Here is a 48,650-nt window from a genome sequence, read left to right as displayed (position 1 = left end):
GATGGAACTGTTGTTTTTAGAAAGAAAAGAGACAACAAATCGTATGTGTCTGTTGAACCCGTAGTGGAAGTCGCAGCAAACTAAGACGATTATAAAATACGTATTGAGAATCTCCTGTCTTGTTTGAGGCAGGAGATTTTTTATTTTATACATTTGCCAAGCAAAAAAAGCTACCGTTTTCATCGGCCTCGTCGTTATCAAGGAGCGTCATTGTTGACGAAACAAGGATAACAAGGGGAACATGACGACAAAGACATTATAAAAAATCACGTCCTATGCTCAACTTACGTTTTATTCAGGAAAACCCGGAGTTGGTTATCGAAAAACTGAAAAAGAAAAATTTTAACGCTGCCGATATCGTTGGACAAATCAGCGGGCTGTATAAAAAGAAAAACGAAATCCAGGTTCAAGCCGATCAGGTGAAGGCCGAAATGAATAAACTCTCGAAGGAAATCGGTCAGCTGTTTCGCGAAGGTAAGCAAGCCGAAGCCAACGCGGCCAAGGAGAGAACGACGGAATTGAAAGACAGTATCAAGCAGCTCGATGATGAGTTTGCCCAAATTGACGAGCAGGTGTTTCAGTTACAGGTGCAGCTGCCTAACTTGCCCGCCGATATTGTTCCCGAAGGAAGAACTCCGGAAGACAATGTGGTGGTGAAAACTGTCGGCGACATTCCTGATCTGGGCGATTCGAAACTGCCTCACTGGGAGTTGGCTTCAAAATACGACATTATCGATTTTGAGTTGGGTGTGAAACTAACAGGAGCCGGTTTTCCGGTTTATAAAGGAAAAGGATCGCGCCTGCAACGCGCTTTGATCAATTTCTTTTTGAATGAAGCGGAAAAAGCCGGTTATCTCGAAATTCAACCTCCGCTGATGGTAAACGAAGATAGTGGATTTGGTACTGGTCAGTTGCCCGACAAAGAAGGGCAGATGTATCATGTAACCGAAGATAACCTTTATCTGATTCCAACAGCCGAAGTTCCGGTAACGAATCTTTATCGCGATGTGATTGTTGACGCGAAAGATCTGCCAATGAAAAATACAGCTTACAGTGCCTGCTTCCGTCGCGAAGCCGGATCGTACGGCAAAGATGTTCGTGGATTGAATCGCCTGCATCAGTTCGATAAAGTGGAAGTTGTGCAAGTGGCTCATCCGGAGCAGAGCTACGGAATTCTGGATGAAATGGTCGCTCATGTTGAAGGACTGGTTCAGAAACTGGGATTACCATACCGCATTCTTCGTTTGTGCGGAGGTGATATGAGCTTCACCTCAGCTTTAACCTACGATTTCGAAGTGTACTCTGCTGCGCAGGAAAAGTGGCTGGAGGTGAGTTCGGTGTCTAATTTCGAATCATTCCAGGCTAACCGACTAAAGTTGCGTTATCGCGACGAGCAAACTAAAAAACCGGTGGTCGCGCATACCTTGAACGGAAGTGCGCTGGCTCTGCCCCGCATTGTGGCGGCTTTACTCGAGAACAACCAAACCCCCGAAGGGATTAAAGTGCCTGAAGTGCTGGTTCCGTTCTGCGGGTTCGATAGGATAAAATAATTGAATTTTCGATATTGAGATTGAAGGCTGTCCGAAGGGCGGCCTTTTTTTTTGTTTCGAAATTTTCGAACCTGAAATTTTCGGTCCCTCTTTTGCGGCGACTGGTTCACCGATCGCAATTCTTCTGCCTTAGCAGATTTCAACCAGCCGGATGTCAAAAGCGAGTACTGCAAACGGAGGGATTTTGTTTGAGCTTCCTTTTTTGCCCCAGGCGAGCTCTGAGGGGACCCAGAATTTATATCTGCTACCCGCACTCATCAGTTGCAGCCCTTCCTGTAATCCGTCAATCATTTCGTTTAAAACAGCTTCATCGGGTTTGTTTAGGCGATAGGTGTCTTCCAGTAGTTTGCCATCGAGTAATTGTGCGCGTTGGTGAATCCGAACAGTGCAATAGGCGTCAGGTCGGGGGCCATCGGTTTGTTCAACAATCTGATGTTGTAAGCCACTTGCCGTTTCAATAATGCCTTCTTTTTGCTTGTTCCGGGCTAGAAAATCTTCACCCAGTCTCCGGTGATGACCGGCCGCTCCTTTGTGGTTGTTTTTTGATTCGCGCTTTGCCATTTTGATAGGTAAATTAGGGTTGCAGGGCAAAAGTAGGCTAATGATTTAATAATTGAAAGACGATTTTTAGTGCAGGGAGGTTTTTGGCGGACAGATTGCTGTAAGAGTCTTGAATACTGTGCATAGCCAGTGTTTGCAGGTTTTTTCGAACGGTGAGGGTGTCGGTTTTTGGGGTAGTCTGGCAATATTCCAGATAAAAATTATTCGATATCCTGTAAAAAACAGATGAACTTTCCGGGAAATTTGTAATTTTGGTCGCCTGCCCCCTTTGGGGTGGAGGGGTGATTCGCGAATCAAAAAATAATATGAAGTTTTTATTAACTTTCATTTTTAACAGCTTATTTTATTTATAGATTTGCCGCTCTATTCTATTTTTGACATTAAATTCTAAGAAAAATATATCATTAACTTATAATTTGTAACACGATGAAGACAAAATTGGAGTATATCTGGCTGGATGGGTACAAGCCAACCCAGAGTTTAAGGGCTAAAACAAGAATTGCAACTAATTTCAGCGGAAAATTGGAAGACTGCCCGGTGTGGTCGTTCGATGGTTCTTCAACTGAGCAAGCTGAAGGCGGAAGCTCTGACCTTTTGTTGAAGCCAGTTGCACTTTTCCCGGATCCAGCTCGCAAGAATGCTTATTTAGTAATGACTGAAGTATTGTTACCAGACGGAACTCCACACTCATCGAATGGTCGTGCTACTATCACTGAAGAAGATGAAGATTTCTGGTTCGGTTTCGAACAAGAGTACTTCCTGATGGATTCTGAAACTAACAAGCCACTTGGTTTCCCTGTAAACGGATATCCAGCACCACAAGGGCCATACTATTGCGGTGTAGGTGCTAAATTTATGTTCGGACGTGAAATCGTTGAAGAGCATTTTGATCTTTGTTTGGAGGCTGGTCTGAATGTTGAAGGAATCAACGCTGAAGTAGCAACAGGACAGTGGGAATTCCAAATCTTTGCTAAAGGGGCACACAACGCAGGTGATGAAATCTGGGTTGCTCGTTACCTTCTGGAAAGAACGGCTGAGAAATACGGTGTTTGGGTTGACTGGCATCCGAAACCACTTGGTAAGTTTGCCGACTGGAACGGATCTGGTATGCACGCGAACTTCTCTAACGGTTTGATGAGAACTTGTGGCGATAAGAAAGTGTTCGATGCAATTTGTGAAGAGTTTGGTAAGCACATTGAAGAGCATATCTCTGTTTACGGAGCTGATAACGACCAACGTTTGACTGGTCTTCACGAAACAGCTTCAATTACAGACTTCAGCTATGGTGTTTCTGACCGCGGATGTTCATTGCGTATCCCTGTTGGAACCGTAGAAGATGGTTGGAAAGGTCGTATCGAAGACCGTCGTCCTGCATCAAACGGTGACCCATACAAAATCGCTGCTGTTATCATTAAAACAACACACAAGGCGATGGCTAAAATGTAATCATTGAATTGATACAATATAGAAAGCTGCTCTTTTTTTGAGCAGCTTTTTTTTTGTTTTTGAATATCTGAAAGGACGAATTATGCTTACTTTTGCAGAAATTTTTAAACCATGCCAGACATCAAATTTCCGGTTAAAAGAGATCTTTTTCTGGAAACAACTCACTCTCCTGCCCTAGTCGATCTTGTAGAACCGGAAATCGTTAGCCAATTGGTCGACTTCTGTTTTATTGCCAATCCGTACTATCCAACACCGGAGATGATGGATGAATTGTTGGCAAAGATCCCTGAAATCATTAAAGCGTATCCATCCAGCAACCCTCGCCTGGCTCGTGAGCAGCTTGCACAGGTTTTAAAAATTAATCCGGAATACCTGATTTTGGGGAATGGCGCGACTGAATTGATTACACTGATCGAAAAGGAACTGATCAGGGACATTGCCATCCCTATTCCAACTTTTAGCGAATACCTGGAAAAACTGCGCGATACAAATAGTGCCCGATTGTTTCAACTTCCAGTCGGGGATGACTATCAGCTTAATTTGAATGAGTTCGGAGACTGGATTGATGTCAATGCGATTTCTTCAGCATTGATTATAAATCCTGGAAATCCAACCGGGCAGTTTATTGGTTTGGACGAGTTGAAAGCATTTTTGGCGCGGATGGCTCATCTTGATGTCATTATTCTCGACGAATCATTTATCGATTTCAGCGGCGTGGAGCATCCCTCGTTGATGCCTTTTCTGGACGAATTTCCGAACGTGATTGTCGTACGCAGTATGAGCAAACACTGTGGTGTGCCCGGATTGCGACTGGGGTATTGTTGTACGGCGAATGAGGGATTTATTCAAACACTCCGGCAGGTTTTGCCAGTCTGGAATATTAATACCATTGCCGAATATTTCCTGTTGATGCTTCCCCGAACAGATCTGGAATACCAGCAGTCGGTTCGGCAGGTGGTGGCCGATGTGCGGCTGATGTACAGCAAATTGAAAACGCTTGATGGCTACAAGATATACGCAACCGGCAGCAATTTCATCCTGATTCGCATAAACTTTGGAATGAAAGCGCTGGATTTGCAAATGCGTCTACTTGAAGAATACGGGTTGTATGTGAGAGATTGTTCCAATAAAATCGGACTCGATCACTACCATATTCGGGTGGCCTCGCAAGGCGAAGCAAACGATGAAAAACTTGCCCGGGCGCTGGCCGAAATCAGTCGCGATTTCATTTAGTCCCGGCAGGTTGTTTACGAAATTATGGCCGACTCGCAAATGTAGTTCGGGATGATACCCGAGCCGCTTATACGTACTTTAGCCATGTCGGGGAGCGTGTTTCCTGACAGAACCAAAGCGGTGTCCATCCCAAATTTGTTTCCGCCTATAATATCGGTGTATAAGGTGTCGCCAACCATTAGGATTTCGTTTCGTTTCAGAGGTTTTACTTCACAGGCACGTTCGTAGGCAAACATGAACATTTGCGCATCGGGCTTTCCAAAGCGAATAAATTTCTTTCCAAGCACTTCCTCTACCAGATCCGAAATGCCACCAATGGCAACTGCAACATCGTTCTTACTAACCGGATAGTGGATGTCGGTGTTGGCGACAACAACGGGCATGTTGCGTTTTCGCAGCAGGTTGATCACCTTGTTGATGTCCTGATTCCAGTCGAAACCTTCATCGTCAAGAAAAACCAGGCATTTGATGTGGTCAATATCGTCCAGGTCGATATCCCGGATCGGTAGGGTTTCCAAACCGGCTGTTTCAATGTAATGAGCCGAGTCGCCCGTACCCAGATATGCGACCACTCCTTCTTTCACTTTTAGCGAGAGCCAATCGCGGGCAAGCATACCCGACGAGATGATTTTATCGGGTGTTATATTCTTAATGCCCCGTCGGATGTATCCGTCAGCAAGGCCTTCAGGACCGCGGGACGAATCGTTGGTTACCACGAAATAGTTGATGCCTTTTTCATCTAAAAACTCAAAGGTTCGTTCAATCCCAGGAATGATTCCTTTATGATTTTTCAATACACCAAACGCATCAAAAAAAATGGTTTTATATTTTGTAGCAATTGTTTTAAATTCTTTTGTCTTCATATTTAGAGTTTTAGGGCGCGCAATAGTTTTTCAACCTGAAAGTTAGTTTCGATTGTTGGAAAGTACGACTCGTAAGCTTCTTTCTGTAATTTATAGGTATAGGATTGTTGAAAGAAATAGGGACCATCCTTGATCACATAGTTAAGGATGAAAAATCGGTAACACTCCTTTATTAATCTTACTTCGGGTTCTGTAAGTGGGTAAATTCGATGATATTCCTTTAAAAACATGATAAACCGATCTTCCATGAGCGGATTAATCATGTAGCTGAAAACAGTTCGATCGCCAATGTCGGAACAAACGCGGCTGAAGAAGTAGAAGTCCATCACGCGACTCGAAATACGGAACCAGTCGTAGTCCCAGCGCGAGTAGAATTTTCCTTCGGCGGTAACCGAAAAGTTCCCGATATTCCAATCCACAAAAACCGGAATCGTTTCTATTTCAGTCATGTAGTTGTAGTGGTCGGCATTTTCAAGGAAGATGTTACATTGGTGTAAAATCAAGTCCTTTTGATCTGGTTTTGCGCAGAATTTCTGTTCGCGAATCGTTTTTTGAAGCTGGTGGATGTCGGTTACCACGCTTTTCGAAGCGATCGGAAGTTGAGCACTAATGTTGTAACAGGCTTTGTGAAAGCGAGCCAGTTCGCGGCCCATTTTTTTTACTTGTCTGTCTTCAAGCCGACGGGGTAACTTCGCTTTTACTTTGATGGGGTTGTAGAATACGACCCAGGCACATCGATCTTGTGCATAATAGCGATAGATAAAAAGATCGTTTCTTTTAACCAATGATTGCGCCAGGAAATTTTCATATGGAATTTCGAGGTTGTTCGCAAGGTTGTTTATGATGATATGATCCTCTTTGAAATGCTCAAATTTTCCGTAGTCGGAGAGCTTTGCAAAAACCGGTTGCCGATCGTAAAAAGAGACCTTGTAAACTGAATTGGTTGATACGTGCGCACTTACGTCAAAGATGCCCTTGATTTCATGCCGGTCGTCAAATTCCTTCCAGGCCTGTCTGATAATATGATAGTTGTCTATTTTCTCCATTGTTAAGCACTAATAAATCCGGGCTGAACAGCCGGGTTGCTCTTTTTTCTGTTAAATAATCTCGAAATAACGTTTTAGTTCCCAGTTGGTAACCGCTTTGCCAAACTCGCGCCATTCCCACTCACGTGTCTTTGTAAAATGAGCCGTAAACCCTTCACCCAACAGTTCGTTGGCCAGAGCTGATTGAGCCATTTGCTTGGTCGCGTCCAGCAGGTTTGAAGGAAGCTTGGTTACGTCCTGCCTGGCATAGGCATTTCCTATCACGGCAGGGTTTTCAAGTTTTAATCCCATCCGGATTCCGTATAAGCCCGATGCCAACGAAGCGGCCATTGCCAGATAGGGGTTGGTGTCTGATCCGGCGACACGCATTTCGAGACGGGTTGATTTTTCGTCACCATTTAGTACCCTTACAGCAGTGGTGCGGTTGTCGTAGCCCCAGGTTACTGTTGTTGGTGCCCATGCTCCGTCGCGCAAGCGTTTATAGCTGTTTATGGTTGGAGCATAAATTGGCAATAATTCGGGCAAACAATGCAATTGACCCGCCAGGTAGCTTTCCATTATCGGACTCATCGGTTTGTCCTCGTTACCGGAGTAGAACAGGTTTTTACTGCGATCTGCATTCCACAAACTCTGATGAATGTGACCGCTGCAACCCGGAAGATTGGCGTTCCACTTGGCCATAAAACTTGCCATTATACCATGTCGGTAGGCAATTTCCTTTACGGCAGATTTAAACAAGGTCGCTTTGTCGGCAGCCTCTAAAATTTCGTCGTAGCGAATTGCCGCTTCATAAACTCCGGGGCCGGTCTCGGTATGTAGCGATTCCAGCGGGATATTGAATTGGAACAATAAATCAAACAGTTCATTGAAATAATCGCGATTAAGTGAAGGGCGTAGCTGTGAGTAGCCAAACATGCCCGGCGTAATCGGTTGTAGGTTTTGATAGTTTCCGGCTTCAAGTTCGTTGGGCGTTCCCAGGAAGTTGAACCACTCAAACTCCTGTGCGAAAACAGCGGTGAATCCTGCGTCGGTGGATTGCTGGCGAATTCGTTTCAATAAGCTTCTTGGACAGGCGGTTACGGCATCGTCATGTGCAAAGTCGCCAAGGAAATAGGGGATGTTGTCGTCCCACGGAACATGGCGAAAGCTGTCCAGGTCGATGTTCGCTTTTTTATCCGGATAGCCGGTGTGCCATCCTGTCATCTCTACGTTGTCGTAGCATACATCATTGGCATCCCACCCAAAAACAACATCGCAGAAGCCGGTGCTTTTTTCGGTTATTTCTTTAAATTTTTCCAGCAGCAGGGTTTTCGATCGGAGTATTCCGTCGATATCGCAAATGGCAAATCTGATTTTTTGATGTCCCGCTTCTTCTAACTTTTTTATAATTTCAAGTTTTCCCATCTACTCTTTTCTTTCAACTTAAGGAATACGAAGATATTAAATTACACATAACGACTTAGGATTAAAAGAATGTTTGACGAAATATCCGGTAAATAGGCTGCTTTCTTTGATTTTACGACAATTTGATTAGAAAAATAACAACAGAATGTTTGTTGAGCAAAATGGCAAAGTCGTTGGCTTTATTTTGGCTTTGACTTTGGAAACAGCTGCTTTTTCTTCGCAAGGGGTATTTTTGATTGGAGGGGTGTTGTGAAAATCTGAGTTTTTGACGACAAATTGCGTTTGAAAGGAAGGTATAAAGGAAAAAAAGATCTAATTTTGATCTGCGGAATTTTCGCGGGATTATTTCGTTGGCCCTATTTGGGCGGTGTTTAAAAAATCCTAAGCTCAAAGCGAGCCGCGGGTTTTATTAAAATAGAAGATCTGAAACCTTAATTTTTGAAAAACTAAAAATGGCTGTATTTAGATTCAAGGCTTTAGATGAAGTCCTTGCACGTGAACCACTGCAAGTTCATCGGGAGCACAACCTTACCTCCGATTATTTTGGCGTAAAAGTTTTCGACCGGCCAAAAATGAAGAAATATCTGTCGAAAGAAGCATACAAAGCAGTTTATGATGCGGTTGACAACAGTGCGCCGATTGACCGGAAAATGGCCGATCAGGTTGCACAGGGCATGAAGGCCTGGGCAACTGAAAACGGAGCGACACATTACACGCACTGGTTTCATCCGTTAACGGACGGCACTGCAGAAAAGCATGATGCGTTTATCGTGAATGGAGAAGATGGTGGAGTTGTTGAGGCTTTTTCGGGTAAACTACTTGCCCAGCAAGAGCCTGATGCCTCGTCGTTCCCCAGCGGAGGTATCCGCCAAACCTTCGAAGCACGTGGTTATACGGCGTGGGACGCTTCGTCTCCGGCATTTATTGTGGACGGAACCTTATGTATTCCCACTGTTTTCATCTCATACACCGGAGAGGCATTAGATTATAAAACGCCTTTCTTGCGAGCTTTAAACGCGGTGGATAAAGCGGCGACTGAAGTTTGTCAGTTTTTTGATAAAACGGTGACGAAAGTGTCGGCAAATCTGGGCTGGGAGCAGGAATATTTCCTGATTGATGAGGCATTGTTTGTTGCTCGCCCTGACCTGGTACTTACCGGACGGACATTGATGGGACATGCTTCTTCGAAGGATCAGCAGTTGGACGATCACTATTTTAGCTCTATTCCAACCCGGGTGTACCGATTTATGGAGGATTTGGAGAACGAAGCCTATAAGCTTGGAATTCCGGTGAAAACCCGTCATAATGAGGTTGCTCCCAATCAGTTTGAGGTTGCTCCAATTTTCGAGGAAGCCAACCTGGCGAACGATCATAACCAGTTGCTGATGGACATCATGAAGAAGATTGCCCGTCGTCATAAGTTCATGGTTTTATTTCACGAAAAACCTTTTGCGGGAGTTAACGGCTCCGGAAAACACAATAACTGGTCGTTGACCACAAACACCGGAGTGAATGTGTATTCTCCGGGGAAGAATCCGAAAAGTAATTTACAGTTCCTGACCTTTGTCGTGAATACGCTGAAAGCAGTTTTCGACCATCAGGATTTGTTGCGGGCAAGTATCATGTCGGCAAGTAATGCGCATCGTTTGGGTGCAAATGAAGCTCCACCATCAATCCTGTCTGTTTTTCTTGGCACCGAAGTGAGCAAGATGCTCGACCTGATGGAAACCGCTGTGGTTGACCGTAAAATGACTCCCGACGAAAAAACGGCTTTGAAATTGAATATCGGGCGTATCCCGGAAATTATTCTTGACACCACCGATCGTAACCGGACGTCGCCGTTTGCCTTCACCGGAAACCGTTTTGAGTTCCGTGCAGTCGGCTCATCGGCAAACTGTGCTGCTTCCATGATTGCCTTAAATGCAGCCATGGCTGCCCAGTTGACGAATTTTAAAAATGAAGTTGAAGGCCTGATTGAAAAGGGAGTAAAAAAGGACGAGGCAATTTTTCAGGTGTTGAAACGCCTGATTGTTGAGACCAAAAACATCCGCTTTGATGGAAATGGTTATAGCGAAGAGTGGGTTGTAGAGGCTGAAAAACGCGGATTGAGTAATGTGAAAAGTGTGCCGGAGGCAATCTCTGCTTTTATCCGGAAGGATGTCGTTGATTTGTTTGCTGCAACCGAAGTGCTGACCAAAAATGAACTGGAAAGCCGTGCCGAAGTGGAGTACGAAAAATACACCATGAAGGTGCAGATCGAGGCACGGGTGTTGGGCGATTTGGCTATCAATCACATTGTTCCAACAGCTGTTCAGTATCAAACAACATTGCTTCAGAATGTAAAGTTGATGAAAGAAGTATTTCCGGCCAAAGAATTTGATTCGCTGGCTGCCGGCAGATTGGAGCTGATTCGGGATATTGGCGGACATATTTCAACCATTAAGCTGAAAGTTAAAGAAATGGTTGAAGCCCGTAAATTGGCGAATGTTATTGAAAATTCGGCTGAAAAGGCAAAAGCATATGAAGATTCGGTTTTCCCGTTTTTGGATGAAATCCGTTATCACATCGATAAATTGGAATTGGCTGTTGACAATGAGTTGTGGCCCTTGCCAAAATATCGCGAATTGTTGTTCGTGAAATAGCCTTTTGACCGGCTGACCTGCGTCACCCGGTTAATGATAAAAACAAGAATTGGAGCCTAGGATTGAGGGTTTGACTTTAAGTCAAGCCCTCAATTGTTTTCCGGCTACCGGCGAATTGGTTCGCCCTTGATTTTTGCGGCTATTAACCGGGGGCCTCGAGGTCGCTCAGTCCATTAAAGCAACCACCCGGTATGAACTAATTGTGCAGACTCTTCAACTTACTTCGACCTTTTGTAAAATAGAATTGATAAATTGGCAAGGTGAAATTTGCCCCGTTAATTGTGGGGGATGTTTACTGGTACATACAGTTGAAATGTTGTGAGTAGTAATAAAAGACCGATTGAACCATGAAATTCACAGAATATATTTGGAATTTATATAAGCATTCAGAAAAAGGAAAGACTGAATTACTAATGTTTGGAATGGAAAACATTGAAAATCTTTCTTTAAAATTTGAATTTGAGCTTATGGTTGAATTTTTGGATGAAAACGATAAACTTGAGAAATTTTATCCATATAAAGAATTATTTGAAGAGTTGGAAAATGGTAAAATAAATGATTTTAATGATGCAAAAAATCTTTTTAATGAGATTGCAATAAGCCCAATTGTTGAAGAAGAGCAAGTAAAATACAATTGGTTTTTTAATTTTATTGGTGCTTTTTCAACTGCTTTGTATCACCGTTTTCCGAACTACTTTTTACCATACTATTTCACCAAGGACAATTATTCAGACTTTTTGATTTTATGTGAAAACTTCGGAATTACCCTACCTCCAAATCCAAATAGAAACAGTCAAGAACAAAGAGCCTGGTTTTATTTTGAAATTTGTGAAACACTGCATATGTTTAGAATAAGACATAATATTCCAGCCGCAGAATTCCCCGCATTTTTGTATTGTTTCGGAATTGAAAGTTTAGAGAAAATTGAAGAAACTGAACTGCCAAAACCTTCAAGAGTTTATTTCTTAGGTGCAGGTGCAGGATTCGCTCAAGAAAAAGATAATCCGGACTTTGAATTTTTAGACAACTCAAGTAATCAGTCAACAAATACCTGGGGAGCAGGAGGTTTAAAAATTAAAAAAGGAGATTTAGTATTGATGTATTGTCTTAGTCCAAGAAAGTATATTCATTCTATTTGGCGTGCGATTGATGATAGTTTTATCGACCCATTTTCACATTATTATTATGGAGTAAAAGTCGGATTTCCACAAAAAATAAAACATATAACATTTCAGGAACTAAAGGACAATCCCATTTTTAGGGGGAACTCGACTGTAAGAGCTAATATGCAAGGTTTAAATGGAAAACCATTGACAACTGTTGAGTTTTCGGAATTGCTTAAAATGATTGAAATAAAAGGACAATCAATAAATGATTTGCCAAAATTGCCTGTTTATGAAAGGGGGTTTGATAAAATTGAGAATGAAAGAGATGTAGAAATACAGTTAATTGAGCCGTTATTGAAAGACTTGAATTTCAACGAGAATGATTGGATTCGTCAATTACCAATTAGGATGGGACGACAAACCAAATATTATCCTGATTATGCAATCCTGGCAAGTTCATCGAAAGGAAAAGAAAAGGCCAAAATTATTCTGGAAGCAAAATATTCTGTCAGTTCTGACAAGCAATTAGAAGAAGCATTTTTGCAGGCACGTTCTTATGGACTTCGTTTACGATCAGAAAAAATTATTCTTGCTGACCGAGATTTTGTTTGGGTTTATGAAAAACAAAATGGAGATTTTGAATTTAATCCAGTTTTAAAACTTCATTGGAATGAATTGATAAATTCAGACAATCTTTATAGATTGAAGCTTAAATTATGAAAGAAAGTACTGCCTATAATAAAATGTGAATATGATGTGTGCGTCAACGGGCAATTCATTGCAGTTCTTCGTTGCAATAATGCCAATTCGTCTTCGGCAATTGACGGAAAATTTGAAGTTATGAATAAACGAATTAGCCCGGCTCCCGAGCCAATCCTTTCGCGTTGAGTTTAATTTGACATGTGCGGCAGAAAGTGCATTGGAGCCTAGGATTGAGGGTTTGACTTAAAGTCAAGCCCTCAATTGTTTTCCGGCTACCGGCGAATTGGTTCTTGTGGGGCTTTGTTCTTGCCCATGTTCGATGAAGAAAAGTAGGCAGCACAATACTTTATTCCCGAATTTTGCGTTTTTCCTTACGTATAAAAAATGCTTACTTTAGCGTTTAATCAGTCATTATTTCATGAAGCCTGCTACTGTTGTTCGTCTGTCCTTATTCATCTTTCTGATGGTTTTTAGCGCGTGTACATCCAAAAAAATGTATCGTTCTGGTGTGGGGTCGTACGAAATGGGTGAATATTATCGGGCTACCGAGAAATACCGACGCGCCTACCGCAAAGACAAAGATCCTCAGCATCGATTGGAAATGGCCTACCAAATGGCTGAGGCCTACCGAAAGTTAGGCGAATATGGTCGTGCCGCCATTTGGTATAAGAACGCGATCCGACGGAATCATCCGGACCAAACGGCTATTCTGAAATGTGCCGATTGTTTGCGTGCCTATCAGAATTTTGACGAAGCAATAGTTTTCTATGAGCAATACCTGGGGTTGTTTCCCGACGATGAACAAGCGAAAAGGGGCCTCGAAGCCTGTCGGTTTGTACCCGAGTGGGAGAAAAATCCCACCCGTTTTATTGTCGCTCCGGTTCGTGAGCTGAGTTCGAAGTATAGTGATTATTCGGCTGTTTTTCTGGCTGGTCGCGATAACGAAGTCATCTTGTCTTCCATGCGTGAAAGTGATGCCGGAGGAAAGCGAATCAGTTCCATCACCGGACAGCCATTTGGTAGCTTATTTCGTTCCGAGTTTCAGTTGCAAAAGCAAAAATGGTCGGAGCCGGAATTGATTGATGAAAACGGGATTATCAACACTGATGAGGATGAAGGTGCCGCAGCTATTTCTCCCGATGGCGACCTGATGGTTTTTACGCGGTGCCGCTTTGATAAAATGAAAGATATGGGAGCGAGTTTGTTTGCTGCTCGCATGTCGCGCGGAAATTGGTCGGAACCGGTTTTGGTGCCTTTGGCCGACGATGATTTGATTGCTGCTCATCCTGCTTTTTCGCCCGACGCGAATACTCTCTATTTTGCGTCTGACCGGCCAGGTGGACTTGGAGGTACCGATATTTGGATGGCCTCACGCGACGGCAATTCGTTTTCAAAACCGGTTAATTTGGGTCCCGAAATCAACACGCCGGGCAACGAAGTTTTTCCGTCGGCCGATTGGGAAGGAAATCTTTACTTCTCATCCGATTACCATCCCGGGATGGGGGGACTCGATATTTTTAGAGCTACAAAAAATGAGGTCGGAAAATGGGAGATCGAGAATTTGCAGGTACCCGTTAACTCTTCCGGCGACGATTTTGGTATGAGTTTCGTTAACGAGGAAAACCTGCGCGGATTTTTTGCCTCCAACCGAAAGGGCTCTCGATCCGATGATATTTATTCCTTCTATTTACCTCCGAAAGTATACCGAATAACCGGAGAAATATTTGATAAAGAAACAGGTCAACGGATTGACGGAGCTCGGGTGCGGGTAATTGCTACCGATGGAACAAATCTGCGAATGCGGGCAAACGACGGAAAATTTCAAGTGAAACTGAATCCGGAAACCGACTATGTTTTTGCGGCCTATCGCGATGGTTACCTCAATGATAAAGTTCGGGAGACCACCATAGGTCTGACCGACAGCAAGGATTTTAATGTAAACCTATACCTCACACCAACCGATGCGCCAATAAAAGTGGAAAACATTAGTTACGCTTTTGGTGCCTGGGAGCTGAATGAAGGATCGAAAAGTTCATTAGATAGCGTAGTGCAAATTTTAGAACTGAACCCAACTATCACGATCGAGCTGATGTCGCATACCGACCATGTGGGCTCGGATCAGTTCAACTTCGACCTTAGCCAGAAGCGGGCACAGGCAGCAGTCGATTATTTAATTCAAAGAGGGATCAATCCGGATCGATTGGTCGCCAAAGGATACGGCGAAACCTGGCCGAAAAAAGTTACCCGGGCATTGGCGCGTCAATACGAATTCATGAAACGGAATGACGAGCTAACCGAGGCGTATATCAACCGACTAGCTGCCGATGAACAGGAAATTGCCAAGTCGATAAATCGACGCACCGAATTCCGGGTGCTTTCAACCGATTACCAGGAAAAATTTGAGCCAGAGAAGACGGAATAAAAAATTATCGTCCCCCTTCGATATGAATGCTGTCGCATTGACTCGTTTGTTCGCGAAAGCTTCTACTTTTGCAGAATAAGTCAGAAAATAGTTATTGAAAAAGCAGTGTATTATGGCCGAAAAATATTTCCCAACCTTACAATCAATAAATCGCGCAAAGTTGACAATCAACGAGGTACTTTCAGCGACTCCTTTAATGGAGAACCTGGCCTTGTCGGAGCAATTTGGCGCCCGGGTTTTGTTGAAGCGGGAAGATTTACAGAATGTTCGTTCTTATAAGATCAGGGGAGCTTTTAACAAGATTAAGAGTTTAACCGAGGAGCAATTGATGAATGGTATCGTGTGTGCCAGTGCGGGAAATCACGCTCAGGGAGTGGCATACTCAAGTTGGAAGTTGGGCATTCAGGCTAAGATTTATATGCCGACAACAACACCGAAACAAAAAATTAAGCAGGTGCAAATGTTTGGTCGTCAGTTTGTTGAGATTGTATTGCACGGCGACACTTACGATCAGGCCAGCGCCGAAGCCTGGAAGGATTGCGAGGAAAACGGCAAAACCTATATTCACCCGTTTGACGATCCGTTGATTATTGAAGGGCAGGCAACTGTTGCCTTGGAGATTATTCAGGATTCGACTTGCCAGATCGACTATCTTTTTATTCCGATTGGCGGAGGTGGGCTAATTGCCGGTGCCGGTAGTTATTTCAAACAAGTGAGCCCCAATACGAAAATTATCGGTGTTGAGCCGGCTGGCGCTCCTTCCATGTCTGAGTCGCTAAAAAAAGGCGAAGTCGTAACGCTTGAAAAAATCGACAAGTTTGTTGATGGTGCAGCCGTTCAGCGAGTTGGCGATTTGCCCTTTCAAATTTGTCAGGAAGTGGTTGACGACATCGTGTTGGTGCCCGAAGGGCGTATTTGTACCAAAATTCTTGAGCTTTATAATCGCGATGCCATTGTTGTGGAGCCTGCCGGCGCGTTGTCGATTGCAGCACTGGATTATTATGCCGATAAAATTAAAGGGAAAAATGTAGTCTGTATTGTTTCCGGAAGTAACAACGACATTACCCGCACCGAGGAAATTAAGGAACGCTCGTTGCTTTTCGAAGGCTTAAAGCATTACTTCATTATTCGTTTTCCGCAACGGGCTGGTGCTTTGCGCGATTTTATCGATAATGTGCTGGGACCCAAAGACGATATCACGCACTTCGACTACTCGAAAAAGAATAGTCGTGAAAAAGGACCGGCTTTCGTTGGCATAGAACTAGCAGACAAAAACGACCTTGATGGCCTCTTGCACCGCATGGAAGAACAAGGCTTTATTTATGAATATGTCAACGACAAACCCGATTTGTTCCAGTATTTAATTTGAAAGAATTAGCCTGAAATATCAAACGGGGCTGTCCAAATTTCACTTCATGGACAGCCCCGTTTTGAATTGTGATAAAAAATTAGTGAGAAATTACGAGGTGAAAAATCGTCTCCTTTCCGTCGTATCGCAGTCTGACAATGTAATTTCCATTCAGCAGTTGACTCAGGTCAATCGGAATTTCAGGTGAATAATCGAGCGTTTGCTGGATTCGTACTGTTCCCAGCATGTCGCTAACGGCCATTTGTATGCTCGCATACCTGCCGGGCGGCATTTGTACAATTGCTCTACCTGTGGTTGGATTCGGGTAGATAATTGGTTTGCCGCCAGTTTCAATGATCGCGGTTCCGGTTGGGAAAGTCAGGCATAGTTCAAAGCTATCACTTGCTTCGGCACCGGTCAGGTCGATAGCTCTAAGTCTCAAATCCCAACAACCTGCTGTTGCTTGTCCGGCAACAGTCAGCAACGAGTCATTCCTGAAAATAATCCCCGATGGTAGTTCGGCACCATTACTTTGCGTAAGGGTCAGGCTGAGTTGGTCGTTCAGATCCACATCATTGAACACAACTCCGATTTCGGAGCTGTACTTGGCCAGAACCTTATCGCTAGTCGTAAAGGCAAGGTCGGCTAGGCTTTGTAGCAGTACTGGTGGGTCGTTGACCGGATTTACGCTTAGGCTGAAATTGACGCTGTTTTGGAGGGCTTCAGCTGTGTTTTCCAACGTGAGAGTCAAGTCGGCTTGGCCGTTGGCATCCGGTTTGAGCTGAAGTTTCAACGTTCCGCTACTGTCTCCATCTGTGTAAACAATCTGGTACGACTCAATCAGCTCGTTATTTGTCGGACTCAGGCTAAATTGCAACGGTGCAGTCGCGCAATCGTCTCCGTCATCTATTCCTGTCAGGCTGATCTCCAGACTACTATCTTCATCAACTATTTGGTTATTGATGGCGTTTATTTCGGGATTGTTGACTGCTTTGATGCTTAAGTTCAACGTGGCTAGGCTATCGCAGCCATTAGCAGCAGTAAGCGTTTCAATATACTGCCCTGCAGCACTAATGCTTTGACTGCCGAAAGTAATTGGCAGTTCAATGGAGCATACAGTTCTACTTTCGGTCGATTCGTAAACTGGTTTTACAATTAGCTGAAGTGTAACAATACTGTCGCAACCATAGATCGATTGGAAGGTTTCCGTGTAAATTCCGGCTTCGTCGAGTTGTTGCGTGCCAAAAATGTAGGGCAGTTCTCTGGAGCAGATGGACTGTTCGTTAGTAACATCATAGGTTTCATGAATAACAATCGGATCCACTAGTTGAATTTCCTTTGTTTTTCCGGTCGCCGTATGGGTTACTGTTACTTTCACGGTATAACTTCCTGCTATTTCGTAATGGTGGATTGGGTTGAAAGTGGCCGAAGTTTCACCATCGCCAAATTCCCACAGTATTTCGTCAGTGTCGATCTCGTTCGCTGTAAATTGAATGGATTGTAACGGACAGCTATCAAAAGTGTCGGCTTCAGGAGATGCGTTAGGCGAAGGTTCCACGATAATTGTTTCTCCTGTAGCAGAACTCCATCTTCCTGATTTATCCTGAAATTGAATATTCAGAAAGTGTTCTCCGGATGAAAGCTGGTCAATGTCCAATACTTCATCTAAAATAACAACCTGATCAGGCGATTCTGTAGCTTTGGTTTGCAAGGTCGTCAGATCATCATCTATCCAATACCGGTAGGCTACAATTTCATTGCCGGGGAAATGTTGAGGAATGGTATACTTTGTGAAAAAGTGGGAGACGACAGATCCCCATTTGCCATTTGATTCGCGAAAGCGAAAGTTTAACCGGTGCAGTCCGTCGCGTAAAGAGGCGACATCATTTATTTGGTCCAGTGCTACAACTTCCGCGTCAGGCAGGTTTTCTGTTACAGCTTCATCGAAATTCTCGTTTAGCCAATACTGATATTGTGAAATCTGATGTGATGTTGGAGTTCCGGATCCCGGGTAATGAGAAAAGAACCGCGAGACCACCGGGCTCCAAATTCCCCTCTCGTCCATCAATCGGTGATGAATGGTGTGCAGACCGTAAGTTAGTGTTGAAACGTCGATCGATTCGTCCAGTTTCAAACTGTTGGTTGGGCTGGTCTCTGTGTTGACAGCCTCATCGAAACGATTGTCGAGCCAATACTGAACCCGGGTGATTTTTTCAGTCTCTTGCGTTGCCGATCCCCTATAATAAGAGAAGAATCTGGAGGTTGTTGGTCCCCATATTCCGCGGTCGTCTTTCGTGCGGAAATGTAACGTGTGTAGGCCGTAGCCAAGTCCCGACACATCGAATATTTCTTCAATATTTACAGGAGAGCCCGCAGTGAATGTCACTGGCTGAGATTCATCCGGCTTGTTGTCGAACCAGTATTCGAGCTTGGTGATTCCGCGGGGAGTCGAAGTTTCTGATCCCTGGTAAAAGGCGAAAAAACGGGACGACACTGATCCCCAGATCCCTCTTTCGTCCTTCACACGCGAATGGAGTGTGTGCAGCCCGAATTGGAGAGCCGAAACATCGATCACTTGATTGATGTAAATCGTTTCGGATGGTCCTATGTCCTGCTCAACCGAGGTCGTATAGTCGTTGTCGAACCAATACTCCCAGGTGGTCAGTTTATTTTGTGCCTGTATGTTTATCGCAATGACAAACAAACAGAATAACCAAATTATCTTTTTCATTCGGATTATCATTTATAGTTAACTCCAAATGATTAATGATCCTGTGCGGCAACAGTGATTTTTACGCCTAGCTGCCCTTCGGTTGCCGAGTCATCGACACTAACGATTCTGACGTGTGGATAAAACGGAACTGAACCTTCTTTGTACGGGATGGGGGCACCATAAATTCCTAGTGTGTCGGTCCCTCCTCCTTGCTGGTGGTAGTTGTCGTCGTATTTAAAGTCGTAGAAATTACCGGTAATCTCCGTGTAAACATTCTCGTTCCCAATGTTGATCATATTTCCGGAGGCTGTATTGGTGCTGGTTGTCGGGTCAAATGGTAATCCGGTTGAATACAGGTTGTCTTTAAAATCACAACTTGTTACAGAGAAATGTCCGGTGCTATAGGCGAAAATATTATCATGGAACTGGCATCCGTCAATGTATTGCAATGATCGATTGTAGTAATCATAGATGTTTAGCGAATTGTATCTGAAGAGAGATTGATAGAAGCTTACGATTGGCCGGTTAATTATGCATTTCTCGATCAGACAGTTTGCCGCATTGTTGCCGTGCACCACAGTGAGAACACATTCGGAAATTTGATCGTTCAGATCCGGATTCCCAGTGTTTACGGTTCGCAGCCTGAGTTCACCCCTAACCCGGCATCGTTTAATTAGTATGTTTTCAGCCTCATCCGTATTGCTGCCAAAAGTCAGGGAGCTGACAAATTCGATTCCTTCGAAACTTGAGTTGTCGCAGTTGCCGGTAAAACTGAGACCGCTGGTAATTCGAGTTTGTCCGGTTGCTGCGGTTGAGTCGGGATAGTGGCCAACACCGACCCAATGCAGTGTCTTGTCGATTGTAGTGTTTGTGATGGCAAAACCTCCACCGGGCAAATAGAGTGTGTCGCCGGCAGTTGCATTCGTAATCGCATCATTAATGTTAGAGAAAACAGTTGTAGTCCCATTTTGAACAATAAAACGTGGCTGTGCAAAACTAGAGATAGTCACGAGTATTAGCAGAATAAATAAATTTTTTTTCATCGTGTTAGTTTTTGGTTCTGAATTAAAAATAAGGCATTTGCGGTCAATCAAAACGAGCAAAAAGTCAAAAATTTGATTCATTTCGTATATTTGTTTTTGTCATATCGTCAATTTTGAATGGAATGCTGCGATACTTAATCATTGCTACGCCTTTAAATGTCACTGTTTTCTGGGCTATCGTTTTTCTATCAAATAGCTTTTGGAAGAACAAGGCTCGCTTTTGGCTTGGGCTGTTTATGTTGATGGTTGCTCTGCTTTATAGTTGTCATGCCGCTTTTTTCTTGGGGCACAACGATCTGTATATTCAGATGGATAGTCTCTATATGTTTTGTGGCCTTTCAGTTTATCCGATGTATTACTTTTATGTACGCTTGCTCACTTGCGACGTCTCTCCTCGTAAATCGTATTGGCTGCATCTTGTCCCGGCAGTTATTTTGTCTGCCCTTTTGTTGTTGTTAAGAGTTATCGCGACTGACGAAGTGGCCCAAGTCTATTATAATTCGGTTTTGATTGGTAACCGTTGGCCGGATGGAGGACCGGAGTTGGCGAAGCTGTTGGCTCTGGTTTTCTTTTTTGGACGCTTTGTTTTCGGTACTCAGGTATTTGTTTACCTTTTTCTTGGGTATCAATTGGTAAGTCAATACGAAGGACGAGTGTCGAATTTTTATTCCAATCTGGAAGGCCGAAAACTGATTTGGGTGCAAGTGCTGACCATTTCTTTTCTAATAACTTCGCTGCTGAGTACTGTTGCGAATATGCTGGGGCGAGGGTATTTTCTGGAAAGCGATTTATATCTGTCTGTTCCCTCTGTCTCATTCAGTATCTTGTTTTTTGTTATTGGCCTATTGGGCAATAAGCAGGATCAAACGATTCAGATGATGGAAGAGCAGGGCTTTGATTTGCAGGTTGTTGGTGGTTCAATTCCCGAATCTGCAAAAAAAGACCTAAAGGATAGCTTGATAAAACTGCTGGAAGAGGAAAAACTTTACCTGAATTCGGAAATTCGAATTACCGAGTTGTGTAAAAGGATGATTACAAATCGAACCTATCTTTCCCGCCTGATCAATGAAGAATTTGGGCTCAGTTTTAGTGATTTTATTAACAGCTATCGGGTTCGGTACGCCGGGGAACTGCTTGCTGCAGACAAAGATGAAACGTTGTCGATTGCGCAGGTGGCGGAAAAATCGGGTTTTGGATCTCTGAGTTCATTTAATCGTGCGTTTAGGAAAGCAATGGGTGTTGGTCCGGGTTCTTTTCGGAAATCGCTTAGATCGAACCACCCAATTTAACAGGGAATTAGAGTTATTCCTGAATGTTTTAAACGAAGCAGTATTCGCTTTCTGCATATTCCTCTAAAAATATTAACTTTGCCCCCCGAAATCAGAATCCAATTTTATGAGCGATAGCAGGTATAAGGCAAGGGGCGTTTCGGCTTCGAAAGAGGATGTGCATAATGCCATCAAAAACATCGATAAAGGATTGTTTCCCAAAGCGTTTTGTAAAATAATTCCCGACGTGTTAGGTGGCGATCCCGAATATTGCAATATTATGCATGCCGATGGTGCAGGAACAAAATCGTCGCTAGCCTACATGTATTGGAAAGAAACCGGAGATATTTCGGTGTGGAAAGGGATTGCTCAGGATGCCCTGATAATGAATATTGACGACCTTCTGTGTGTTGGCGCAGTGGATAACATTCTGTTGTCGTCGACCATTGGGCGGAATAAAAACCGGATTCCCGGAGATGTAATTGCCGCAATTATTAACGGAACCGACGAACTGTGTCGCGAGTTGCAGGAAATGGGCGTTGGCGTTTATCCAACCGGCGGCGAAACAGCCGATGTGGGCGATCTGGTGCGTACCATCATTGTTGACTCGACTGTGACTTGCCGGATGAAACGTTCGGAAGTTATTTCGGCCGATAATATTCAGGCTGGTGATGTGATTGTTGGTTTGGCGTCTTTCGGACAAGCGACCTACGAGAAAGAATATAACGGAGGAATGGGAAGTAATGGACTAACTTCTGCCCGTCACGATGTATTTGCCAACTACCTGGCGCAAAAATTCCCCGAGAGTTTCGATGCTGAAGTTCCGGCTGACCTGGTTTATTCCGGATCGAAGAAATTGACGGATGCAATTGACGGATTGGATATTGATGCCGGGAAACTGGTGCTTTCACCAACTCGTACTTACGCGCCTGTAATTAAGAAAATGCTCGACCAGCACCGGTCCGATATTCACGGAATGATTCACTGTTCGGGAGGAGCACAAACCAAAGTGCTGCATTTTGTTGATGATGTACACATCATTAAAGACAATATGTTCCCGGTTCCACCGCTTTTTAAACTGATTCAGGAAGAATCGAAAACCGAATGGCCCGAAATGTACAAAGTTTTCAACATGGGCCACCGGATGGAGATTTATGTGAAGCCGGAGTTGGCTGAAACGATTGTTGCCATTTCAAAATCATTCAATATTGATGCGCAAGTTGTCGGTCGAGTTGATGCTTGTCAGGGTAAAAAACTGACCATTAAATCCGAGTTTGGAACGTTTGAGTACTAGCTGCGCTTGCAGGCCCGTTCCGGAATTCCTTTCAGCAAAGGATCGTGTTTCGGAAAACTACGCAGCGAATTTGGATTTATTAACTTGTAAATAGGAACACAAAATATGGCAGATTATTCATTATTTGAAAAATACGAAAGCATCCAACACCGCTTCGATGAAGTTGGACAGCAGATTACCGACCCTGCGGTGATGAGCGATATGAAGCGTTATGTGAAACTCAACCAGGAATATCGTCGTCTGGAGTCACTGGTTCAGGCATTTAAAGAATATAAGAATATCATCGATAATATTGAATCGGGTAAGCAAATGCTGGCCGAGGAAAACGATCCGGATATTCGCGAAATGGCCAAAGAGGAAATTGAGCAAAGCGAAGAGTTGATTCCGGAAAAAGAAAAAGAAATAAAAATGCTGCTTGTGCCGGCTGATCCCGAAGATGGTAAAAATGCCATTCTCGAAATCCGAGCGGGTACCGGGGGCGACGAAGCCAGTATTTTTGCAGGCGACCTGTTCCGTATGTACTCCAAGTATTGCGAGAGAAAGGGCTGGCGCCTCGAAGTTACCACGGTAAACGAAGGTACTTCGGGAGGTTTCAAAGAGATTGTTGCAACTGTTTCGGGCGAAGGTGTTTACGGAATTATGAAATACGAATCGGGAGTACACCGTGTACAACGGGTTCCGCAAACCGAAACGCAGGGGCGTGTGCACACATCGGCTGCCTCGGTAGCCGTATTGCCCGAAGCGGAAGAGTTCGACATTGAATTGCGCAACGAAGATATTCGCCGCGATGAATTCTGTTCATCGGGTCCCGGTGGGCAGTCGGTGAATACAACTTACTCAGCCATTCGTTTAACACACATTCCAACCGGAATTGTAGTGCAATGTCAGGATCAAAAGTCGAAGTTGAAAAACCTCGATAAAGCGATGGTCGAACTCCGTTCAAGGATCTACAACATGGAGCACCAGAAATATCTGGATGAAATCGCTTCAAAACGAAAAACAATGGTTTCTACCGGCGACCGTTCAGCTAAAATCCGAACCTACAACTGGCCGCAAGGACGGGTGACTGATCACCGTATTAACCTGACTCTGTATAATCTTCAGGCAATCATCAATGGTGATATTGATGAGATTATTGAGAAGCTGCAGGTGGAAGAGAATGCAGAAAGATTGAAAGAAGCAGAAATTTAAATCGATTTAGTGAAGGCCAGACTTTCAGGTCAACGCCTCACTTGTAACCACCATATTACAATGAATAAAGAACAACTTTTCGAACAAATCAAAGCCAAACGCAGCTTTTTGTGTATTGGTTTAGATACTGATATTTTGAAAATTCCGGCTCATCTGAAAGATACTTCAGATCCGATTTTCGCCTTCAATAAAGAAATTATTGATGCCACGCACGATTTATGTGTTGCCTATAAGCCAAACCTGGCATTCTACGAAAGCCTGGGCGTTATTGGTTGGACAGCTCTGGAAAAAACAGTGAGCTATATTCGCGAGAGATATCCCGAACAGTTCATTATAGCCGATGCTAAACGGGGCGATATTGGGAATACATCAAACCTGTATGCCCGTGCGTTTTTCGATCGGATGGATTTTGATGCCGTGACTGTTGCTCCGTATATGGGCGAAGATTCTGTAAAGCCATTTATGACTTACCTGGATCGTTGGGTGATTTTGTTGGCTTTGACATCGAATAAAGGTGCTTTCGATTTTCAATTTATGAAAGATGAAACTACCGGAGACCACTTGTTTGAAGCGGTTTTGAAAACATCGCAAACCTGGGGAACAACTGATAATATGATGTATGTTGTTGGAGCAACCAAGGCTGAAAAGCTTGAAGAAATTCGTGCCATTGTGCCCGATCATTTCTTGTTGGTTCCCGGAGTTGGTGCTCAGGGTGGTAGCCTTGAAGAGGTTGCCAAATACGGAATGAATGACCAATGTGGTTTGTTGGTGAATTCATCACGTGCCATTATTTATGCCTCAAACGACGAAGATTTTGCTGAAAGAGCCCGTCAGGAAGCAATGAATGTGCAAGTTGATATGGAGGAGTTGTTGTTGGAGGCAGAACTTCTTTAGTCGCAGAATATCGTTCTTTAGGATTGTTTTGAATGGTCGTTGACCCTACAATGTTTATAATCAATCATAATCAGGCCCGGAGTTTTTCGTAAACTTCGGGCTTTTTGTTTAGTAGAAAAGTGCTGTTAGCAGTAAATACTTTGCCAGAAGTCCTAACCCGCTGTATAAAACTGCTTGTCGCAACGGATGTTTTAGCATTCCGGCAGCTAACAGAATCATAGGAGACGAAAGTGGGAGCAAGTTGAATAAAAAGATGGCGATGTTGCCGTATTTTCGAATTTCGTCTTCCGCTTTTTCGTACCGATGACGTCCAACTAATTTATCGATAAAGCTCTCGCTTAGTGAGTGACCGATGTAGTAATCAATTAGTTGTGCTCCAATTGCCGTGCTCAGCGCCACCAGGTTGAGCATTAGGATGTTTAAATGAGAGTGCAGGTAGTAAATGAAAGCCAGCTCAACGGGCATGAGCAGAAAGAATAAGTACCCCGAAAAATTGACAATGGCAAAGGAAAGTAAACTTTCTTTCGTTGCCCCATAAATTTCTCTTCCGATGGTGGTCGAGGCAATAATGATCGCAATCGCTGCAAGCAAGCAGAGAATGATGATTCGTTTGATTTTTGCTTTGCCGATACTCAACTGAATTCGATTAGTGTGTTTTTAAAGTTAACTGGTTTCCGGCAAATTTCCAGATGGCGTAAGTTAATTTTCTAGGGTAAGTTAAAAAACGAGGCGGTTTAACGAGGTTGATTTGCTCCTTCTCGGCCTTTTTTTTGAGCCCCGAAGAATACTGTTCTCTTTCGCGGTTGGGAAGATCTGGTTTGGCGATAATGAGCTGGAATGAATGACCATAAATTCAATCTGTTCAAATCGCTTTGGGATCAAAAAAAATGATGGTCCGACTTAAGCCCGGCCAAATACTTTGGCATTCAGTTGAAGGAGCTGCATGCTTGGTTTTCAATGGATAATTTTCTAAATTGATATCCATAGCCAAATCAAAACCAATGAACGAATTCTTCCTCCATTTTCTATGGAAACATCGGCTGTTTTATGCTGATTCTCTGACGACTACTGAAGGTGACACTATCCACGTTTTAATGCCGGGGAACGAGAATCCCGATGCCGGGCCGGATTTTTTCAATGCCCGAATCCGGATAGGTGAAACAATCTGGGCTGGCAATGTGGAGATTCATCAACGATCGTCGGATTGGCTGCGGCATAAGCACGAGCTCGATGCCGCGTATGACAATGTCATTCTGCATGTTGTAAAGGAAAACGACCTGGAGATTACAAATTCGAAAGGTAAAAGAGTGACCTGCGTGGAGCTGCCTTACCCCGAGGAGTTGGAACAAAATTACAGTCATTTGTTGAAGTCGAACGCATGGATTCCATGCGCGAAATCAATTCATCGTGTGCCTCCGATTACGTTGCAAATTTGGTATCATGCTTTAATGGTTGAACGACTGGAGCAGAAAACCCAGGAAATAAGAAGCCGGTTGGAGCAAAATAAAAATGATTGGAATGAAACGTTTTACCAGTTTTTGGCGCGTAATTTTGGCTTCAAAACCAATTCGCTTCCATTTGAAATGCTGGCTAAAGCACTTCCACTTTCTGTATTAGCGAAGCATAAAAACGATCTGTTCCAGTTGGAGGCGCTGCTCTTTGGCGCAGCCGGATTGTTAAATGAGGAATTAGTAGGCGACGACTATTTCCTTGCTCTTCGGAAAGAATTTTCATTCTTATACAAAAAGTATAAGCTGAAGCCCATTGAAGGTCATTTGTGGAAGTTTCTTCGCTTGCGTCCGGTAAATTTTCCGACGGTTCGGATTGCGCAGTTCGCCATGCTCATTCATCAGTCGTCAGCCCTGTTTTCGCATCTCATCGAAATTGAAAAGTTAGCCGGGATCCGAGAGTTGTTTCAGGTTGAAACATCGGCCTATTGGCAGACACACTATAAATTTAACCGGGCATCGAAGGAGAAATTGAAGCATTTGGGCGACACCTCTTTTTTCAGTCTGGTAATTAATACTCTCGTACCTTTTTTATTTGTGTACGGCGAATACCATCAGAAGCAAAAACTGAAAGATCAGGCTCTGACTTTTATGGAGCAAATTCCGGCCGAAAAGAATTCAATCCTCACAAATTGGGAACAGTTGGGTGTTGGGGCGCGTTCCGCATTCGACAGCCAGGCGCTCATCCAACTAAAGAATTCGTATTGCAATTCCAAAAAATGCTTAAATTGTCCCGTGGGAATGAAGTTGATCAATCGGAATAGTCACGAAAAGCATGAGCCAGTAGATGAATAAATTTCAGGATGTTTCAAACAGAACCTTAAGGGTTGGCGTATTGCTGTTGGTTTCCATGCTTAGTGTTGGCACCACTGGCTACATGTTCATCGAGCATTATTCGTTGATCGATGCATTTTTTATGACGATCATTACCATTTCTACCGTCGGCTTCAGCGAAGTACATCCGTTGAGTGGAGTTGGCAAAATGTTTACTTCGGGATTGATTATTACGAGCCTGGGAAGCTTGGCCTATGTTGGATCGAATTTGGCTCGCTTTGTATTCGATGGCGAACTAGTTAACTACTTAAAAACATATCGGGTGGATCAGAAAATTCAGAAACTAAGGAACCATGTCATCATTATTGGTTATGGTCGTAACGGCGAACAGGTGGCTATGGAATTGAGAGATTGCGGAATTGATTTTGTGGTCATCGACAAGCGGGACAATGTTATCAATCGAATTCGCGAGGATGTGAACCTGCTTTATATTCGGGGAGATGCAACTCATGAAGACGTATTGAAGCACGCTGGTGTAGACTATGCCCGGGCCTTAATTGCGACAACCCCGAGCGATTCTGATAATGTGTTTGTAGCACTCACAGCACGCAGTATGAATCCGAGTTTAAAGATTGTGAGTCGCGCATCGGAGACTGAATCCGTATCGAAGCTCCAGCGGGCCGGAGTAACCAATGTTATTATGCCTGAGCGGATTGGTGGTCAGCGAATGGCGAAACTGGTTACGCAGCCTGATGTGGTCGAATTTTTTGAGTACATTCTTTTACAGCATAGCAAAGATGTGAGTTTGGAGGAAGTTAGCTGTACCAATATGGCCGACTGTTTTGTGAACCGGCCTATCGAAGATCTGAAAAGTAAGGATAGCTCCGGTATTAATTTGGTGGGAATAAAAATAAGCGGGGCCAAATATGTGTTCAATCCATCACCTGAATTGACACTCAGTCGTGGCGATCAACTTTTTGTTTTAGGGTCGCCCAGTCAGATCAATAGCTTTCGGAGTTTGTTGGAACGAGGTTAGTTTTTAAAGGCTTATCAAAAGAATATCAGTCAAATAAAAGACATTGCGTCTCTTGTTTTCCAAATAATTTAATTACTTTTGCGCAGCTTTTTAGCGAATTAATTTTAAGCCGTTGTTATTGAGAGCGATGCTGCGGTTTAAACATTGTATCACAAAATAAATAAGAAATTATGTATTTGACTTCTGAAAAGAAAGCAGAGTTTTTTGAAAAGTTTGGAAAAGGCACAACTGACACCGGTTCAACCGAAGGTCAGATTGCTATGTTCTCATTTCGTATCTCTCACTTAACTGAGCACCTGAAAAAGAACAAAAAAGACTTCAGTACACAACGTGCATTGGTTAGCCTGGTAGGTAAACGTCGTAGTTTGCTTGACTATTTGGCTAAAAAAGATATCGAAAGATATCGTGCGATTGTTAAAGAGCTTGGCTTACGTCGATAAGATTTTTCATAATAAAAGGCAATATTTCTATTGCCTTTTATTATTTTTGATATCCCCACCACCACAAGAAACAATTTGTATTGTTAAATTTTAGTTCAAATTTTTATGAATCAAGCAATTATTAAGACGATTGACATCGGCGACGGACGGAATATTACGATTGAAACCGGACGTTTGGCAAAGCAGGCCGATGGAGCAGTTGTTGTCAGAATGGGTGACACCATGTTATTGGCAACTGTGGTGTCTGCCAAAGATGCGAAAGAAGATGTTGATTTTATGCCAGTATCAGTTGACTATCGTGAGAAGTTTTCTGCAGCTGGTCGTTTCCCGGGTGGTTTCCTGAAACGTGAAGCTCGTCCTTCAGACGAAGAAATTTTGGTTGCCCGTTTGGTCGACCGTGCGCTTCGTCCGTTATTCCCAGCTGACTATCACGCCGAAACAGCGGTGATGATCAGCTTAATTTCGTACGACGAAAATGTAATGGCCGATTCGTTGGCCGGGTTGGCAGCCTCTGCTGCTATTGCCGTTTCCGATGTGCCTTTCGAAACTCCAATTTCAGAAGTACGCGTTGGTCGTGTTAATGGCGAATATATCGTTAACCCAAGTGCCGCTCAGCTTTCTGAAGCGGATATTGATATTATGGTTGGTGCTTCCTTCGATAACATTATGATGGTTGAAGGTGAAATGGACGAAGTGTCTGAAGAAGACATGCTTAAAGCCATTGAAGTAGCACACACTGCAATTAAAGTTCATTGTAAAGTACAAGAAGAATTGGCTGCCGAAGTTGGTGTTGTGAAACGTGAATATTGTCACGAAGTAAACAATGCAGAGCTGAAAGCAAAAGTTGAAGCCGATTTGCTGCCAGCTTGTTACGAGATTGCCAAACAGCAAATCAAAGATAAGCAATTGAGAATTGACTCATTTGCGAAGATTGTTGACGATTACGTTGAGGCGTACAAAGCAGCAAATGAAGGAAACGAAGAGGTTGATCTGTCGGTAGACGAGAAATTAATTCGTCGCTACTACCACAAAGTTGAAGGTGAAGCAATGCGCCGCATGATCCTGGACGAAGGAATTCGTTTGGATGGACGTAGAACAGATGAGATTCGTCCAATTTGGGGCGAAGTTAACTATTTGCCTGGAGCACACGGTTCTGCCATCTTTACACGTGGCGAAACGCAGTCGCTTTCTTCAATTACCTTAGGAACCAAAATGGATATCAAGAAAATTGATAATGTAACATTCCAGGGAACTGAAAACTTCCTGTTGCATTACAACTTCCCTCCATTCTGTGTTGGCGATGCTAAAACACCTCGTGGGTTAGGTCGTCGCGAAATTGGTCATGGTAACTTGGCTTTCCGTGCTCTGAAACGCATGATTCCTGCTGATTTTCCATATGTTGTTCGTGTTGTTTCTGATATTCTCGAATCAAACGGATCATCGTCAATGGCAACAGTTTGTGCCGGAACCATGTGTATGATGGATGCCGGTATGAAAATGAAACGTCCGGTTTCTGGTATTGCGATGGGATTGATTTCCGATAAAAATTCTGACAAATTCGCGGTACTTTCCGACATTTTGGGCGATGAAGATCACCTGGGTGATATGGACTTCAAAGTAACCGGAACCGAGAAAGGGATTACTGCTACTCAGATGGATATTAAAGTTGATGGTCTTTCTTTCGAAGTGTTGACTAAAGCGTTGATGCAAGCTAAAGAAGGTCGTGAACACATTCTGGGAAAAATCCTGGAAGTAATTCCTGAGCCTCGTGCGGAGTACAAACCAAATGTACCACGTGTTGAAACAATCCAGATTCCTAAAGATATGATTGGACCAATCATTGGCCCAGGCGGTAAAAATATTCAGAAATTACAGGAAGAAACGAAAACAACGATTGTTATCGAAGAACGCGATGACTTTGGCTATGTTGAAATTTCAGGTCTGAATAAAGAAGCGTTGGATGCTGCCAGAGATCGGATCAAACGCATTATCGCATTGCCTGAAAAAGGCGAAATCTATAAAGGTAAAATCAAATCGATCACGACTTTTGGTGCTTTCGTTGAGATTATGCCAGGAAAAGAAGGTCTGCTTCACGTGTCGGAAATTGCCTGGGAACGGGTTCAAAATGTTGAAGACGTGTTGACTGTAGGCGAGGAAGTTGAAGTGAAACTGCTTGATATTGATCGCGACAATAAGCTGAAACTCTCCCGCAAAGTCCTTCTTCCAAAACCGGAAGGTTATGTCGAACGTCCGGAACGCGAACGTCCACCTCGTCGCGACGGAGATCGTCGTGACAATCGTGGTGGTGACCGTCGTGACAATCGCGGTGGAGACCGTGGCGACCGTCGTCCTCAAAGAGACAGAGACTAATACAAGAAAACCACAGATAGAAAAGATGCCTGCTTTTGGGGCATCTTTTTTTTTGAGCTATTTTTGACGGTAAATCAGTTTATTAAAGCAGTATATCATGGAGAATTGGTATCCCGATTTCGAGAAAACTTTGGTTGAACAGTTACAAGGCACGAACGAACGCGATTTGCGTTTTTTCCGAATCGAAGAGTATTTTCGAAATGCGGAACGGGTGGATTCCCAGGCTGAGAAGTGCCGCGAGTGTTACTCGTTCCGGTCACAGATGGATCAGCATAAGTCAACAGTTGCAAAGGCTGTTCAGCAACCCGGCAAAGAGCGTCGTGAACTGGATCGGCTGCAATCGCGCATGAACGACCACATGCGAAAAGCGCATGGCTACTTTCCGCCTTATTATCATGCCTATATGCAGTCGGTTTACTGGACGGTTTCCCTGATGGGACTGGCGTTTCTGCTAACCCTTGTTTTTCCCCATATTGAAAAGTTTGTATTCTATTCGCCGGCGTTTGCGATTGGTGTGTTAACCGGGCAAATCGTTGGGGGTAAAAAGGATCGGAAAATCCGTGCAACAAAAAAGATTCTGTAATGAATTCTGATTTGGCTTACTGATTGTATAATATACAACATTCCAAATTCGATTATTTTACAGATGAAACAATTAGTCTATTTACTTATTATGACGATAATGGTATCGTGTTCAGAAAAATTAAACTATCCGCAAACAGCCAAAGTTGATGTGTCCGATGAATATTACGGAACAGTCGTAGAAGATCCCTATCGTTGGCTCGAAAATGATACCTCGGCCCAAACAGCGGAATGGGTTGAAGTGCAGAATGAAGTAACCTTCGCATACTTGAATCAGCTGCCAAATCGCGATAAAATTAGCGCGCAGTTAACTGATTTGATGAACTACGAACGGTTTGGAGCTCCTTTTAAGAAAGCTGGCAAATATTTTTTCTATAAAAATGATGGTCTTCAGAATCAAAGTGTTCTGTACATGACGGAGTCATTGGATGGCGAAGCGACGGTATTGCTCGATCCGAATTCATTGTCTGACGATGGAACCATTGCTTTAGCTGGAATAACTATTTCTGAAGACGCGAAATACCTGGTTTATTCTATTTCGCGCAGCGGTTCCGACTGGAACGAGATTTTTGTGAAGGACATTGAAACAGGTCAGCTATTGGACGATCACTTGACATGGGTGAAATTCTCCGGTCTTTCGTGGTACGATGGCGGGATTTTTTATAGCGCCTACGATGCGCCCGAGCAGGGCAGTGAGTTGTCCAAGTCGAATGAATATCAGAAAGTCTTCTATCATAAAATTGGCACTCCGCAGTCGGAAGATATCCTTATTAAGGAAGATCGCGAACATGCCAAACGTATGTGGGGAGCCGGGCTCACTGAAGATAAGCGTTTTCTGGTTCTTTCATCAAGCGAGGGAACAAGTGGAAATGCGCTCGCGATAAAAGATTTGACAGCATCTGATTCTGATTTTGTAACCCTCGTGGATACTTATGAGTTCGATTTCAATGTGGTTGATAATGTCGGGAATGGTTTGTTTGTTCTGACCAATTACAAGGCGCCAAAGTATCGGTTGATAAAAATTGATACACAGCATCCGGGCGAAGAGCATTGGACAGAAATTATCGCAGAAAAGGGAAATGTACTCGAATCAGTATCATTTAATGGTGGCAAGCTGGTTGCAAAGTATATGAAAGACGCTCACAATGTGATCGAGGTTTACGCTGTTGATGGAACTTTTGACTACGAATTGGAGTTGCCCGGGCTGGGTTCGGTTGGCGGTTTCACCGGAAAGAAGGACGATACAGAGTCGTTTTTTAGTTACACTTCGTTCAATACCCCGGGAGAAATCTATCAATACGACTTCGGGAAGCGGGAGATGAAGTTGTATTTCCGACCGACAGTCGACTTCAATCCGGACGATTTTGTGGTAAAACAAGAGTTCTTTACTTCGAAAGACGGCACAAACGTGCCTATGTTCATTGTTCATCGTGAAGATATTCAGCTGGATGGAAACAATCCGACGCTGCTCTATGGGTATGGTGGATTCAATATAAGCCTAACTCCTTCTTTTTCATCAACAAGGATGGTTTTCCTCGAAAATGGCGGGGTATTGGCGGTTGCAAACCTTCGGGGTGGTGGCGAGTATGGCGAGGACTGGCACAAGGCCGGGACAAAATTGCAAAAGCAAAACGTCTTCGACGATTGTATTGCCGCTGCTCAGTATTTAATCGACCGTAATTATACTAAGCCGGAAAAGTTAGCCTTGCAGGGTGGTTCAAACGGTGGCTTGTTAGTTGGAGCGGTTATCAACCAGCGCCCTGATTTATTTCAAGTTGCGTTGCCTGCCGTTGGGGTAATGGATATGCTCCGATATCAGAATTTTACAATCGGCTGGGCGTGGGCCAGCGATTACGGACGGAGTGACGACAATGAAGAAATGTTCAGGTATTTATATGATTATTCTCCCTATCACAATTTGAAGTCCGGACAACAATACCCGGCAGTGCTTGTATCGACAGCCGATCACGATGACCGGGTTGTGCCGGCTCATTCGTTTAAATACGCAGCACGTTTGCAAGAGAACAATGCTGGCAATTTGCCTGCATTAATCCGGATTGATACAAAAGCAGGACACGGAGCCGGCAAGCCAACCGCAAAAGTGATTGAAGAATATACCGATATTTGGGCATTCACATTTTACCATTTGGGATTAAAAATGTAGGTAGAGACTTCGAAAAGCGAATTTTTATAGTGTAGTTTGTATCCCTGGAACAATTACGAATCCCGTGATTTTTTTTAATATGGAAATCAACTATTTGGTTATAGAAGGAAATATTGGTTCGGGGAAAACGACATTGACCAATATGATTGCGAAGGAATTTGGCGCCCGGACGTTACTCGAAGGGTTTGAAGACAATCCCTTTCTACCTAAATTTTACAAGGAGCCTGATAAGTATGCGTTTCCTTTGGAAATGGCTTTTCTGGCCGACCGGTACAACCAACTGAGTAAAAATGTTCCCGAGTTCGAGCTGTTTAGTTCATTTGTGGTGTCCGATTATTACTTTGCAAAGAGTCTGATTTTTGCTGCCAATACATTGAGTAATGATGAGTATAATCTGTATCAGCGGTTCTTTCAGATTGTGTACGATCGCATTCCCAAACCAGATCTTTACGTCTATCTGCATGTACGTCCTGAAAACCTTTTAAAAAATATCCGTAAAAGAGGGCGGGAATATGAACAATCAATCAGTATGGAATATCTTTCTCAAATTGAGAGTGGATACTTCCGATACTTCAAGGAGCGAACCGATTTCCCTATTGTATTGATTGATATGGATAAAGTAGATTTTGTAGCCAACAGTGAGGATTATAAAAAAATACTTGGTATCATTTTTGATAATAAATTTAGTCCCGGAATAAATCGGGTATTACTTGACGGATAACAGATAAAAATATTAAAAACAATTCTATTTTTGTATATTCGTGAGGGTTGAAAAACTAATCAATTTAATTTTGCTATAATGAAACATCTTAACTTGAAGTCTCTTGCTTCTGTTGCGTTAGCTGCGATGGTTTTATCGGGTTGCGCAAGCTTACAAAAAATGAAAAAGAATGCTGATCAGATCAGCTTTAAAGTAACTCCTGAAGTATTGGAAGCACACGGCGGCGACGTTGATGTGGCGATCAATGGCGTTTTCCCAGCTAAATACTTCAATAAAAAAGCTACTTTGGTGGCCACTCCCGTATTGACCTACGAAGGAGGAGAAACTGCCTTTGAGCCAGTAACGGTGCAAGGTGAAAAAGTTTCAGCCAACAATAAAGTTGTTAGTTATGCTACTGGTGGTAACTTTAGTTATAAGGATGCAGTTCCATTTGCCAATGACATGCGTAAGTCTGAATTGGAAGTCCGGGTTACAGCAACCAAAGGCGCCAAAAGAGTTGATTTTGAGCCAATCAAAATAGCTGATGGTGTTCTTGCAACTCCTAGTCTGGTTGTCAATTACCCGGCATCGATCCTTGGTGTTAAACGCGAAAAAAATACAACCGGTATTTACGATCCAAACATCGATCCTTTTCAACGTATCGTTCCTGACGAGTTTACAGCCGATATCCGTTATTTGATCAATAGCGCGGTATTGAGAAATACTGAATTGAAGAGCGAGGATATCGCGAAATTGCAGCAGTATACAAAGGATGCTTTCGAGGCAGAACGTAAAGAGTTGAAATCAGTTGAAGTTTCAGCCTATGCTTCACCTGATGGTGAATTGGGTTACAACACGAAACTTTCTGAAAAACGTGAAGGAACTTCAAGTAAATACGTTGAAAAACAACTGAAGAAAGATAAAATCGAAGCTGAATTGAAAAGCAAATTTACTCCTGAAGACTGGGATGGTTTCAAAGAATTGATGGAGAAATCTAACATTCAGGATAAAGAGTTGATTTTGCGTGTACTTTCAATGTATTCAGATCCGGAAGTTCGCGAACGTGAAATCAAAAACCTTTCGCAAGCATTTACCAGCGTAGCCGATGAAATCCTGCCACAACTTCGTCGCGCTAAAATTACGGCTAGTGTTGACTTGATTGGTAAAACCGACGCTGAAATCGCTGAATTGGCCGATTCAAATCCAAGTGCATTGAACCCAGCAGAACTGTTGTATGCTGCAACGTTGACAACAGATAAAGCTAAACAATTGTACATTTATGGTGCGATGACTGAAGTTTATCCAAAAGACTGGAGAGGATTCAGCAATAAAGGAATGGTGCTGGCTCAACAAGGTAAATTTGCGGAAGCAAAACCATTGTTCGAAAAAGCAGAAACTTTGGCTCCGAGCGAACCAATTATCAAAAACAACTTAGGTGCTTGTGTATTGGTTGCCGGCGACGTTGCTAAAGCTGAAGAGTTGTTCGGCGCGGCTGCAGGTGCTGGTCCTGAAGTAAATAACAACTTGGGTATTGTGGCCATTAAAAAAGGCGAATACGACAAAGCTGTTAAGTTATTGGATGGTTCTAAAGGACCAAATGAGGGATTAGCAAAAATTTTGGCCGGTGACAACAGTGGTGCTTTAAAAGCATTGGAAAGTTGTAACTGGGAAGGTTGCTATATGACTGAGTACTTTAAGGCAGTTGTTGGTGCTCGCACAGCAAAAGAGAACCTGATGTATGAAAGTTTGGAAAAAGCAGTTTCTATGCATGCCGATTTGAAAGCTAAAATTGCGACTGATATGGAATTTGCCAAATATTTTGGTGAATCACGTTTCCAGTCAATTGTGAAATAATACGAACTCACAGATACTAAAAAAGCGGTCTCAATAGAGGCCGCTTTTTTTTTGATGCTATATTCTGCTTAAAAGAGTTGAACGATTTTGTAGTCAGCAAACGTCTAGGCAAGAGATTTCCATTTCAACTTTTTGAAAATATCCCAAAGAACGATGCCGGCACTCACCGATACATTAAAGGAATGCTTAGTTCCGTATTGGGGAATCTCGATGGCTCCATCGCAGATGTCGACAATCTTTTGCTGAACGCCTTTTACTTCGTTTCCGAAAACCAGCGCGATTTTTTCGTTTGCAGCCGGCTCAAAATCAGGGAGCATAATGCTTTTGTCAATTTGTTCAATAGCGTAAACCGTGAAGCCTTTCTGTCGTAACTCTGCAATAGCCTCTTCTGTGTGCTCCGTGTATTTCCATTGGACGGTTTTTTCGGCATCAAGCGCTGTTTTGTGAATCTCTTTATTGGGGGGCGTCGCCGTTATCCCGCATAAATAAATCGCTTCAACAAGCAGGGCATCCGATGTCCGGAAAAAGGATCCAATGTTGTTGCAGCTACGGACATTGTCCAGTACTACAACCAAAGGCATTTTCCCGGTTTGCTCATATTCTTCCGGATTTAATCGGTTCAGTTCGTTTGTTCTAAGTTTTCGCATTCTACTAGTTCTTTACCAAGCTACGTTTTTCCGGCGAAAGGGCATTGTCATACAGCGAGCACCGCCACCTCCACGAGCTAATTCAGAGCCGGCAATAGTGATTACACACTTGCCGTTGGCCGGCACCTGGTTGGTTCCATTAATAATATCCTGAGCTTTGATCACCTCAAAACCACATTTGTGCAGCTCATTAATTGTGTTTACATTTCGTTCGTAGCCGATGATTTGTCCCGGTGCAATGGCAAAAAAATTAGCGCCGCTATGCCATTGCTCCCGCTCTTGGGTCCAGCTGTCTTTTTTGCCACCGCAGTAGATCGGTTGCATATCCATGCCGAGTTTTTTCAATGCTTTCACCAGATTCTTTTCTTCGCTGATTTTTACTACTTCGCCGTTTTCAACCTGAATATGGATGGTGTGATAACGAGAGGTTCCCAGAATCAGTGGTTCGTAAACCATACAAGCGTCCCGGTCCAGGAACGTAAAAACCATATCAAGATGTATAAACGACTCCGGCATATCGGGTAGTTCCTGCACCAGAATGTGGCGAATCGGTTCCTTCTTTGCCTTAATGCTTTCCAAGATGAAGTCAATTCCTTGGGTCGACGTTCTGATGCCTGTCCCAATAACCAGAACATCTTCGCGAGCAACCTGAAAATCGCCACCTTCTATGTTGATATTTGGCCCGACAGGAATACTACCCGGCTTTTGCGAATTAATAATTTTAGCTTCAAGTTTGGAGTGATGATTAAAAATGGCCTCCATAATCAGCGATTCACGGTCGCGGACCGCGTTCGCCATTTTGCCGATCACCACTTCATCTCGGAACGACATCGAAGCGTCGCGGGTGAAGAGGAAGTTATGCAAAGGCCATAAGCTAAACCGTTCCTGGCTGAGGTATCGGGTGAGGTTGCTTCGGCGGATTGGTACTCCCTGAATTAGCTGACGAGCCAATTCTGTCGGTTCCAGTTCGATGAGCTCCGGCAGGATATCCATGGCGTTTTCGCGCTGGCAGATTTCGTTCATCAGTTCCTGCTTCACAGGCTTATTTTGCAGGATGTCAGCAAGTAAGTCGGTTACTTCATAACAATTACTGACCTTCGATAGCACCCCTTTTAGTTGCTTGTATTCGTCGCCTGCAACCGACAAGTTTAAAATGTCGCTATATAAAGCCCGCTTGGCTGTTTCGGGTGTCATCTCTTCAACCTCCAACCCGGGCGTATGAATAATTACACCTTCGAGTTCTCCGAACTCAGAAGTAACATTCACCTTCATCTTTTCATTCATAAAATACCCTTTTGAAAATTTTGAACAAAGATAATAACTCGCATCAAAGCAGAATCTTTATCCTTCTTATTCCTTTTGGTTTAATAACACATTATCTTCGTGGCGTAGTCATGAAAAAGCAATTGCTCCTTTGGATATGGGTATTGATCGGCTTGGTTTCTGCCAGTGGTCAGCAAAACGATACCGTTCACTATTTGGGCAGCATACGGGAAAATGGAGATACAATACCGCATGTGAGCCTGAAGGCTATTCCTGTATTTCCGAAACGCCGTTTTAAGTCGAAGCGTTTGGAACGCCAATATTGGCGTTTAGCCTTTAAGGTTAGAAAAGTTTACCCCTATGCAAAAATTGCAGCCCGGTTGATGGACGAATACGAAGCCAAATACCAGGCAGCAAATAGTCCCAAAAAAGAACGACGGAAATATCTGAAAGCTGCCGAAGAAGAATTGTTCGACCGCTACGGGGCACAACTTAAAAAGCTGTCTATTTCAGAGGGGCGCATACTGATTAAGTTGATTGATCGAGAAACACAACACACTTCTTACGAGTTGATCAAGGATTTGAAGGGAGGTGTGTCGGCTTTTTTTTGGCAGGGAATCGCGCGCGTGTTCGGGAATGATCTAAAAGAAGAATACGATCCGGTTGAGGAAGATCGGATAATCGAAGAAATCATTTACCATATTGACGCGGGAACGTTTTAATGAAAAGGATTTTTGTTGCTATACCGGTTAAGTTGGAGCCTCAGCTGCTTGATTTGATTGAAAGGTTGAAAACTCAGTTGAAGGAGGAGGAAATTCGCTGGGTATCCCCGAAGAATTACCATCTCACGCTTCATTTTTTTGGGAATGTTAATTTGGGCAACGAGGAGGTTATCGGTCGATTGTTAGAAGAAGCTATTTCCGGTCAAAGGTCATTTCAATTTCAGCTAAACGGATTGCGGTTTTTTAATAAAGGCGAGCATCCGCAGGTTTTATTTATTGATGTTGCCGAATGTGCGGAGCTCAACGAGTTGGCTGCAAAAATGAAGGAGTTGCTGAAAAAGAATGGTTTTCCGATTGCCACGCAAAAATTTCGTCCACATTTGACGATTGCACGAATGAAGTCGGTGAAAGACCTAGAGCGCTTGAGTATAATTTTGAATCAGTCAAGCGAAGGACTGCGGCAGATTGTCAATGTGCGTGAGCTTACCCTGTATGAGAGTGAGTTGCATCCGACTGGCGCGGTTTATAAGCCACTAAACGAATTCATTTTAGAAGGATAGTTTATTTTCCTTTTCCGTTTATGACATCCATGATGCTGTAGATTAGTATTTTGAAGTCGAGGTAGAGCGATGCGTTTCTCATGTATACCAGGTCGTATGGAAGTCGTTCAAGCATTTCGTCCAGGTTCGACGCATAGCCATATTTAACTTGCCCCCAGCTTGTGATTCCCGGCCTAACTTTCTGGAGAAGAAGATATTGAGGGGCTTTCTTTACGAGTTGATCAATGAAATACTGGCGCTCCGGGCGTGGCCCAACTAAAGACATATTGCCAATAATTACATTGTAAAACTGAGGAAGCTCGTCCAGATGAGTTTTTCTTAAGAAACGACCGATTGGCGTTATTCTGGAGTCGTTACGGCTCGACAACGCTGGGCCGAGCGTTTCAGCTTGTTCGATCATGCTCCGGAATTTGAATATTTTAAATGGTTTGCCATAGCGTCCGATGCGCGTTTGTGAATAAATTACCGGGCCAGGTGAGCTAAGTTTGACTAAAATCGCGATTATAAGGGTGATTGGTGAGAAACCAATTAACGCGATGATTGATAGGTTGATATCAAGGATTCGTTTGACATTTGCCGCCCAAACCGGCATGATGCCGTGATAGATTTTAAAAAGCGGCTGCCCGTACAAATTGTTATCTTTTGAATTGCCTGAAAGGATGTCGTACAAATCAGGAATTCCCCACACCAATACATCAAACTGCTGCAATTGGATTAGTATCCGACTTAATAAACTGTGCTTCGAGGTGTCAACTGTAATGATGGCTTCTTCGACGTTTTGCGTTTTAATTATTTGCGGTATCGTTTCGATCGTTCCCAGGCAGGGTAAATACTGTTCAAGTGGATCCGATTCCAGGTCATTAACGCGGATGAAGCCAATAATCCGATTACCGGAAGGTTTGCTTTGTGTCATGAAATCCTTGTAAAGTCGAATCGCTTTCTTGTTGCCACCAATGAGTATCGTGTTGAAGCCAATTTTTCCCCGATGAATTTTATAGGTTATCGCGCTGGTGTGGATAATTCTGAAAAAGTAGGTAAGACTGAAATGGAGCGTGAATAAGGTGAAGAAGAGCTTGTAATAGCTTTCATGCGATTCAATATTGTCGTCGAGGAGCAGAATAAAGAACAAAAGAACTACACCGCAAAGCGAGGTGAAGAAGGTTTGTCCGAGTTCAATTAACCTCGATTTACGGCAAATGTTGCTGTAGTATCCGATGATGTAGTAAAACAACACCCAACAACAGGGTAAAATAATGAGTGCTGAAAAAAGCGTGGGCGAAAAATACGCTGAAGGATCAATGTCAATACTTATTCCTTCAATTCTGTTTTTGCGATAGGCGTAAAACAAAAACCAGCTGAGACAAGCAGCAAATACATCGAAAAAAAGATAGATATATAGCGTTCTTTTTTTATTCATTTGCGAGAGTAGGTTTAGCTCAGATCGTGGTTTCTATTTGAAACGACAAGTCTGTTTAAAAATTATACAGCCTGTCTTTTTTCGGAGAAAAAATTTCCGTTGTCGTTGATCCTTAATTTTAGGATTCGTAAAATCTGGCAAGCCTGATCCAAATGTTGCAGACCAACACAATACGAATTGTTTTTGCGGATTGATTGAATGAAATGCTCAACAGCGTTTTTTTCCGCTTCTACAAGTTGTTTCGGCTCGAAATTTTCGCTTTGAAATTTCAACACGACACTTCCTTGTCTGAAAATTTCGATACCACAATTAGTATCTTCAATTTGGTTCGAGAGCAGGATTCTGGCAACCGATCCTGAAGTAAAAGCCAGTCGTATTTCTATTACACTGTAGCCGTCTTGCCCGGGAATCGTCATGGTTTCGACTTTTCTGAGTTCACTGTGATCGAGGAAAGTCAAAAAAAGCAAGATGTGTTCGAGTGTTTTTTCTTCTTCGACTTCGGGCTTTAAAGCGACTCTAATGTTTGCCAAAAAAGGGCTGTGGCTACGTTTTATTTGGTTCAGGTTAACGGAGCTAAATATTTGAGGAATAAAGATTTGGGTGCGGGATTCAGCTTCAGCCGAAAGGTTGATCAGTTGTTTCAATTCTGACTCTGTAAAACTTGGGATTGAGCTGAAAAAGAGGTGGTTGCTCCGTTGGATCGCCTTCTTAATTAAATCGAACGACGGATTGTACTGATCGAAATAAATGGCTTCGGACGAAGTCGCCAATTCATCATCCAGAGGGGAGCGCATATTCTCGCTTAGACGACTGTGTCCTGCTGAAAGTCCAATGACCTTCAGTTCGTTGATATGTTTAAGTAGCTTTGTCGCTTTTTTCGCGCGATCATTGCCCGAAATAATGCACATATTGATCATTGCTGCAAATTAGAAATAAAAAGCTATTTTAAAGCTTTCAAAGCGATACAACTTTTCAACCGCTTGTCGTTGATAATGTCGGTTGCCCGGACATGGCAAAAGCGCTAAATAAACTATTTTTACAACTAAAAATTGATACAATGAACCCTCTGGATACCCTGAGACATCAGGGATTAAGAAAACGTTTGGTTGAAGGACTTCGGATAAAAGGGATAAAAGATGAGCGGGTCCTGAAAGCGATCTCGAAAGTTCCGCGTCACCTGTTTATGGATAGTGGATTTATACAGTTCGCTTATAAAGATCAAGCTTTTCCGATTGGGGCAGGCCAAACTATTTCTCAGCCATATACGGTCGCGTTTCAAACCTGTTTGCTTCAGTTGCAGCAGAATGACAAAGTACTGGAAGTTGGAACAGGCTCCGGTTATCAGGCTGCTGTTTTGGTTGAGATGGGTGCCAATGTTTACACGATCGAACGGCAACGTGAGCTGTTTTTGAAAGTTCAACAACAGTTGCCGGCTTTAGGCTATTTCCCAAAGTTTTTTTATGGTGATGGATACAAAGGATTGCCGACTTACGGGCCATTTGATAAAATTATTGTTACCGCCGGTGCTCCGGTAATCCCCGAAGATCTGATGCAACAGCTATCGATTGGTGGCAGAATGGTTATTCCGTTGGGGCCAACCGACAGGCAAACCATGACCTTAGTTGTTCGTGTTGGTGAAAATGAGTTTAAAAAAGAAACCCACGGAACATTTGTATTTGTCCCAATGTTAAAAGGGACAGAAAAGTAACCTTATTGAGTAGTCCGGGATGGAAGTCCGGAACTCATTACCTAAAAACAATTCAAATAAATGATACAAATCAAGAAGTTTACCTTTAATCCGGTACAGGAAAATACCTACGTATTATACGATGAAACGAGTGAGTGTATTATCGTTGATGTGGGATGCTATTTTGACTACGAACAAAAAGAGCTTGCCGATTTTATTGCCGATAAAAAGCTGACACCCGTGAAGTTGGTGAATACTCATTGCCATTTCGATCATATTTTTGGTGTCACATACTGCCGGACCAACTACAAAATTCCATTTTTAGCGCATCGCGATGACTTGTTTCTGATCGAAAATATGGTTGAACACGGTGATCGATTCGGGATTCCGACCGAGGCAGTTGATCCACCGGATGAATTTATTGACGAGAACGATCGTATTTCCTTTGGAAATTCGGAATTGGAACTCATTCATGTCCCAGGTCATGCTCCGGGAAGTTTGGTATTACACCATCCGGAACAGAAATTTATGCTCGCCGGCGATGTATTGTTCTATGGTAGCATTGGCCGTACTGATTTGCCGAAAGGTAATTATGAACAGTTGATTGGCAATATCAGGGAAAAGTTGCTGGTTTTACCCGAAGAAACAGTGGTGTATAGTGGTCATGGACCAGAAACCAGTATTGGGTTCGAAAAAAATTCCAATCCTTTTTTATCCTGATGGCTTATTAGTTCGGGGATTGAAAGATGATCCCATTTAATTTCCGGTAGAAAAGCGGTAAAAATCATTTTTTAACGGGCCGTTTCAGACTAATATTGGCAATACTCAAATAAAAGATAAACAGCATGGCAAGTGACAAATTTGTAGCCCGTCATATTGGGCCGCGGGAAAACGAAATTCAGGGAATGTTGGAAAAAATTGGTGCTCCTTCGTTGGAAGAACTGATTGACCAGACAATTCCGCAAAATATACGCTTAGATCAGCCGCTTCGTTTGGAGGACGGGTTGACTGAAAGGCAATATTACCGCAAGATTTTAACGCTTGCGAAAAAGAATAAGGTTTTCAATACTTATATCGGCATGGGCTACTACGATACCATTACGCCGGCTGTGATCTTGCGTAATGTGTTGGAAAATCCGGTTTGGTACACTTCATATACGCCTTATCAGGCTGAAATTTCACAAGGCAGATTAGAGGCTTTGCTTAATTTTCAAACGATGATTTGCGAAATGACAGCGATGGAGCTGGCCAACTCGTCGTTGCTGGATGAAGCAACTGCGGCCGCTGAGGCGATGATCATGCTGTTCAATTCGAGAAGCCGTACAAAGGCCAAAGCCGGTGCGAATGTCGTTTTAGTCGATCGGAATATGTGGCCACAAACGCTCGATGTTTTGCAAACCAGAGCTGTTCCCTTAAAAATTGAGTTGCGAATAACGGATGTTGCGGAATTTGAGTTCAGCGAGCAGGTGATCGGAATTATGCTGCAATATCCGGATGCTACGGGTGAAGTCTTTTCATACCGCGAACTGACTGAAAAAGCGCATGCCGCCGATGCTAAAGTTGCTGTTGCTGCCGATCTGATGAGTTTAGCTCTTTTGACTCCTCCGGGAGAGTGGGGGGCAGATATTGTCTTTGGGAATTCGCAGCGCTTTGGTATCCCAATGGGTTACGGAGGTCCACATGCGGCATTCTTTGCAGCTCGCGACGAGTTCAAGCGGAGCATGCCGGGGCGAATTATTGGCGTGTCGAAGGATCAACATGGTAACCGGGCACTGCGTATGGCGTTGCAGACTCGCGAGCAGCATATTAAACGCGAACGTGCGACCTCGAATATTTGCACAGCGCAGGCACTTTTAGCAAATATGGCCGCTTTTTACGCGGTCTATCATGGTCCCGAAGGAATTAAACAAATTGCTCAACGGATTCACCGCATTGCTGTTTTATTGGATCGTGAGATTACTGCGTTGGGATACAGACAGATGAACGAAAACTATTTCGACACCATCCGTTTCGCTTTACCTAAGCATGTGAAAGTTGAGGATATTGAATGGTTGTCGCTCGAGTTGGAGATGAACTTCCGGTATTTTGATAACGGTGAAGTAGGATTGAGCATTGATGAAACCACTAATCTGGACGATATCAACTGGATTATTGAGGTGTTCGCAAAAGCGGCGAATAAACCTAATCCGAAAATTACGATTTACCCGGAAGAAGATAAAATTGATGCTGCCTTAATACGGTCTTCTGCTTATCTCAAACAAGAGGTTTTCAATTGCTATCGCTCCGAAACCGAAATGGTTCGCTATATAAAACGGTTGGAGCATCGCGATATATCACTAACGCATTCTATGATACCGCTGGGGTCGTGCACCATGAAGTTGAACGCAGCAACAGAAATGTTGCCGCTTAGCTGGATTGAGTTTGGAGGTATTCATCCGTTTGTTCCTAAAAATCAAGCTCGTGGTTATCACGAAATGATGGAAGAACTTCGTCGGGACCTATCGGAGATTACCGGTTTTGCCGATGTGAGTTTGCAGCCGAACTCGGGTGCAGCAGGCGAATATGCCGGCTTGATGGTCATCCGAGAATACCACCTCAGTCGTGGCGACGATCAACGGAATGTTGTGTTGATCCCTTCGTCGGCGCACGGAACAAATCCAGCAAGTGCAGTTATGGCGGGAATGGAAGTTGTGGTGGTGCCCTGCGATGAGAAAGGGAACGTGGATGTAGATGCTTTGCGAATAAAAGCAGCAGAGTACCGCGACACGTTGTCAGCGTTTATGGTCACTTACCCGTCAACACATGGTGTGTTCGAGTCGTCGATTACCGAAATGTGCGAAATTATTCATCAAAACGGCGGACAGGTTTATATGGACGGAGCGAATATGAACGCTCAGGTGGGATTGACGAATCCAAAACGTATTGGAGCGGATGTTTGTCATTTGAACCTGCACAAAACCTTTGCAATTCCCCATGGTGGTGGTGGTCCGGGAGTCGGGCCAATCTGTGTGGCCGAGCATTTGGTGAAATTTCTGCCTTCGCACCCGATCATGAACAACGGGCACGTTGGTATTTCTGCGGTATCGGCTGCTCCGTGGGGGAGTGCATCGGTGCTGCCAATTACCTACGGTTACATAAAAATGTTGGGAGCCGATGGCTTAAAACGGGCAACAGAAATCGCGATCTTAAATGCGAACTACATTGCTTCGGCTTTAAAAGATACCTACGGCGTATTATATACAGGAGAAAATGGGCGTGTTGCACACGAAATGATTTTAGAATGTCGTCATTTTAAAGCGACAAGTGGAATAAGTGAAGCCGACATTGCCAAGCGACTGATGGATTACGGGTTTCATGCACCAACACTTTCGTTCCCTGTTCACGGTACATTAATGGTTGAACCTACCGAAAGTGAATCGAAACAAGAGCTCGATCGCTTTATTGGTGCGTTGAATTCAATTTATCAGGAGATTCAGGCCATCATCAACGGAGAATCTGATAAATCGGATAATCCATTGAAAAATGCGCCGCATACGGCAGATTCGGTAACAGCCGACGAATGGAGGCATAGTTACAGCCGGCAGCAGGCTGCATTTCCTTTAGCTTGGTTAAAAGAAAATAAATATTGGCCGCCCGTAGGACGTGTTGATGACGCTTTTGGAGACCGAAATTTGATTTGTACCTGTGCGCCGACAGAGAGTTATCAATAAGTATCAATTTAATCGCTCGCATTTCGTAACTTTGGGTAACGAATCTATATACTATGATTACTTACCCTATTGCAAAAATCAACATCGGTTTACTCGTCACTGAAAAGCGACCTGATGGTTTTCATAATTTAGAGACCATCTTTTACCCGATACAGATGCAGGATGTTTTAGAGGTTGTCGAGGCGGATGAGTTTCAATTCAACCAATCCGGCTTGGCGTTGGACGGTGATCCCGGTGACAATCTTGTGGTTAAGGCTTATCAATTATTAAAGCGTGATTACCAGATTCCTGCAGTGAGTATCCATTTGCATAAAAACATTCCTTCGGGAGCTGGATTAGGTGGCGGATCGTCTGATGCTGCCTATATGCTTCGTTTATTGAATCAGCTTTTCAACTTAAAAATAAGCGCTGATAAATTGAAGGAATACGCTTTGCAGCTAGGTAGTGATTGCCCATTCTTTCTGCATGGAAAGCCAGTGTATGCAACAGGAAGGGGCGAAATAATGGAAGATATTCCCGTTGAATTAAAGGAATACTATTTAATATTGGTGAAGCCTCCGGTTCATGTATCAACAGCTTTGGCTTATCAAAGCATTAGCCCGCAAAAGCCTCGATTGTCACTTAAAGGATTAGTTGGTTTTTCGGTTGGGAAATGGCGCGGAAACATCCTAAACCACTTTGAAAAATATGTTTTTCAGGAGCATCCTGAAGTCGGACAGATTAAGAAGACCCTGTATGATCAGGGGGCTGCATTTGCTTTGATGTCGGGTAGCGGTTCGGCGGTATATGGTTTGTTTCGTTCTGAAAAGAAAGGAATTGAAAATTATTTTCCGGCCGATTATAAGGTATTCCGGCAACGTTTATAACGACTGTTTTTGACTTGAAACAAATAAAAAAGGGGCCATATGGCCCCTTTTATTATTTAGCTGCGATTTCGATCATCAGAGTTCCTTTGGGGATTTTATCTCCCGATTTGACGTATACCTTCGCGATTTTGCCATCAAAAGGCATTTGCACCAGATTGTGCATTTTCATTGCTTCCAAAATCAGCAACGAATCACCTTCTTTTAACTTGTCACCAGGTTTTACAAATATGTCGATAATTGTTCCGGGAATAAACGAATGTAACATGTTTTCATTCGGTTTCTCCCATTTAATACGACGTCTGTATTTTTCGGTATACTCTGTTTTATATACTGCACTATGTACAATAATGGTTTCGAATTTTTCTTCTTCCATGATTGGATCTATTTAGATTAAAACGGAGGAATACCGTGTTTTTTTGATGGTCCGGAAATAGACTTGTTTGCGGATACTTTCAACGCGTGCAGCAGCATTTTGCGGGTGTCTTGAGGTTCGATAACCTCGTCGATATATCCCTTGGCTGCAGCCACATAAGGATTTGCAAATTTATCTTTGTATTCCTGGATCTTGATCTGGCGCATTGCTTCAGGATCTTCCGCTTCAGCAATTTCTTTACGGAATACGATATTTGCGGCTCCCTCGGGTCCCATAACTGCAATTTCGGCTGTTGGCCAAGCAAATACAAAGTCGGCACGAAGGTGACGAGAGTTCATCGCGATGTAACCACCACCATAAGCTTTGCGAATGATTACGGTAATTTTCGCGACTGTTGCTTCGCTATAAGCGTATAGGATTTTAGCACCGTGACGGATTACTCCCGCGTGCTCCTGATCGACACCAGGCAGATACCCGGGAAGATCCTCCAATGTAATAATCGGAATGTTGAATGCATCGCAATAGCGGATGAAACGGGCTGCTTTATCCGAGCTGTCGCAGTCGAGCACTCCTGCTAATACTTTAGGCTGGTTACAAACAAAACCAACTGTTTCACCCTCCATGCGTCCAAAGCCAATTACAACGTTCGGTGCAAACAGCTCCATTACTTCAAAGAAGTCCGATTTATCGGTGATTGACTTAATGATGTCGCGGATGTCGTAAGGCATTTTAGGATCAGCCGGAACAATGTTTTCAATCTTCTTTTTTGATTTAGGTAGGGCAGGTTCAATTTTAGCCGCCTTTTGAGTGTTGCTCCAAGGAATGTAAGTGATCAGTTTTTTGATTTGATCGAAACACTCCAATTCGCTTTCAGCATAGAAGTGCGCATTTCCGGTCACTTCAGCATGAACTCTTGCACCACCAAGGTCTTCCATTGAGATTTCTTCTCCCAATACGGTTTTGATAACACTTGGTCCGGTAATAAACATCTTCGAGATGTTATTCACCACGAACACGAAGTCGGTTAGTGCTGGCGAATAAACTGCTCCACCGGCACAAGGTCCCAAAATTACTGAGATTTGTGGGATAACACCTGAAGCCAGCGTGTTACGGAAGAAAATTTCACCATAGCCAGCCAAAGAGTTAACCCCTTCTTGTATACGAGCACCACCTGAATCATTGATTCCGATTAACGGAACGCGCATTTTCAGGGAGTGATCCATGATTTTAGTGATTTTGCGTGCATGCATC

At 43.4% G+C, this 48,650-nt stretch carries 38 protein-coding genes; 25 read left to right on the top strand and 13 right to left on the bottom strand.

Annotation, left to right across the window (positions count from 1 at the left end; all coding sequences use genetic code 11):
- Positions 1-275: 275 nt before the first annotated feature.
- A complete protein-coding gene (gene serS, locus ABZD21_RS13065) occupies positions 276-1,550 on the top strand; it encodes a serine--tRNA ligase (protein WP_372775474.1) in 1,275 nt (424 codons plus the stop codon).
- A gap of 129 nt (positions 1,551-1,679) precedes the next feature.
- On the opposite strand, the gene ABZD21_RS13060 is transcribed toward serS, so the two are convergent.
- Positions 1,680-2,111, bottom strand: coding sequence for an FKBP-type peptidyl-prolyl cis-trans isomerase (locus ABZD21_RS13060; RefSeq protein ID WP_372775473.1), 432 nt, complete (start codon positions 2,109-2,111; stop codon positions 1,680-1,682).
- Positions 2,112-2,537: 426 nt separating this feature from the next.
- On the opposite strand from ABZD21_RS13060, the gene ABZD21_RS13055 reads away from it, so the two are divergent.
- Both ABZD21_RS13055 and ABZD21_RS13050 read left to right on the top strand, forming a co-directional pair.
- Positions 2,538-3,557, top strand: a complete 1,020-nt coding sequence (locus tag ABZD21_RS13055) for a glutamine synthetase beta-grasp domain-containing protein (RefSeq protein WP_372775472.1) — start codon at positions 2,538-2,540, stop codon at positions 3,555-3,557.
- Positions 3,558-3,668: 111 nt separating this feature from the next.
- Positions 3,669-4,790 carry a histidinol-phosphate transaminase gene (locus ABZD21_RS13050; protein ID WP_372775471.1) on the top strand — a complete coding sequence of 374 codons (1,122 nt, stop codon included), beginning with the start codon at positions 3,669-3,671 and terminating at the stop codon, positions 4,788-4,790.
- Between the two features lie 14 nt (positions 4,791-4,804).
- Here ABZD21_RS13050 and ABZD21_RS13045 read toward each other — a convergent pair whose 3' ends face one another.
- The 3 genes from ABZD21_RS13045 to ABZD21_RS13035 are packed head-to-tail and all read right to left on the bottom strand — an operon-like array spanning position 4,805 to position 8,103.
- Complete coding sequence (locus tag ABZD21_RS13045) at positions 4,805-5,653, bottom strand: HAD-IIA family hydrolase (RefSeq protein WP_372775470.1); 849 nt, start codon at positions 5,651-5,653, stop codon at positions 4,805-4,807.
- 2 nt (positions 5,654-5,655) lie between these two features.
- Positions 5,656-6,699, bottom strand: coding sequence for a hypothetical protein (locus ABZD21_RS13040; protein ID WP_372775469.1), 1,044 nt, complete (start codon positions 6,697-6,699; stop codon positions 5,656-5,658).
- 51 nt (positions 6,700-6,750) lie between these two features.
- The gene (locus ABZD21_RS13035; protein WP_372775468.1) at positions 6,751-8,103 is read right to left on the bottom strand and encodes a glutamine synthetase family protein; all 1,353 of its coding nucleotides are present in this window, start codon (positions 8,101-8,103) and stop codon (positions 6,751-6,753) included.
- 452 nt (positions 8,104-8,555) lie between these two features.
- On the opposite strand from ABZD21_RS13035, the gene ABZD21_RS13030 reads away from it, so the two are divergent.
- The 4 genes from ABZD21_RS13030 (at position 8,556) to ilvA (ending at position 16,344) form a co-directional block, all read left to right on the top strand.
- Positions 8,556-10,745: a glutamine synthetase III gene (locus ABZD21_RS13030; protein WP_372775467.1), complete on the top strand. Its 2,190-nt coding sequence runs from the start codon at positions 8,556-8,558 to the stop codon at positions 10,743-10,745.
- 347 nt (positions 10,746-11,092) lie between these two features.
- Positions 11,093-12,571 (top strand): hypothetical protein, encoded by a 1,479-nt coding sequence (locus tag ABZD21_RS13025; RefSeq protein WP_372775466.1) that lies wholly within the window; start codon positions 11,093-11,095, stop codon positions 12,569-12,571.
- Between the two features lie 475 nt (positions 12,572-13,046).
- Positions 13,047-14,975, top strand: a complete 1,929-nt coding sequence (locus tag ABZD21_RS13020; RefSeq protein WP_372775464.1) for an OmpA family protein — start codon at positions 13,047-13,049, stop codon at positions 14,973-14,975.
- A 112-nt stretch (positions 14,976-15,087) separates the two neighbouring features.
- Positions 15,088-16,344: a threonine ammonia-lyase gene (gene ilvA / locus ABZD21_RS13015; RefSeq protein ID WP_372775463.1), complete on the top strand. Its 1,257-nt coding sequence runs from the start codon at positions 15,088-15,090 to the stop codon at positions 16,342-16,344.
- A gap of 79 nt (positions 16,345-16,423) precedes the next feature.
- Here the strand turns inward: ilvA and ABZD21_RS13010 are convergent, their stop codons facing one another.
- Together ABZD21_RS13010 and ABZD21_RS13005 are read right to left on the bottom strand one after the other, a co-directional pair.
- A complete protein-coding gene (locus ABZD21_RS13010; protein ID WP_372775462.1) occupies positions 16,424-19,054 on the bottom strand; it encodes a PKD domain-containing protein in 2,631 nt (876 codons plus the stop codon).
- Positions 19,055-19,086: 32 nt separating this feature from the next.
- Positions 19,087-20,079: a hypothetical protein gene (locus ABZD21_RS13005; protein ID WP_372775461.1), complete on the bottom strand. Its 993-nt coding sequence runs from the start codon at positions 20,077-20,079 to the stop codon at positions 19,087-19,089.
- A gap of 122 nt (positions 20,080-20,201) precedes the next feature.
- Here ABZD21_RS13005 and ABZD21_RS13000 point away from each other — a divergent pair, with 122 nt between their 5' ends.
- The 4 genes from ABZD21_RS13000 to pyrF all read left to right on the top strand — a co-directional run bounded on the left by ABZD21_RS13000 (position 20,202) and on the right by pyrF (position 24,726).
- Positions 20,202-21,368 carry a helix-turn-helix domain-containing protein gene (locus ABZD21_RS13000; protein ID WP_372775460.1) on the top strand — a complete coding sequence of 389 codons (1,167 nt, stop codon included), beginning with the start codon at positions 20,202-20,204 and terminating at the stop codon, positions 21,366-21,368.
- A 106-nt stretch (positions 21,369-21,474) separates the two neighbouring features.
- Positions 21,475-22,641, top strand: a complete 1,167-nt coding sequence (locus ABZD21_RS12995) for an AIR synthase related protein (protein WP_372775459.1) — start codon at positions 21,475-21,477, stop codon at positions 22,639-22,641.
- Positions 22,642-22,746: 105 nt separating this feature from the next.
- Entirely contained in the window at positions 22,747-23,832 is a 1,086-nt protein-coding gene (gene prfA / locus ABZD21_RS12990) for a peptide chain release factor 1 (protein ID WP_372775458.1), read from the top strand.
- 60 nt (positions 23,833-23,892) lie between these two features.
- Positions 23,893-24,726 (top strand): orotidine-5'-phosphate decarboxylase, encoded by an 834-nt coding sequence (gene pyrF / locus ABZD21_RS12985; RefSeq protein ID WP_372775457.1) that lies wholly within the window; start codon positions 23,893-23,895, stop codon positions 24,724-24,726.
- Positions 24,727-24,834: 108 nt separating this feature from the next.
- On the opposite strand, the gene ABZD21_RS12980 is transcribed toward pyrF, so the two are convergent.
- Positions 24,835-25,362 (bottom strand): DedA family protein, encoded by a 528-nt coding sequence (locus ABZD21_RS12980; RefSeq protein ID WP_372775456.1) that lies wholly within the window; start codon positions 25,360-25,362, stop codon positions 24,835-24,837.
- A gap of 365 nt (positions 25,363-25,727) precedes the next feature.
- Here ABZD21_RS12980 and ABZD21_RS12975 point away from each other — a divergent pair, with 365 nt between their 5' ends.
- From ABZD21_RS12975 to ABZD21_RS12940, 8 genes are all read left to right on the top strand, one after another.
- Positions 25,728-27,029, top strand: coding sequence for a DUF2851 family protein (locus tag ABZD21_RS12975; protein ID WP_372775455.1), 1,302 nt, complete (start codon positions 25,728-25,730; stop codon positions 27,027-27,029).
- Positions 27,022-28,044, top strand: a complete 1,023-nt coding sequence (locus ABZD21_RS12970; RefSeq protein WP_372775454.1) for a TrkA family potassium uptake protein — start codon at positions 27,022-27,024, stop codon at positions 28,042-28,044. Before ABZD21_RS12975 ends, ABZD21_RS12970 begins: the two co-directional genes overlap by 8 nt.
- Before the next feature lie 170 nt (positions 28,045-28,214).
- Positions 28,215-28,484, top strand: coding sequence for a 30S ribosomal protein S15 (gene rpsO, locus ABZD21_RS12965; protein WP_372775453.1), 270 nt, complete (start codon positions 28,215-28,217; stop codon positions 28,482-28,484).
- A gap of 105 nt (positions 28,485-28,589) precedes the next feature.
- Positions 28,590-30,854, top strand: a complete 2,265-nt coding sequence (gene pnp, locus ABZD21_RS12960) for a polyribonucleotide nucleotidyltransferase (RefSeq protein ID WP_372775452.1) — start codon at positions 28,590-28,592, stop codon at positions 30,852-30,854.
- Between the two features lie 97 nt (positions 30,855-30,951).
- On the top strand, positions 30,952-31,437 hold the full coding sequence (locus tag ABZD21_RS12955) for a hypothetical protein (RefSeq protein WP_372775451.1): 486 nt from the start codon (positions 30,952-30,954) through the stop codon (positions 31,435-31,437).
- 63 nt (positions 31,438-31,500) lie between these two features.
- The gene (locus ABZD21_RS12950; RefSeq protein ID WP_372775449.1) at positions 31,501-33,600 is read left to right on the top strand and encodes a prolyl oligopeptidase family protein; all 2,100 of its coding nucleotides are present in this window, start codon (positions 31,501-31,503) and stop codon (positions 33,598-33,600) included.
- A gap of 79 nt (positions 33,601-33,679) precedes the next feature.
- Positions 33,680-34,321, top strand: coding sequence for a deoxynucleoside kinase (locus ABZD21_RS12945; protein ID WP_372775447.1), 642 nt, complete (start codon positions 33,680-33,682; stop codon positions 34,319-34,321).
- Between the two features lie 159 nt (positions 34,322-34,480).
- Entirely contained in the window at positions 34,481-36,154 is a 1,674-nt protein-coding gene (locus ABZD21_RS12940; RefSeq protein WP_372775446.1) for a tetratricopeptide repeat protein, read from the top strand.
- Between the two features lie 104 nt (positions 36,155-36,258).
- Here ABZD21_RS12940 and ABZD21_RS12935 read toward each other — a convergent pair whose 3' ends face one another.
- Together ABZD21_RS12935 and ABZD21_RS12930 are read right to left on the bottom strand one after the other, a co-directional pair.
- The gene (locus tag ABZD21_RS12935; RefSeq protein ID WP_372775444.1) at positions 36,259-36,801 is read right to left on the bottom strand and encodes an RNA methyltransferase; all 543 of its coding nucleotides are present in this window, start codon (positions 36,799-36,801) and stop codon (positions 36,259-36,261) included.
- 12 nt (positions 36,802-36,813) lie between these two features.
- Complete coding sequence (locus ABZD21_RS12930; protein ID WP_372775443.1) at positions 36,814-38,085, bottom strand: arginine deiminase family protein; 1,272 nt, start codon at positions 38,083-38,085, stop codon at positions 36,814-36,816.
- Positions 38,086-38,195: 110 nt separating this feature from the next.
- Here ABZD21_RS12930 and ABZD21_RS12925 point away from each other — a divergent pair, with 110 nt between their 5' ends.
- The gene (locus ABZD21_RS12925; protein WP_372775442.1) at positions 38,196-38,786 is read left to right on the top strand and encodes a DUF4294 domain-containing protein; all 591 of its coding nucleotides are present in this window, start codon (positions 38,196-38,198) and stop codon (positions 38,784-38,786) included.
- The gene (thpR, locus tag ABZD21_RS12920) at positions 38,786-39,346 is read left to right on the top strand and encodes an RNA 2',3'-cyclic phosphodiesterase (protein ID WP_372775441.1); all 561 of its coding nucleotides are present in this window, start codon (positions 38,786-38,788) and stop codon (positions 39,344-39,346) included. Before ABZD21_RS12925 ends, thpR begins: the two co-directional genes overlap by 1 nt.
- 1 nt (position 39,347) lies before the next feature.
- On the opposite strand, the gene ABZD21_RS12915 is transcribed toward thpR, so the two are convergent.
- Both ABZD21_RS12915 and ABZD21_RS12910 read right to left on the bottom strand, forming a co-directional pair.
- Positions 39,348-40,763, bottom strand: coding sequence for a sugar transferase (locus ABZD21_RS12915; RefSeq protein ID WP_372775440.1), 1,416 nt, complete (start codon positions 40,761-40,763; stop codon positions 39,348-39,350).
- A gap of 62 nt (positions 40,764-40,825) precedes the next feature.
- Positions 40,826-41,680, bottom strand: a complete 855-nt coding sequence (locus tag ABZD21_RS12910; RefSeq protein WP_372775439.1) for a hypothetical protein — start codon at positions 41,678-41,680, stop codon at positions 40,826-40,828.
- 140 nt (positions 41,681-41,820) lie between these two features.
- Between ABZD21_RS12910 and ABZD21_RS12905 the strand changes: the two genes are divergently transcribed.
- The 4 genes from ABZD21_RS12905 (at position 41,821) to ispE (ending at position 47,026) form a co-directional block, all read left to right on the top strand.
- On the top strand, positions 41,821-42,471 hold the full coding sequence (locus ABZD21_RS12905) for a protein-L-isoaspartate(D-aspartate) O-methyltransferase (protein ID WP_372775438.1): 651 nt from the start codon (positions 41,821-41,823) through the stop codon (positions 42,469-42,471).
- Positions 42,472-42,531: 60 nt separating this feature from the next.
- On the top strand, positions 42,532-43,170 hold the full coding sequence (locus ABZD21_RS12900) for an MBL fold metallo-hydrolase (RefSeq protein WP_372775436.1): 639 nt from the start codon (positions 42,532-42,534) through the stop codon (positions 43,168-43,170).
- 125 nt (positions 43,171-43,295) lie between these two features.
- Positions 43,296-46,160, top strand: coding sequence for an aminomethyl-transferring glycine dehydrogenase (gene gcvP / locus ABZD21_RS12895; protein ID WP_372775435.1), 2,865 nt, complete (start codon positions 43,296-43,298; stop codon positions 46,158-46,160).
- A gap of 53 nt (positions 46,161-46,213) precedes the next feature.
- Positions 46,214-47,026 (top strand): 4-(cytidine 5'-diphospho)-2-C-methyl-D-erythritol kinase, encoded by an 813-nt coding sequence (gene ispE, locus ABZD21_RS12890; protein WP_372775433.1) that lies wholly within the window; start codon positions 46,214-46,216, stop codon positions 47,024-47,026.
- Between the two features lie 52 nt (positions 47,027-47,078).
- Here ispE and ABZD21_RS12885 read toward each other — a convergent pair whose 3' ends face one another.
- Together ABZD21_RS12885 and ABZD21_RS12880 are read right to left on the bottom strand one after the other, a co-directional pair.
- Entirely contained in the window at positions 47,079-47,399 is a 321-nt protein-coding gene (locus ABZD21_RS12885) for an acetyl-CoA carboxylase biotin carboxyl carrier protein subunit (protein WP_372775432.1), read from the bottom strand.
- A gap of 17 nt (positions 47,400-47,416) precedes the next feature.
- Positions 47,417-48,650: acyl-CoA carboxylase subunit beta (locus ABZD21_RS12880; RefSeq protein WP_372775431.1), on the bottom strand; the 1,234-nt coding region annotated here is incomplete at its 5' end.

This window comes from Mangrovibacterium sp. (assembly GCF_041596335.1).
GTDB lineage: Bacteria > Bacteroidota > Bacteroidia > Bacteroidales > Prolixibacteraceae > Mangrovibacterium.
Note: the sequence above shows the minus strand (reverse complement) of the source record. Positions and strands in the feature narration are given on the sequence as shown.

What these genes read in the sequence shown, in the direction of transcription:
- serS (WP_372775474.1), top strand. Translation starts at nt 276, where the DNA reads ATGCTCAACTTACGTTTTATTCAGGAAAACCCGGAGTTGGTTATCGAA.
- ABZD21_RS13060 (WP_372775473.1), bottom strand. Translation starts at nt 2,111, where the DNA reads ATGGCAAAGCGCGAATCAAAAAACAACCACAAAGGAGCGGCCGGTCAT.
- ABZD21_RS13055 (WP_372775472.1), top strand. Translation starts at nt 2,538, where the DNA reads ATGAAGACAAAATTGGAGTATATCTGGCTGGATGGGTACAAGCCAACC.
- ABZD21_RS13050 (WP_372775471.1), top strand. Translation starts at nt 3,669, where the DNA reads ATGCCAGACATCAAATTTCCGGTTAAAAGAGATCTTTTTCTGGAAACA.
- ABZD21_RS13045 (WP_372775470.1), bottom strand. Translation starts at nt 5,653, where the DNA reads ATGAAGACAAAAGAATTTAAAACAATTGCTACAAAATATAAAACCATT.
- ABZD21_RS13040 (WP_372775469.1), bottom strand. Translation starts at nt 6,699, where the DNA reads ATGGAGAAAATAGACAACTATCATATTATCAGACAGGCCTGGAAGGAA.
- ABZD21_RS13035 (WP_372775468.1), bottom strand. Translation starts at nt 8,103, where the DNA reads ATGGGAAAACTTGAAATTATAAAAAAGTTAGAAGAAGCGGGACATCAA.
- ABZD21_RS13030 (WP_372775467.1), top strand. Translation starts at nt 8,556, where the DNA reads ATGGCTGTATTTAGATTCAAGGCTTTAGATGAAGTCCTTGCACGTGAA.
- ABZD21_RS13025 (WP_372775466.1), top strand. Translation starts at nt 11,093, where the DNA reads ATGAAATTCACAGAATATATTTGGAATTTATATAAGCATTCAGAAAAA.
- ABZD21_RS13020 (WP_372775464.1), top strand. Translation starts at nt 13,047, where the DNA reads ATGTATCGTTCTGGTGTGGGGTCGTACGAAATGGGTGAATATTATCGG.
- ilvA (WP_372775463.1), top strand. Translation starts at nt 15,088, where the DNA reads ATGGCCGAAAAATATTTCCCAACCTTACAATCAATAAATCGCGCAAAG.
- ABZD21_RS13010 (WP_372775462.1), bottom strand. Translation starts at nt 19,054, where the DNA reads ATGAAAAAGATAATTTGGTTATTCTGTTTGTTTGTCATTGCGATAAAC.
- ABZD21_RS13005 (WP_372775461.1), bottom strand. Translation starts at nt 20,079, where the DNA reads ATGAAAAAAAATTTATTTATTCTGCTAATACTCGTGACTATCTCTAGT.
- ABZD21_RS13000 (WP_372775460.1), top strand. Translation starts at nt 20,202, where the DNA reads ATGCTGCGATACTTAATCATTGCTACGCCTTTAAATGTCACTGTTTTC.
- ABZD21_RS12995 (WP_372775459.1), top strand. Translation starts at nt 21,475, where the DNA reads ATGAGCGATAGCAGGTATAAGGCAAGGGGCGTTTCGGCTTCGAAAGAG.
- prfA (WP_372775458.1), top strand. Translation starts at nt 22,747, where the DNA reads ATGGCAGATTATTCATTATTTGAAAAATACGAAAGCATCCAACACCGC.
- pyrF (WP_372775457.1), top strand. Translation starts at nt 23,893, where the DNA reads ATGAATAAAGAACAACTTTTCGAACAAATCAAAGCCAAACGCAGCTTT.
- ABZD21_RS12975 (WP_372775455.1), top strand. Translation starts at nt 25,728, where the DNA reads ATGAACGAATTCTTCCTCCATTTTCTATGGAAACATCGGCTGTTTTAT.
- ABZD21_RS12970 (WP_372775454.1), top strand. Translation starts at nt 27,022, where the DNA reads ATGAATAAATTTCAGGATGTTTCAAACAGAACCTTAAGGGTTGGCGTA.
- rpsO (WP_372775453.1), top strand. Translation starts at nt 28,215, where the DNA reads ATGTATTTGACTTCTGAAAAGAAAGCAGAGTTTTTTGAAAAGTTTGGA.
- pnp (WP_372775452.1), top strand. Translation starts at nt 28,590, where the DNA reads ATGAATCAAGCAATTATTAAGACGATTGACATCGGCGACGGACGGAAT.
- ABZD21_RS12955 (WP_372775451.1), top strand. Translation starts at nt 30,952, where the DNA reads ATGGAGAATTGGTATCCCGATTTCGAGAAAACTTTGGTTGAACAGTTA.
- ABZD21_RS12950 (WP_372775449.1), top strand. Translation starts at nt 31,501, where the DNA reads ATGAAACAATTAGTCTATTTACTTATTATGACGATAATGGTATCGTGT.
- ABZD21_RS12945 (WP_372775447.1), top strand. Translation starts at nt 33,680, where the DNA reads ATGGAAATCAACTATTTGGTTATAGAAGGAAATATTGGTTCGGGGAAA.
- ABZD21_RS12940 (WP_372775446.1), top strand. Translation starts at nt 34,481, where the DNA reads ATGAAAAAGAATGCTGATCAGATCAGCTTTAAAGTAACTCCTGAAGTA.
- ABZD21_RS12935 (WP_372775444.1), bottom strand. Translation starts at nt 36,801, where the DNA reads ATGCGAAAACTTAGAACAAACGAACTGAACCGATTAAATCCGGAAGAA.
- ABZD21_RS12930 (WP_372775443.1), bottom strand. Translation starts at nt 38,085, where the DNA reads ATGAATGAAAAGATGAAGGTGAATGTTACTTCTGAGTTCGGAGAACTC.
- ABZD21_RS12925 (WP_372775442.1), top strand. Translation starts at nt 38,196, where the DNA reads ATGAAAAAGCAATTGCTCCTTTGGATATGGGTATTGATCGGCTTGGTT.
- thpR (WP_372775441.1), top strand. Translation starts at nt 38,786, where the DNA reads ATGAAAAGGATTTTTGTTGCTATACCGGTTAAGTTGGAGCCTCAGCTG.
- ABZD21_RS12915 (WP_372775440.1), bottom strand. Translation starts at nt 40,763, where the DNA reads ATGAATAAAAAAAGAACGCTATATATCTATCTTTTTTTCGATGTATTT.
- ABZD21_RS12910 (WP_372775439.1), bottom strand. Translation starts at nt 41,680, where the DNA reads ATGATCAATATGTGCATTATTTCGGGCAATGATCGCGCGAAAAAAGCG.
- ABZD21_RS12905 (WP_372775438.1), top strand. Translation starts at nt 41,821, where the DNA reads ATGAACCCTCTGGATACCCTGAGACATCAGGGATTAAGAAAACGTTTG.
- ABZD21_RS12900 (WP_372775436.1), top strand. Translation starts at nt 42,532, where the DNA reads ATGATACAAATCAAGAAGTTTACCTTTAATCCGGTACAGGAAAATACC.
- gcvP (WP_372775435.1), top strand. Translation starts at nt 43,296, where the DNA reads ATGGCAAGTGACAAATTTGTAGCCCGTCATATTGGGCCGCGGGAAAAC.
- ispE (WP_372775433.1), top strand. Translation starts at nt 46,214, where the DNA reads ATGATTACTTACCCTATTGCAAAAATCAACATCGGTTTACTCGTCACT.
- ABZD21_RS12885 (WP_372775432.1), bottom strand. Translation starts at nt 47,399, where the DNA reads ATGGAAGAAGAAAAATTCGAAACCATTATTGTACATAGTGCAGTATAT.